Genomic DNA, 56,599 nt, shown 5'->3' on the forward strand with positions numbered 1-56,599 from the left:
GATTTGTGTATAAGAGACAGGCATCTAAGCAGGCTTTTTCTGCTTGCTAGACAGCTTGAGCCGTGAGTTGTTTCAGCAAGCGATCCATCGCGCGATAGCCTAGCGCTTCTGATAGATGTTTCTTTTCGATCTGCTCGTTACCGTCAAGGTCGGCAATGGTTCGTGCCACCTTAATAATTCGATGATAAGCACGAATCGATAAACCCAAGCGATGTAGTGCTGTCTCAAGAAACTCTGCATCTTCGCGTCGCAGTGGGCAATACTTCTCAATTTCTCGGCTACCTAACAGTGCATTCGATTTATGGTTGCGAGATAGCATTAACTCTCGCGCCTGCCTAACCCTTTGCTTAACTACTTGAGTGGTTTCACCGCGATCACCGCCTTCGGCCAACATTCCTTTTGGCAACAGAGGTATCTCCAATGACATATCGAACCTATCCAGCAAGGGTCCAGATAAGCGATTGAGGTAACGCAGGATGATCTGTGGGTTGGCGCGCGCCTGGTTACCTTCGTAATAACCCGTTGGACTTGGGTTAAGTGCACCGACCAATTGAAAACGCGCAGGAAAACGAGTCTTGCCCGCAGCACGGGAGATAATGATCTCGCCCGACTCTAGTGGCTCTCGTAATGAATCAAGCACCTTGCGCTCAAACTCCGGCATCTCATCTAAGAACAATAAGCCGTTATGCGCTAAAGAGATCTCTCCGGGGCGAGGCACCGAACCACCACCCACTAATGCCGCCATTGAACTGGAATGGTGAGGAGAGCGAAAAGGTCGTTGCTTCCAGTTGTATTGATTGATTTCTTGTTGCGTTAACGAGGCCACCGACGCGGTTTCCATCGCTTCGTCATCACTCATTTCAGGTAATAGGTCACGCAGTCGAGAAGCGAGCATAGTTTTTCCGGTTCCGGGTGGGCCAAGAAACAATAAGTTATGATTCCCAGCAGCGGCTATCTCTAGAGCTCGCTTGCCTTGTTGTTGGCCGATAATATCTTGTAGGTCGCGAAGCACTGAAACATCAGCCTGATGATGTTCCGTTCTATATAGCCCAAGCTGAGCCTGTCCACACATGTCAGCACAAACCTCCAACAAGGTTTGTGCAGATTTATGCGCTCCCTTGCCCACCAGCGCAGCCTGATCACCGTTATGATGTGGGACAACTAAGCATCGCTCTACACTGTCGGCGGCTAACGTCGCAGGCAAAACGCCCTTTACCGAGCGAAGTTCTCCTGACAATGCCAACTCACCGATAAATTCATGTTGAGCTATTTTTGATGTCGGAAGCTGATCTGACGCCACCAAAATCCCAAGCGCGATGGGCAGGTCAAAACGGCCACCTTCTTTGGGCAAATCGGCTGGGGCGAGATTAACCGTGATTCTTTTCGATGGAAACTCAAAGCGAGAATTGATGATCGCGCTTCTCACTCGATCTTTAGATTCCTTGACCGTTGTTTCAGGTAGACCCACCAGCGTGAAGCCAGGCATTCCGTTGCTTATATGCACCTCAACGGTCACTTCTGGCGCCTCTACACCCACACTAGCTCGGCTATGAATTATCGCGAGTCCCATAACTTTCCTTTGTCTTTGATTTAAAAGTATTCGCTCTGGATATTCGTTGCTCACCAAAGCGATAAGGTTGTTATATAGCTTGGTGGAATGGTATTTTAATGTGAAAAAAGAATGACATTTCCCTTGTCATGCGGCAGATTTGTGTGATAACACTAGAGATGTAGACATTTACTGAAGACAATAAACGAGAAAACTCGAATATTATGATTTTTAACGCTCGCATTTACGCACTGATTAACCTGATTATCGTAGTCATTATTAAGACTGCGCGGGGGCGAGTGGGAAGAAAGTAACCACGAATTAGAAAAAACCCCCGCACTGACAAGTCCGGGGGTTTTTTCTAATTTAAACATTCGATTTTTATATTTTTGAGCATTTTCGGCTTTGCCGATTTACAGGAAGAATGGGAGCACAAGATGTGCAGAGACAAAGGAAACAGTTACCAAAATAAAGGTAATACGGGAGAATTCCGATGAAAGGCGCAGAACTAGTCGTATCCGCACTCAAGCAACAAGGAATTGAGACCGTATTTGGTTACCCCGGTGGTGCCATCATGCCAATCTACGATGCACTCTATGACGGCGGGGTTGAACATATCCTATGTCGCCATGAGCAAGGCGCCGCTATGGCCGCGATCGGCATGGCTAGAGCAACACAAGATGTCGCTGTTTGTATGGCAACCTCGGGACCAGGTGCAACCAACCTAGTCACTGGCCTTGCTGATGCCTTTATGGATTCAATCCCATTGGTTGCTATCACAGGTCAGGTTGCAAGTTCCCACATTGGTACCGATGCATTCCAAGAAATGGATGTGATTGGTATGTCTCTGTCATGTACTAAACACAGCTACCTAGTAACTGATATTGAAGAGCTAGCTCCAACCCTCGCTGAAGCGTTTGTGGTAGCAAAGTCTGGCCGCCCTGGCCCGGTTATCGTCGATATCGCTAAAGACGTTCAACTAGCAGAAGCACCTGTTAACGCTCTTCCTGAATTTACTCCACCCGCAATTCCTGTTGCGACAACTGATGCCATTGAACAGGCACAGTACTTTTTGTCTCAAGCGACCCGTCCTGTTTTATACGTAGGTGGTGGTGTTCAACTTGCTAAAGCAACCGATGCGGTTCGTGAGTTTTTACGCCTAAACCCAATGCCAGCAGTAAGCACACTGAAAGGCTTGGGCACTATCGAACGTGACGACCCACACTACCTTGGCATGCTGGGTATGCACGGCACTAAAGCCGCTAACCTTGTGGTTCAAGAGAGTGACCTGTTGATTGTTGTCGGTGCTCGTTTTGATGACCGAGTAACTGGCAAACTCGATACCTTTGCGCCGCATGCTAAGGTTATCCATATCGATATCGATGCCGCTGAGTTCAGCAAACTGCGTCTTGCCAATGCGCCAATTCGCGGTGACATCAACAAGATCATGCCTCAACTAGAGCTAAGCCAAGACATCTCCTCTTGGGTTCATCACTCTGAAGGTCTTCGTAGCTCATTCAAATGGCGTTACGACCACCCTGGTGATCTGATTTTTGCTCCACTGCTGTTGAAGCAACTGTCAGACATGATGCCAGCAAGCTCTATCGTATCGACTGATGTGGGCCAACACCAAATGTGGGCAGCTCAGCACATTCAGCCTCGCGATCCACAGAACTTCATTACCTCTGCCGGTTTAGGCACCATGGGCTTTGGCTTGCCTGCTGCAATGGGTGCTTCGGTTGGGCGTCCTGATGACCAATCTATTCTTATCTCTGGTGATGGCTCGTTCATGATGAACGTGCAAGAGCTTGGCACGCTGAAACGCCGCCAAATCCCAGTGAAGATGGTACTTCTTAACAACTCTCGCTTGGGTATGGTTCGCCAATGGCAATCGTTGTTCTTCGATGGCCGCCATAGTGAAACTATCCTAGATGACAACCCAGACTTCGTAATGCTAGCGAAAGCGTTCGATATCCCGGGTAAAACCATCACGCGTAAAGAAGAAGTAGAGCCAGCACTAAAAGAGATGCTAGAGAGCAAAACCGCCTACCTACTTCATGTTCTTATCGATGAAGAAGAGAACGTATGGCCACTAGTACCGCCAGGTGCTTCAAACAGTGAGATGTTGGAGAACACATAACATGAAAAGATACCTATTAGACATCAAAGCCGATGATAAGCCTGTACTACTAGAGCGTGTTCTTCGTGTTATCCGCCACCGTGGCTTTATTGTTAAGCAAGTAGCGGGCACTCAAAACCACGAAAGCAAAGTGGCGAGTGTTGAGATCATTGTAGACAGTGACCGTCCGATCTCTTTCTTAGTCAATCAAATCGAAAAGCTGTGGGATGTGCGTACCGTTGACGTTATCTCTATCAGTCGTAATGAATTGCCAAACAACAACTTACAACAAAAGATAAACGCATAAGGAACCACAAACATGACAGCTAAAACGGCAGACTATATTTGGTTTAACGGTGAGATGGTTCCTTGGGCAGAGGCGAACGTTCACGTCCTGACTCACGCAATGCACTACGGTACTTCTGTGTTTGAAGGTGTTCGTTGTTACAACACACCAAAAGGGCCGGTTATCTTCCGTCACCCTGAACATGCTAAGCGCCTAAAAGACTCAGCAAAAATCTATCGCTTCCCTATTCCTTACACTGAGGAAGAAATTATGGAAGCGACTCGCGAAACGCTACGCCAAAATAAGCTAGAGTCAGCGTACATCCGCCCTCTAGGTTTCGTAGGTAACGTTGGTTTGGGTGTCTGCCCGCCAGAAAATACTGAGATGGAACTGATCATCGCTGCTTTCCCTTGGGGGTCTTACCTAGGCGAAGAAGCACTAGAAAACGGCGTTGATGCAATGATTTCTAGCTGGAACCGTGCCGCTCCAAACACGATCCCAACCGCAGCAAAAGCCGGTGGTAACTACCTATCTTCACTATTAGTTGGTGGCGAAGCTCGCCGTCATGGTTACGATGAAGGCATCGCACTGAGTGTTGATGGTTACCTTTCTGAAGGGGCTGGTGAGAACATCTTTGTGGTACGTAACGGCGTGCTATCCACACCACCAGCGACCAGTGCGATTCTGCCGGGTATCACGCGTGATTCGATCATGACACTAGCAAAAGACATGGGTTATGAGATCCGTGAAGAGAACATTGCTCGTGAAGCGCTATACCTTGCTGATGAAGTATTCATGACAGGCACAGCGGCGGAAATCGTTCCGGTTCGTAGCGTAGACAAAATTACAGTAGGTGAAGGCAAACGCGGTCCTATCACTGAAAAAGTTCAAGCGGCTTACTTTGGTCTATTCAATGGCACCACTGAAGATAAGTGGGGCTGGTTAGACTACGTTTATCCAGCAGACCAAACTTCAGAAAACCAAACGCAAACAACTAAGTAAGCAACAGCCAAATATTTTATAAGGATTTAAGCAATGCCAATCTATCGTTCAGCAACGACTACCCACGGACGCAACATGGCTGGTGCGCGCGCTTTATGGCGTGCAACTGGCGTTAAAGATGATGACTTCGGTAAGCCAATCATCGCAGTTGTAAACTCGTTCACTCAATTCGTACCAGGCCACGTTCACCTTAAAGATATGGGTCAACTGGTTGCGGGTGAAATCGAGAAAGCGGGCGGTATCGCTAAAGAATTCAACACCATCGCAGTCGATGATGGTATCGCAATGGGCCACGGCGGCATGCTGTACTCACTGCCATCACGTGAGCTTATCGCGGATTCAGTAGAATACATGGTCAATGCACACTGTGCGGATGCGATGGTGTGTATCTCTAACTGTGACAAAATCACTCCGGGAATGATGATGGCAGCAATGCGCCTTAACATCCCAGTGATCTTTGTATCAGGCGGCCCAATGGAAGCGGGTAAAACTAAGCTTTCAGATCAAATCATCAAGCTAGACCTTGTTGACGCAATGATCCAAGGTGCCGATCCAACCATTTCTGATGAGCAAAGTGAGCAAGTAGAGCGTTCTGCATGTCCGACATGTGGTTCATGTTCAGGTATGTTCACAGCGAACTCAATGAACTGTCTAACAGAAGCGCTTGGTCTATCTCAGCCAGGTAACGGTTCTATGCTAGCAACCCACGCAGACCGTGAAGAGCTGTTCATCAATGCAGGTAAACGTATCGTTGACCTAACTAAGCGTTACTACGAGCAAGACGACGAATCAGCACTGCCACGCAACATCGCTAACCGCGCAGCCTTTGATAATGCTATGGCGCTAGATATCGCAATGGGTGGCTCGAGTAACACCGTTCTTCACCTATTGGCAGCAGCTCAAGAAGGTGAAGTCGACTTTGATATGGGTGATATCGACGAGATGTCTCGCCGCGTTCCACACCTATGTAAGGTTGCGCCTTCAACACCTAAATACCACATGGAAGACGTTCACCGCGCTGGTGGTGTTATGGCTATCCTAGGTGAACTAGACCGCGCAGGCCTACTGAACAATCAAACTCGCACTGTACTTGGCCTAAGCATGCAAGAGCAGCTAGCTCAATACGACATCATGCAGACAGAAGACGAAGCAGTGCTTAAGTTCTTCCGCGCAGGCCCTGCTGGTATCCGTACTACCAAAGCTTTCTCACAAGATTGTCGTTGGGATCGCCTGGATGATGACCGCGTCGATGGTTGTATCCGTACCAAAGAGAACGCATTCAGCCAAGAAGGTGGCCTAGCGGTACTTTCAGGTAACATCGCGGTTGATGGTTGTATCGTTAAGACCGCGGGTGTTGATGAAGAAAACCTTAAATTCCAAGGCCCAGCTATCGTATTTGAAAGCCAAGATAGTGCTGTTGATGGCATCTTAGGTGGCAAAGTGAAAGCGGGCGAAGTGGTTGTTATTCGTTACGAAGGTCCTAAAGGTGGTCCGGGCATGCAAGAAATGCTTTACCCAACCACTTACCTAAAATCAATGGGTCTAGGCAAGTCTTGTGCTCTATTAACAGATGGTCGTTTCTCGGGTGGTACATCGGGTCTGTCTATCGGTCACGCTTCTCCAGAAGCAGCAAGTGGCGGTGTGATTGGTCTAGTAAACACTGGCGATATCATAACTATCGACATCCCTAGCCGTTCGATCACACTTGATGTGCCTGAAGCTGAACTAGAAGCGCGTCGTGTTAAGCAAGACGCACTAGGCTGGAAACCAGAAAACCGTCAGCGTGAAGTGTCTTTCGCACTGAAAGCTTACGCAAGCATGGCGACCAGTGCCGACAAAGGCGCAGTACGTGATAAGTCTAAACTTGAGGGCTAACTATGAGTGACGGCACCTCCAGTCCCAAAAAACAAAGTGGCGCAGATTACCTGCGTCAGATCCTGAGAGCGCCGGTTTACGAAGCGGCAATCGTAACACCTCTACAGGATATGCCGCGTCTAAGCGCGCGCATTGGTAATCAGGTTCAGCTTAAACGAGAAGACCGTCAGCCGGTGCACTCGTTCAAGCTACGTGGTGCCTACAACATGGTATCAAGCCTTTCAGAGCAACAGAAAGCCGCAGGTGTGATTGCTGCATCGGCGGGTAACCATGCTCAAGGTATGGCGCTGTCCGGTTCTAAGCTTGGTATTCAAACCACGATTGTGATGCCAAAAACCACACCAGACATCAAGGTTGATGCGGTACGTGGCTTTGGCGGTAACGTAGTTCTACACGGCAGCAACTTTGATGAAGCTAAAGCTGAAGCAGAACGCCTTTCCGCTGAACATGGCTACACCTTTGTGCCTCCATTCGATCACCCATTGGTGATCGCCGGACAGGGCACCATGGGTATGGAAATGCTTCAGCAAAATGGTCACATGGATTACATCTTTGTGCCTGTCGGTGGTGGTGGTTTGGCTGCGGGTGTTGCCGTGCTAGTTAAGCAATTGATGCCGGAAATAAAAGTCATCGCGGTTGAACCTGAAGATTCATCTTGCTTGAAAGCAGCACTGGATGCCGGTGAGCCAGTAGTACTGGATCAGGTCAGCATGTTTGCTGATGGTGTTGCGGTTAAACGCATTGGTGAAGAGACATTCCGTCTTTGCCAACAGTACATTGACGGTCACATTGCAGTCTCTAGCGATGAGATATGCTCTGCGGTGAAAGACATCTTTGAAGACACTCGTGCGATTGCTGAACCTTCAGGAGCGCTTGCTCTGGCTGGTTTGAAAAAGTTTGCTGAACAGAACCAACTGCAAGACAAGCAATTAGCAACGGTATTGTCTGGTGCTAACACCAACTTCCACGGTCTGCGTTATGTCTCTGAACGTTGTGAACTAGGTGAGAAGCGAGAAGGTCTACTTGCGGTTACGATTCCAGAGCGACAAGGAGCATTCCTAGAGTTCTGTAATATTATTGGTGGCCGAGCGGTGACGGAGTTTAACTACCGCCACAACGACGAAAGCCTAGCGAATATCTTCGTTGGTGTACGTCTGCAAGGTGGTCAGGAAGAACTTGAGCACATCATCAATGACCTGCGTGAAGGTGGCTATCCAGTCGTCGATCTGTCTGATGATGAGATGGCAAAACTGCACATTCGTTACATGATTGGTGGCAAACCATCAAAACCATTGAAAGAGCGCCTATACAGCTTCGAGTTTCCTGAATACCCAGGAGCATTGATTAAGTTCCTTGATACCTTAGGTACCCATTGGAATATCAGCCTGTTCAACTACCGTAACCACGGCGCTGATTACGGCCGTGTATTGTGTGGATTCGAACTGGATGATGATGATTTAGCTCAGTTCTCAACACATCTACGAGAGCTTGGCTATCAGTGTAAAGATGAAACCGATAACCCTTCCTACAAGTTCTTCTTGTCATAAGAGTTAACGACCGAATCAAAAAGAGCGAGTATTTACTCGCTCTTTTTATTGGTGCTGATTCAACTCAAACTTGAAAAGGATCTTCTCGCTAAGATCATTAGACCGCCTTGCGATGATCCAACCAATCTTGGTGAAGTTGTTCACTCGATCCTAGGTATTTCACCATCCAATCGATCAACTTATGGTTATCGTCTTTTCGCCACACCAAACAACAATGACTCTGCGGACTCGGTTCAGGCAGTATTTTCTCCACCAGCAGGCCTTGTTCGATAATTGGCGCGGCAATGTGCCTCGGCATATACCCCACCCCTACTCCATTTTTAAGGCATTCAATTGCGCTATACCAATTGGGTAACAACAGGCGTCTTTGACTTGAGTAGTGGCCTGTGTGTCGCTTAGGGAGCACACTGGAGGTATCATCCAAGCAGATGGCTGGATATTGGCTCACGAACTCTTCATTGAGGTTCTGTTCGCGCACACACGGGTGACTTGGCGACATTACAAATGCCCAATCTAATTGCCCCATGTCTTTGACTTCAAAATCGCCACCAACTGGCACAGCTGAGGTGGCGCCAATCACGATATCCGCCCTGCCCTGTGCAATCGCTTCCCATGAGCCGTTGAATACCTCCATGTTGATCTGAAGTTCGGCAAACTCAAAGGTTTGATAGAACTCTTCAATCATCGGCTTCATCTTGTCGAGCTTCACCACATTATCGAGCGTCAGACGCAAGGTTTTCTTCCAACCTCGAGCTGCTCGACGAGTCTGGGCACTGACCTCTTCCATTTGCCTCAGTAGTGCACGCGCCTCTTCAATGAACAGTTCACCTGCCGGAGTGAGCTCAACCTTTCTCGGTAAACGCCTGAAAAGCAGCACATCCAGTTCTTGTTCGACCTGTCTGACACCATAACTGATCGCCGAGGGCACTTTGTGCAACTGCTCAGCCGCCGCGGTAAAACTGCCCAAGCGCGCTACCGTATCGAGCATTTCTAAAGAGGATTTAGAGAACATAAGCCTTCAAATTTTTTGATTGATAACCACATATTTTAGCGTTTTATTTTATCAGGTCTGAAAAATAGAATGTCAGCATAAATAAACAGGGGCCTTCACTTCTGTATATCAAACAATTTTTTTGATGATAAAAACATCATTACCTTTAGCTTAATGGCATCTTATGAATATTTCTAAATTTCAATTGGTCTACCTTGCAGTTCTTTCAATGCTTGGCTTTATTGCGACCGATATGTACCTTCCTGCATTTAAGGCAATGGAAGTTGATTTCGCAACCGGCCCAGAGCAGATTGCCCTGTCTTTAACGGTATTCCTTGGCGGTATGGCAATGGGTCAGCTTCTTTGGGGTCTGGCGAGTGACAAGTATGGTCACCGTAATACGCTGGCGGTTGGTCTTGTTATCTTTACTGCAGCTTCATTCGGCTTAGCATTCAGCACCGAGGTATGGCATCTACTGACACTGCGCTTCATTCAAGCGATCGGCGTATGTGCTCCTGCGGTAATCTGGCAAGCAATGGTTATCAAGCGTTACTCACAAAGCAGTAGCCAACAAATTTTTGCAACCATCATGCCTTTGGTTGCGCTATCTCCTGCATTAGCACCTCAGCTAGGTGTGTTACTGGCGGATAGCTTTGGCTGGCACAGCATCTTCATCACATTAACCTTGATGGGTGCACTGCTAGTGGCGACAACAATGGCTCAACCAAAAGAAGCGCCTGAAGTAAAACAGACATCGATTAAGACAGACATCAAGATGTTGCTTAAATCAAAGCCTTACATGGGTAATGTCTTAATGTTTGCTTCAGCATCTGCAGCGTTCTTCGCTTACCTAACGGGTATGCCAGAGATCATGGCTCAACTAGGTTATGAAGCAAAAGACATCGGTTTGAGCTTTATCCCACAAACAATCGCGTTCATGGCGGGTGGTTACTTCGGTAAGCAAGCAGTGAAGAAATATGGCGATGGCGTTGTACTAAGAAACCTTATCGGTTTGTTCAGTGTAGCGGCGATGCTTATCTTTATCGCATCACAGTGGGAACTGACGTCAATCTGGCCTCTACTTGCGCCTTTCTGTTTGATTGCTGTCGCAAACGGCGCACTTTACCCAATCGTAGTAAACCGTGCTCTATCAAGCGCTAAACAAAGCCCAGCAACAGCTGCTGGTCTACAAAACAGCCTGCAAATCAGTATCAGTGGCCTATCAAGTGCATTGGTCGCGGCAATGGCTAGCCAAGCACTAAGCGCGACGGGTATTGCCGTTGTGATCTGTTTGGGTGCGTTGTGGGTTGGCTATATTGTTTCGAACAAAGAGCTTTCTGAACACTTCGCGACACCTGACAACTCTCGAGTAGTCGCTGACGAGAAACAAGACTAGTTTCTAAGTTAACGAAAACAAAAAAGAGCGAGATTACTCGCTCTTTTTTTATATCTAGATAAATAAGAAAAAGCCAGTAGCGGTACTACTGACTTTCATTTAAATCATCTTATTTATTAAGAGACTACTTTTTCTTAGTCGGACGCTGCCAGTCAGCAATCTTACGTTCTTTCGCACGGCTGATAACCAGCTCATTTTCAGAAACATCGCGTGTTACGGTAGAGCCAGCTCCAACGGTAGCACCATTACCAATCGTAACAGGCGCGATTAATTGGCTGTCTGAACCAACGAATACGTCATCACCAATAATGGTCTTAAACTTATTCGCCCCATCGTAGTTACAAGTAATTGCACCCGCACCCACGTTTACGCGCTGACCAATTTCAGCATCCCCAAGATAAGTCAGGTGGTTGGCTTTAGAGCCTTCGCCAAGGCGAGTGTTCTTCACTTCAACAAAGTTACCGACGTGCGAATCGTTACGCATGTCTGCACCAGGGCGTAGGCGAGTAAATGGACCAACCGTACAGTCTTCACCAACAGTCGCTCCTTCGATTACGCTGTATGGACGAATAACTGTGTTGTCATCGATCTCACAGTCTTTCAGCACGCAGCCAGTGCCGATAACCACGTTATCGCCAATGCTTACGCTGCCTTCGATGATAACGTTAGTATCAATCTCAACGTCCATACCGCACTGCAGTTCACCACGCAGATCAAAGCGGCTTGGGTCGCGTAGCATCACGCCTTGCTTCAATAGCTTATCGGCTTGCGTAGCTTGGTAAGCGCGCTCTAGGCGAGCCAGTTGCGAACGATCGTTAACGCCTTCCACTTCAATTGGGCTTACTGGGTGTACCGCTTCAACTGCACGACCTTCGTCGTGAGCCGCAGCGATAACGTCAGTCAGGTAATATTCACCCTGTGCGTTGTCGTTGCTTAGACCTGACAACCAGCGCTTCAGATCGCCACCAGTCGCCACCATAACGCCGGTATTGATCTCTTTGATAAGCTTCTGCTCATCCGTTGCATCTTTCTGTTCAACGATAGCCACAACAGGGCCATTACGACGAATAATACGTCCGTAGCCCATCGGGTTGTCTAACACGACAGTAAGTAGCGCGATGCCACCGTTTGGTTGAGCGTCTAATAGGTTTTCAATGGTTTCAGGTGAGATCAGTGGAACATCACCGTATAGCACCAATACTTTTTCATCATCAGCGAAATGTGCAGATGCTTGATCCACAGCGTGACCCGTACCCAGCTGCTCAGCTTGCAGTGCCCAGTTTACAGATTCTTCAGCTAGAGTAGCCTTCATCTGATCACCACCGTGGCCGTAAACCAGGTTGATGTTTTGAGCGCCTAAACCATTACATGTATCGATAACATGCTTCACCATTGGCTTACCCGCAAGTGTGTGCAGAACCTTTGGTGTGTTTGAATACATGCGAGTGCCTTTGCCCGCCGCGAGAATTACCGCGCTAAACTTCATTGTAAACCTATCCAACGTTATTTTTATTAAGCCGATATTGTAACCGTTTTTGGGCAAAAAATTAAATCGCAATAACCATTTAACCAGTAGTGATACGTAAAAGAAGCATTTTTGAGAATCTAAAAATGCAAAAAGGCGACCCTTAGGTCGCCTTTATCTCAGAGTCTGTAATCTTAAAAAGATTAACGACGCTGTTTTGTCAGTTCGATAACTCGTAACTGAGCAATGGCTTTAGCCAGTTCACCGGCCGCTTGTGCGAAGTCTATGTCGCCATGCTGATTTTGGATATTCTCCACAGCCTTGCGCTTAGCTTCTTCCGCCTTTGCTGCGTCTAGCTCTTCACCACGGATAGCTGTATCAGCCAGTACAGTTGCTGTACCAGGCTGAACTTCTACCATACCACCAGAAACATAAATGATTTCTTCGTGGCCGTGCTGCTTAACAATACGCACCATGCCAGGCTTGATAGCGGTCAGCAGTGGACAGTGACCATGGAAAATACCAAGTTCACCCTCACTACCGGTCACCTGAAACGTCTCAACAAGGCCTGAGAAAATTTGTTTCTCTGCACTTACAACGTCTAGGTGAAAGGTTATTGCTGCCATATCGCCTCCTAGTTAGCCTTATAGCTTCTTAGCATTCTCGATAGCTTCGTCAATTGCACCACAGTACATGAACGCTTGCTCTGGAATGTCATCGTATTCACCAGATAGAAGACCTTGGAAGCCACGTAGAGTCTCTTTAAGAGGTACGTAAATGCCTGGGTCACCTGTAAATACTTCCGCTACGTGGTAAGGCTGAGTTAGGAACTTCTCAATCTTACGAGCACGAGATACAACTTGCTTATCTTCTTCAGATAGCTCGTCCATACCTAGGATAGCAATGATATCTTTCAGCTCTTTATAGCGCTGAAGAGTAGACTGAACGCCACGAGCGATGTCGTAGTGCTCTTGTCCAACTACCAATGGATCCAGTTGACGTGAAGTAGAATCTAGCGGGTCGATCGCAGGGTATAGACCCATAGATGCGATGTTACGGTTAAGTACAACCGTTGCATCCAAGTGAGCGAACGTTGTTGCTGGAGACGGGTCAGTCAAGTCATCCGCAGGTACGTATACCGCCTGTACAGACGTGATAGAACCCGCTTTAGTTGACGTGATACGCTCTTGTAGAACACCCATTTCTTCAGCCAGTGTAGGTTGGTAACCTACCGCAGAAGGCATACGACCTAGAAGTGCTGATACTTCAGTACCTGCTAGTGTGTAACGGTAGATGTTATCAACGAACAGTAGAACGTCACGACCTTCGTCACGGAAGCGCTCTGCCATTGTTAGGCCAGTCAGGGCAACACGTAGACGGTTACCTGGTGGCTCGTTCATCTGACCGTAAACCATCGCTACTTTTGATTCTTCAGGTTTTTCGATGTTTACAACACCTGCTTCCTGCATCTCAAAGTAGAAATCGTTACCTTCACGAGTACGCTCACCTACACCTGCAAATACAGATAGGCCTGAGTGTTGAAGTGCGATGTTGTTGATAAGTTCCATCATGTTAACGGTCTTACCTACACCAGCACCACCGAATAGACCGATTTTACCACCCTTAGCGAATGGACAAATCAAGTCGATTACTTTAACACCAGTTTCTAGAAGAGCTGTCTCGTTAGACTGCTCTTCGTAGCTTGGAGCTTCACGGTGAATGGCGTAATGCTCTTCAGCACCAATCTCGCCACACTCATCAATCGCGTCACCTAGGACATTCATGATACGACCCAATGTCTTAGTACCTACTGGTACTGAGATTGGAGCGCCAGTATTTTCAACTGTCAAACCACGACGTAAACCATCAGAGCTACCCATTACGATTGCGCGAACTACGCCACCGCCAAGTTGTTGCTGAACTTCAAGAACTAGACGTTCTTGTACTTCATTAACATTCAGAGCGTCGTATACACGAGGTACTTCACCCTGTGGGAACTCTACGTCGACTACCGCACCGATGATCTGTACGATCTTACCTGTAGCCATCGTTAATCCTCTAACTATTTAGTTTTACCTAAGCTTAAACCGCAGCTGCGCCTGAAACGATCTCAGAAAGTTCTTGTGTAATTGCCGCTTGACGCGCTTTGTTGTACACAAGTTCTAAGTCATCAATAATGTCACCAGCGTTATCTGTTGCTGATTTCATAGCAATCATTCGAGCCGCTTGCTCACAAGCAAGGTTCTCGACCACACCTTGATATACTTGAGATTCGACGTAGCGAACCAGTAGTGCATCTAGTAGTGGTTTTGGCTCAGGCTCATAAATGTAGTCCCAAGCATGATCGCGTTTCATGTCTTCGCTGTCTGATTTAGGCAAAGGAAGTAATTGATCGATCGTTGGTTCTTGTACCATAGTGTTTTCAAACTTGTTGAACACTACGAACAGGCGATCCAATTCGCCTTCATCATATTTCTTCAGCATAACGCTTACAGAGCCAATCAAGTCTTCAAGGCTTGGGCGATCGCCCAGACCAGAAACTTGAGCTGCTACTTTCGCGCCGCTGTTGTTGAAAAATGCTGTCGCTTTTGAACCTACAATTGCAAGTTCAACGTCAGCACCTTTCTCAGACCAATCTTTCATGTCGTTCATGGCTTTTTTGAACAAGTTAATGTTCAAACCACCACAAAGACCACGGTCTGTAGAAACGATGATGTAACCAACACGTTTGGCTTCACGTTCCTCAAGATAAGGATGCTTATACTCGAGGCTACCATTAGCCAAATGACCGATCACTTTACGCATTGTTTCTGCATATGGACGAGTAGCTTCCATTGCGTCTTGAGAACGACGCATTTTTGAAGCTGCTACCATTTCCATTGCTTTCGTAATCTTCTGTGTGCTTTTAACACTACCGATTTTATTACGTATCTCTTTTGCGCCGGCCATCGTTACTCTCCGTTAATGGTATGAGGTGGCCCTAAGACCACCTACCAATTACCAGGTCTGGGTTGCCTTGAAATCGTCAACAAGCTTCTTCAGCTCAGCTTCGATTTCTTTATTGAAAGCACCCGTTGTGTCGATCTGTGTTGCTAGATCGGCATATTGACCACGAGCAAACGACAGTAAAGCAGCTTCAAAGTCTAGAACTTTAGAAAGTTCAACGTCTTGAAGGTATCCACGCTCTGCAGCGAAGATTACTAGAGCTTGGTCAAATACAGACATAGGAGCGTATTGCTTCTGCTTCATCAGTTCTGTAACTTTTTGACCATGGTCTAGCTGCTTCTTAGTCGCTTCATCAAGATCCGAAGAGAACTGAGCAAATGCTGCAAGTTCACGGTATTGAGCTAGAGCAGTACGGATACCGCCAGATAGCTTCTTGATGATTTTAGTCTGCGCCGAACCACCTACACGAGAAACTGAGATACCAGGGTCAACAGCTGGACGTACGCCCGCGTTGAATAGCTCAGTTTGTAGGAAGATCTGACCATCGGTAATCGAGATTACGTTCGTCGGTACGAATGCAGATACGTCACCAGCTTGCGTTTCGATGATAGGAAGAGCAGTTAAAGAACCCGTCTTGCCTTTCACTTCGCCTTTAGTGAATTCTTCTACGTAGTGTTCGCTTACACGAGCAGCACGCTCTAGTAGACGAGAGTGAAGGTAGAAAACATCACCAGGGAACGCTTCACGACCTGGTGGACGCTTAAGCAGTAGTGAGATCTGACGGTAAGCGACAGCTTGCTTAGATAGATCATCATAAACAATCAGTGCATCTTCACCGCGATCACGGAAGTATTCACCCATCGCACAACCAGCATACGGTGCAAGGTATTGCAGCGCTGCAGATTCAGAAGCCGATGCAACAACAACAACAGTGTTTGCTAGTGCGCCGTGCTCTTCTAGTTTGCGAACTACGTTAGCGATAGTCGACGCTTTTTGGCCGATTGCAACGTAGATAGAGAAAATACCAGAATTTTTTTGGTTAATAATCGCATCGATCGCCATCGCTGTTTTACCAGTCTGACGGTCACCGATAATAAGTTCACGCTGACCACGACCGATAGGGATCATTGAGTCAACTGACTTGTAACCAGTTTGAACAGGTTGATCTACCGATTTACGGTCGATTACACCTGGTGCGATAATTTCTACAGGCGAAGTCAATTTCGCATCAATAGGACCTTTACCATCAATTGGCTCACCTAGCGTGTTTACCACACGACCAAGCATTTCAGGACCTACTGGTACTTCGAGAATACGACCCGTACCTGTAACTTTCATGCCTTCCTGTAGGTCAGCATATGGGCCCATTACAACAGCACCAACCGAATCACGGTTCAAGTTAAGTGCTAGCGCGTAACGGCCACCCGGTAGTTCAATCATTTCACCTTGCATCACGTCCGCTAGGCCGTGAATGCTAAGGATGCCATCGCTTACCGAAACGATAGTACCTTCATTGCGAGCTTCACTAACAACGTCGAAAGATTCAATACGTTGTTTAATTAGATCGCTAATTTCAGTGGAATTAAGTTGCATGCTCCAATCCCCATTAAGACTGCAATGCATCGCTCAGGCGGTCTAAACGACTGCGCGCTGAGTTATCGATGACTAGGTCTCCGGCTCGAATAATAACTCCACTAAGTAGAGTCTCATCTATACTGCAATTCAGCTGAACTTTGCGCGCTAAGCGCTGTTCCAATTTGCTGCTGATCTCTGCGCGTTGTTCTTTAGAAAGTTCAACCGCTGAAGTGACTTCAACGTCGATCTCTTTCTCGTGCTCTTGTTTGAGCAATAAGAACTCTTTGCAAACATCAGGAAAAGCCATTAAGCGGCCATTCTCTGCCATTACTTTTATCAAGTTCTGGCCGAATTCATCAAATTGTTCGCCACAAATTACAATGAATACTTCAGCTAATTTTTCAGCAGTTTGAGAGCTGCTTAAGAAATTGTGAACATCATCATTTTGTGCCACTTCGGCAGCAAAAGTAAGCATCTGACCCCATTGGTCTAGCTCACCTTTCTCTACCGCAAAGTCAAACGCTGCTTTAGCATAGGGGCGTGCGATTGTAGTCAAATCAGACATATACAGCCCCTTGCTTTAAAGTTTTGCAGTAATGTTGTTAAGAAGATCATCGTGTACATCTTTATCGATTGTACGCTCAAGGATTTTCTCAGCACCAGCAATTGCCAGAGTTGCGACTTGTTTGCGCAGGTCATCACGGGCACGTGTGCGCTCAGCTTCAATTTCGGCTTCCGCTTGCGCTAAGATTTTCTGGCGTTCTGCCTGAGCCTCTTCGCGAGCTTCATCAATAATTTGAGCCTTGCGTTTATTTGCCTGTTCAATAACCTCAGTTGCGGTGCGCTTCGCTTCTTTCAATTGGTCAGAAGCGTTGGCTTGTGCTAGATCCAAGTTTTTAGCAGCGCGTTCAGCGGCTACTAGACCGTCAGCAATTTTTTTCTGACGCTCTTCAATTGCTTGCATGATTGGTGGCCATACATATTTCATGCAGAACCAAACAAACATAGAAAAAGCAATTGCTTGACCTAACAGAGTTGCGTTCATATTCACAACAGCTACCCCTCGTTAAGAATCAACTACAAAAATTTAATTAACTAATTAACAGTTAATTAGCCTGCTAGTTGACCAACAAATGGGTTAGCAAACGTGAATAGTAGTGCGATTACGATACCGATCATTGGAACAGCATCCAGTAGACCAGCGATGATGAACATCTTAACTTGTAGCATTGGAGCCATTTCAGGTTGACGCGCAGCGCCTTCTAGGAATTTACCACCAAGAATAGCAAAACCAATTGCAGTACCTACGGCACAAAGACCAACAATAATAGCAACAGCGATTGCTGAAAAACTTAGTACAGTTTCCATTTACGTTCTCCGATTAACATTAATAGTTAGAATAAAACTTAAAAATTTTTAGTGATCGCCATCTTCATGGGCCATTGATAAATAAACAATTGTTAACATCATGAAAACAAATGCTTGAATCAAAATAACCAAGATATGGAAGATAGCCCAAGGTAGAGAGCCTACCCATTGTAAATACCACGGTAGCATTGCCGCACAAAGAATGAATACAACCTCACCTGCGAACATGTTACCGAATAGACGCATACCAAGTGATAGAGGCTTCGCGAGTAGCGATACCACTTCAATCAGTAGGTTAAACGGGATCATGATTGGGTGATTAAATGGATGTAAAGCAAGTTCTTTGGCGAATCCACCTAAGCCTTTTACTTTGATGCTGTAGTAGATCATCAGAGCAAAAACACCTAAGGCCATTGACATGGTTATATTAACATCAGCTGAAGGAACCACTTTCAAATAAGGGATACCTAGCCAATGCTCCGCAGGATATGGTAAGAAATCGATAGGCACTAAGTCCATCAAGTTCATTAAAATAATCCAGCAGAATATAGTCAGTGCTAATGGAGCAATCAGAGGGTTGCGGCCATGGAAAGTGTCTTTAACGTTGCCATCAACGAATTCAACTACCATTTCAACAAAACACTGAAGCTTACCAGGTACACCTACTGTTGCTTTCTTAGCGACTGAGCGAAAAACCCAAAGGAATAACATCCCTGTCAACACCGAAAAAAACAGACTGTCTATATGTACGTTCCAGAAACTTGTCTCCTCTACAAGACCAAACTTAGCTAAAGAAAGGTTTTGTAAGTGGTGCTCAATGTATCCGGATGCTGTTGGCGCAGCCATAACTCATCCTATTTTTTATTGTTAATGAAAAGCACTGGCGCAAAGATATTAATACCTAGAACCAGTAAATAGGTCAGTTTGAGGGGAACTAATTCCACCTGCATATACATGTAGACAATAGAGAATAGTAGAACTGTGATAAGGATTTTTAGCGCTTCGCCTGCATAGAACGACGCCGCAACTAACTTAGTTGCGCGAGCTCCACTAAATAGGAAAGCACACACACAAAAAACTGCATTTGCGATGACAAAAATACCGCCACCGATTAATGCAGCAAAACCCCAATCAGGATTAACAGCTAAACCTAACCCTATCGCCACTAATATAACCGCGCTAAGCTCGATCAATAACATTTGCTTTGCAAGCACTCGTCCTGGTCTTGCTAACGCCGCTACCATGTATTCGTTCCTCTTTTAAGCCTTCTTTACTACTCGCTTAAAAGCGTGCTGAGAAATTGGCGAAAATTATACGTTCAGCCAAATTGATTGCAATAACAATGCAGCAATCATTTACATTTTTGCATACAAACCTACAACTTTTGTACGAAATTACTTGTTTATTACATAATTGACCTAAATCAATTATCTCATTTAGTACTCTAGTTTAGCAATAAGTTGCTCTAATTTGTGAGGCTCATCAAGAGTAATTGTCACTTTTGACTTACCGCTAACAGAACGAGTAACTGAAACGTTTGCTTGCAATTTTTCCGTGAGTCTTCGTGAAAGTTCGATAGCTTCTGTGTCTTCAGGCTTCGATTCACCTTCAACGTCTGGTTTTAAGCACTTTTTGACAAGTTGCTCAGTTTGACGCACGGTCATTTTTTTGGTTGCCGCAGTGTTTGCTGCTTCAACCTGGGTATCACCTTCAAGCGCAAGCAGTGCTCGAGCATGCCCCATTTCCAGTTGTTTATTGGAAACTAAACCTTTTACTTCATTTTCGAGCTGATTTAGACGTAATAAGTTACTCACCGTAGCTCTCGATTTACCGATTACATCAGCGACTTGTTGGTGTGTCAGCTCAAATTCGTTCTGTAGTCGCTCTAGCGCTTGTGCTTCTTCGATAACATTCAGATCTTCACGCTGAATATTCTCAATCAACGCCATCGCGATAGCGGCTTTGTCTTCGACTCTCTTGACCAAACATGGCACTTGTTTAAGGCCAGCTTGACGAGCCGCTCTCCAACGACGTTCACCAGCAATAATCTCGAACTGGTCGTGCGCCAATGGGCGAACTACGATCGGTTGGATAATGCCTTGAGATTGAATTGATGCTGCCAGCTCTTCTAGCGCTTCAGGCGCAATATCCTTACGCGGTTGATATACACCAGGCTTCAAGCAACCAACAGCCAGTTCAATAAGCTCACCATCAGCCGACAACGCCTGACTATGAGAAGCAACTTGCTGTTTTTCACGAGCCAATGAGCTAGTTGCAAGCAATGCATCTAGCCCTTTTCCTAAACCACGCTTAGACATTGAGCGAATTCCTTTGGTTGGACCTATACTGGGACTTCTTCACGACGCAACATTTCGCCAGCAAGAGCAAGGTAAGCCTTAGCTCCTGCGGAATATTTGTCGTAGTACATTGCTGGCTTGCCGTGACTCGGGGCTTCTGCCAGACGCACATTTCTAGGGATCACAGTTCGGTAGACTTTGCTACCAAAGTGTTTTTTGAGTTGATCAGATACTTCGTTCGATAAGCGGTTGCGAGGATCGTACATAGTACGCAGAAGACCTTCGATCTTCAGGTTCTCGTTTACAACAGCCGCTAGCTTACTGATGGTATCCATCAATGCAGTCAAACCTTCCAAAGCAAAGTATTCACATTGCATAGGAACCAATACGGAGTCGGCCGCAGCCATCGCGTTGATTGTAAGAAGGTTTAATGAGGGCGGACAATCAATAAAGATGAAATCATAGTTATTGCGAATGGGTTCGAGTGCATTTTTTAAACGAACTTCACGAGCAAACACTTCCATCAGCTTGATTTCTGCCGCAGTAACATCACCGTTCGCGGCGATGAGGTCATAATTGCCAGATGTACTCCGGCAAACCACCTCATCAAATGGGGTGTCTTCAACCAACAAATCGTAAGCTGTTGCTTCAACTTGATACTTGTCGACACCGCTCGCCATAGTGGCATTACCTTGAGGATCGAGGTCAACAACCAATATCTTGCGTTTTGTTGCCGCCATTGATGCTGCTAAATTAATGCAAGTTGTTGTTTTTCCTACGCCACCCTTCTGGTTGGCAATTGCTACGATTCTACCCACTATGGCCTCGCTGATTATCCCTGACGCGATAAAGTAACTAGATGACGCTCTCCATCAAGCTCTGGCACTTGCAAAGCTTTAATGTCTGTCACTGAACACCATTCAGGTAACAGGTCGATTTCGTCTCTAGGATGTTGTCCCTTAAGAGCCAAAAATACACCGGATTGCTCTTTAGGTAAATGGTGACACCACTCTACCATGTCTGTCATTGACGCAAATGCACGACTGAGCACTGCATCAAACTTTTCTTCTGGTTGAAATTCTTCAACGCGACTTTGAACCGGTACCACGTTGTCGATACCCAGCTCATGAATCACCTGTTTGATAAAACGAATACGCTTACCTAGGCTGTCTAGCAAGTAAAACTCGCAGTCTGGATTCATGATTGAGAGCGGAATCCCAGGAAGACCAGGTCCCGTACCCACATCGATAAAGCGCTTACCTTGTAAGTGAGTGCTAACAATGATGCTATCTAAGATATGTTTCACCATCATTTCTTGTGGGTCACGAACTGATGTTAGGTTATAAGCTTTGTTCCACTTGTTCAGTAACTCAACGTAGCCAACCAACTGGCCACGTTGTTTTTCAGATACTTCAAGTTCAGTCTGGCCAATAAGGTGATCCAGTTTTTCGCGTAATGCGCTCATTATGCTTCCTCACCTTTTTTCAACAGGCCGTGTTTTTTCAAGTAAACCAACAGAATTGAGATTGCTGCAGGTGTGATACCTGAAATTCGCGAAGCAATACCAATTGAGTCAGGCTTAGCTGTCGTTAGTTTAAGAACCACTTCGTTAGAAAGTCCTTTTACCTTGCTGTAATCGATATCAGCAGGCAGTTTGGTGTTTTCATGACGCAGTGATTTTTCAATTTCGTCTTGTTGACGCTGAATGTAACCATCGTACTTCACTTGGATCTCAACTTGCTCAGACGCTTGTTGATCTTCCAGTGCAGGACCAAAACGATCCAATGCGGTTAACTGTGAATAAGTCATTTCAGGGCGACGAAGAAGATCTTCACCGCTCGCTTCACGAGACATTGGTGTTTTCAGAATTTGGTTCAGTTGATCAATATCTTCAGATTTTGGATTAATCCAAGTCTCTTTCAGACGTTGACGCTCCTTCTCCATGTTTTCCATCTTCTCGTTGAAACGAGCCCAACGAGCGTCATCAACAAGGCCAAGTTCACGCGACTTTTCAGTCAAGCGGATATCGGCGTTGTCTTCACGAAGCAGCAGACGGTATTCCGCGCGAGACGTAAACATGCGGTAAGGTTCTTTGGTACCCATGGTAGATAGGTCGTCGATAAGCACGCCCATGTAAGCTTGGTCACGACGTGGACTCCAGCCTTCTTTGCCTTGAGTAAACAAACTTGCATTCAGACCGGCCATCAAGCCTTGTGCAGCCGCTTCTTCATAGCCAGTGGTACCGTTGATTTGACCCGCAAAGAATAGACCTTTGATAAACTTAGTTTCGTAAGTCAGCTTAAGGTCGCGAGGATCAAAGAAATCGTACTCAATCGCATAGCCAGGGCGAACGATATGAGCATTTTCAAAGCCCTTCATCGAACGAACAATTTGAACCTGTACATCAAACGGCAGACTGGTAGAGATACCATTCGGGTATAGCTCGTGAGTCGTTAGACCTTCTGGCTCAATAAAAATTTGGTGACTGTTCTTGTCAGCAAAACGCATTACTTTGTCTTCAATCGAAGGGCAGTAACGAGGGCCAATGCCTTCAATCACACCCGCGTACATAGGGCTGCGATCAAGGTTGGCACGAATTACGTCATGCGTATTTTCATTGGTATGCGTGATGTAACATGGAATTTGACGAGGTTGTTGAGCTCGGCTGCCCATGAACGAGAAAACAGGCGTCGGGTTATCACCGTGCTGAACCTCAAGCTCAGAAAAATCAACGCTACGCGCATCGATACGAGGAGGAGTACCTGTTTTCAGGCGATCAACTCGGAATGGAAGATCACGAAGACGGTCAGCCAGTGCGATCGATGGTGGATCACCAGCACGGCCACCTGAAGAACTTTCCATACCAATATGGATCTTGCCGCCTAGGAATGTGCCCACAGTCAGAACCACAGCGCTTGCGCGGAACTTAAGGCCCATCTGCGTTACCACACCTACCACTTGATCCTGTTCAACGATCAAGTCATCAACCGACTGTTGGAACAAAGTCAGGTTTGGCGTGTTTTCAAGAACGTTACGAACAAAGGCTTTGTACAGTGCGCGGTCAGCTTGTGCACGAGTAGCACGAACCGCAGGGCCTTTTGATGCGTTCAATGTTCTGAACTGAATACCTGCATGATCAATAGCTTGCGCCATTAATCCACCCATTGCATCGACCTCTTTTACCAAGTGGCCCTTACCGATCCCGCCAATGGCTGGGTTACAAGACATTTGTCCTAGTGTATCGATATTATGAGTAAGTAATAACGTACTTTGACCAGTACGTGCAGATGCGAGTGCGGCTTCCGTTCCTGCATGGCCACCACCAACAACGATGACGTCAAATTTTTCGTGATAAAGCATGAACCGACCTCAGGTATTCAAACGTTTTCTAGATTGATAAAAAGGAGCGATATTCTACCTGTTTTCATAGCCTGAGAAAACGTTTTTGGGATTTTTCGAAAAAGCTGTTTTTAATTAATATAGATAAGATCTTTAAGGAGATCTTTTATTAGATCTATTATTAGGATCGAGGGTATCTGTGGATAAGTCGGAAATGATCAACGAGATCATGGATCTTTTTTGGATCAAATGATGTGATCTAACTTTGATCAGGATGAGGATTAGCTGGGATCAAAATGGCTACTTATTCACAGGAGGAAATTAGCCTAAAACTTGTTATTTGGATAACTATAGGTTAATCACCGTATATGTATGATCTTATCCACAGCAGAAATTGAAAATAGATCGCTAATTTTCGATGTTTTTGAAAAAAAGTTATTCACAATCACGATGTTCAGAGACAAAAAAAGCGGCATAAGCCGCTTTTTGAGAGAGGAGAGAGGTTAAAACTGGTCGCTATGATCGTTGAACCAAGCTTCTGCTGCGTCTTCTGGTACCGGAGTTTCCAATACATCGATGGTAAAACAGTCAGAAATAGGCTGAGCACCGAGCTCTTTCATCTGGCTGTGGACTGATTTTCCCGCCAAACAGAAGGTATCGTAACTCGAATCACCAAGCGCCACGACAGCAAAGCGAACCGGGCTTAAATCTGGAGATTGCTGGGTCAATGCGTCGATAAACGGCTTAATATTATCTGGAAATTCACCCGCACCATGAGTTGAAGTCACCAGCAACCAAAAGCCTTGTTGGGGAATATCATCGAATTCAGGCTGATTATGAAGGGTGATCTCGTGGCCTTGCTCTTCAAGAAGATCATTAAGGTGATCGCCAACGTACTCTGCACCACCTAAGGTGCTGCCTGTAATAATGTGGATCATTAAGCTGTCCTTACTAAAGAAAAAGGCCAGCATGAGCCGGCCTTTAAAGGTTATTTACCAATACAGAAAGAGGTGAAGATACGGCCGAGTAGGTCATCGGAACTGAATTCACCAGTAATCTCGTTAAGGTGTTGCTGCGTTATACGCAGTTCTTCTGCCAAGATTTCCCCTGCCATATAGCCTTCGAGCTGTTGCTGGCCAATATCTAGATGCTCAGATGCGCGTTCTAGGGCATCTAAGTGGCGACGACGTGCCATGAAGCCACCTTCATTGCCACCAGCAAAGCCCATGCAATCTTTTAAGTGATTACGTAGTGCATCAACGCCTTGTCCCGTCTTTGCTGATAGTCGAATCAGAGTTGGATCATTAACATGGCAAATCCCGAGATCTTCACCGGTTTGATCGGCTTTGTTACGAATCACGGTCATTCCGATGTTATTCGGCAGACGATCAACGAAATCTGGCCAGATATCTTTCGGGTCGGTTGCATCGGTAGTGGTGCCATCGACCATAAATAAAACGCGATCGGCTTGAGCAATTTCTTCCCAAGCGCGTTCAATACCGATTTTTTCGACTTCATCCGAGGCTTCACGCAGGCCTGCGGTATCAATAATGTGCAGTGGCATACCATCAATATGGATATGTTCACGAAGTACATCACGGGTTGTACCTGCAATATCAGTCACAATCGCGGAGTCTTTACCCGATAATGCATTCAGTAAGCTCGACTTACCGGCATTAGGACGACCTGCAATCACCACCTTCATACCTTCACGCATGATGGCACCTTGATTGGCTTCTTGGCGAACCGCTTCGAGGTTGTCGATGATAGCTTGTAAGTCAGCACTTACTTTACCGTCAGCAAGGAAATCAATCTCTTCTTCTGGGAAGTCGATAGCGGCTTCAACATAGATGCGTAAGTGAATCAGAGAGTCCACCAGCGTATTAATGCGTTTCGAGAACTCACCTTGCAACGATTGCAGAGCTGATTTCGCCGCTTCTTCTGAACTGGCATCAATGAGGTCAGCAATCGCTTCTGCTTGGGTTAAATCCATCTTGTCGTTCAAGAAGGCACGCTCCGAGAACTCACCTGGGCGTGCTGCGCGTAGCCCAGGAATAGCGAGGATGCGCTTGATGAGCATATCCATTACCACAGGACCACCGTGGCCTTGCAGCTCTAAAACGTCTTCACCGGTAAACGAGTGCGGGTTAGGAAAGTAAAGCGCGATGCCTTGGTCTAGCTCTAAACCATCGTGAGATTTAAAAGGGGTGTACTCAGCGTAACGTGGTTTCAGTACTTTGCCGGTAACTTCAAGCGCAACTTGGGCTGCTTGTGGGCCTGAAACGCGAATAATACCGACGCCGCCACGGCCGGGTGCAGTCGCTTGAGCAACAATCGTATCTGTAGTCATAGTTGTGCCTGCTAGCATGTGAAAGCCAAAAAGGGGCGCTCACGATTAATCAATTAGCTGAATTGTAATCAGCTAAAAACAAAAAGGCGACCTTTTGGTCGCCTTTCTTTGTCTCTTTCTATTATCGAACTTACTTAGAATGTAAGCCTTTCTTTTCCAGCGCGCGGTAGATAAGCGTTTGCTGAATCAGAGTTACGATGTTCGATACTAGCCAGTATAGAACCAGACCTGAAGGGAAGAACAGGAAGAAGAATGTGAACATAACCGGCATAAAGGTCATGATCTTCTGCTGCATTGGATCCGTTACAGTTGTCGGGCTCATCTTCTGGATTAGGAACATTGAAGCACCCATCAGAAGTGGCAAGATGTAGTATGGGTCTTGTGCTGAAAGGTCAGTAATCCAACCGAAGAACGGTGAGTGACGCAGTTCAACAGACTCCATTAGTGCCCAGTATAGCGAAATGAAGATAGGCATTTGCAGAAGGATAGGTAAACAGCCACCTAGTGGGTTTACTTTCTCTTTCTTGTAAAGTTCCATCATTTCTTGGCTCATGCGTTGACGGTCGTCGCCGATACGCTCACGCATTGCAGTCAGCTTAGGCTGAAGCATACGCATTTTCGCCATAGACGTGTACTGAGCTTTCGTTAGTGGGTACATAGCACCACGAACGATGAAAGTTAGACAGATGATTGCCAGACCCCAGTTCACAACGATGCCTTGAATGAACGAAAGCAGAGTATGAAGTGGTTTAGCAATGAACCATAACCAACCGTAGTCAACTACTAGGTCTAGGTTAGGTGCAACAGCAGCCATTTGGTCTTGAAGTTTAGGACCAACCCAAAGCGTTGCTTTGAAGTTTGCTTCGTCGCCAGTAGCGATGGTTTTGTTCGGCATGCGAACACCGATGTCGCCAAGGTTACCAATTACACGAGTGTAAAGGTTGCTGCCTGCTTCGTCGCGTGGGATCCATGCACTTGCAAAGTAGTGCTGAATCATCGCTGCCCAACCTTGACCGTTTGCTAGGTTAAGAGACAGGTTGCGATCTTGCATGTCGTCGAAGCTGTATTTTTTGTAACGCGTATCTTCCGTAGAGTAAGCACCACCACGGTAAGTTGGCATTGTTAGGCTACCGCCGTCATCCATTACGTTCTGACGCAGGTGAGCGTACATGCCGAATGTCGCGTTGTTACCAGAGTTGTTGACTACATCGTATTCAACATCCATTGCGTAGCTGCCACGCTTAAGGATGAATGTTTTCGTGTAATCAAGGCCGTTCGCTTGGTAAGTCATCGGGATGCGTAGTTCATCCTGACCATCAGCAAGCGTGAAGCTGTCTGCTGAAACTGTGTAGCTTGGGCGGTTTGTGCTGCTTAAATCGATACCTTGAGGACCCACTAGACCGCTTTGTGCGATAAATTGGTGACCTGGTTCGTTTTTAAGAAGAACAAACGTATCTTCAGAATCGAACTCAGCAGAGTAATCGTTTAGGTTTGCTTTAACGACATCACCACCAACCGTATCAATTGACAGAGTCAGTACATCAGTTGTTACTGTGATAGTTTTAGCAGAAGAAGCAACTTGACCAGGAGCCGGGTCTAGATCATCTGCATAAGATGGCGCTGGTAGGGTGCTGCCAGATTGTGCCTGCTCAACCGCTTGTGGTGCTGGATTCTGAGCTACGTTCCATTGTTGGAACAGTAGGAAAGAAACCAAAGCCAATGCGATTAACAGGATATTACGTTGAGAATCCATCGTTATTTATCTCTGTCTTGTTTTTGGACTGGTGGAACGGGGTCAAAGCCCCCTTCGTTCAAAGGATGGCATTTTAATAGACGTTTGCCTGATAACCAACACCCTTTTACAAAACCGTGAGCTTTCAACGCTTCTATCGCATATAAAGAGCAGGTTGGAGTAAATCGGCAGCGTGGGCCGATGAGTGGACTAATAAACCATCTATAAAAATAGATGGGTATTAGCGCTATCCACGCGAAGGGCGAGACAGGCGAAGCCATAATTTGTCGAGTAGCTTGAACATTTCTTCATTGCTTAAATCTTGCGCGCTCTTCTTAGCGATTACAACAAAATCTTTGTTAGGAAGTTTGTGTTGAGTGTTACGAAAGCTTTCACGAGTAAGACGCTTGAATCGGTTACGACCCACGGCGGTTTTAATCTGCTTTTTCGGAACGGCTAATCCAAGACGAGGATTTGAAAGAGAGTTATTTCGGGCAATGATGGTGAAATGAGGGGAGCCAGCTCGATGAGCTTGCTTGAAGACATTTTGATAATGTTCGGGAGTTAACAAGCGTAACTCCCGACCGAAGGCTAGCTTATTCAAAATAATCAAAGATTACTTAGAAAGACGCTTACGGCCTTTTGCACGACGTGCATTGATTGTTGCGCGACCGTTCTTAGTAGCCATGCGAGCACGGAAACCGTGAGTACGCTTACGCTTTAGAACTGTAGGTTGAAAAGTGCGTTTCATTGTAATTACCTTACTGATCAGTAGTTTTAGGTTTTTGTTAAACCCGGCGTGGGCATTTTTTCTCTTCTTTATATAAGAAAGGAAAACCGACGCCTCTCAACAAAGAGGCGGAATTGTAATCACTGTCACAAAAAGTGTCAATGATTGGGTTAACTAAAATTCCGGTCGGGGGATTATACGTAGAATAACTAAAATCACAAGGATCCTTAGTCGATCCCAACCTTATTTAAGAATTTTTTTAATTTAGGATCCTGTGGATTACCAAAAATATCCTGTGGAGATCCCTGCTCGATAATATGACCGTCAGCCATGAAGATCACTCGGTCTGCGACCTCTCTCGCGAACTGCATTTCATGGGTAACCACCAGCATGGTTTGATGCTGATTTGCCAGTTTTTTCATTAGGTTAAGCACTTCGCCAACCCACTCAGGATCGAGCGCTGAAGTCGGCTCATCAAACAGTAAAAGCTCGGGTTGTAGTGCCATTGCACGGCCAATACCCACCCGTTGTTGCTGGCCACCAGAGAGCGCGGCTGGGTAGCTATCACCTTTGTCACCTAAGCCAATATCATCAAGTATTTGTTGTGCTTTTTCATGGGCTTGCTGTTTTTTCCAACCACGAACGGTAATTAAACCTTCAGCAATATTCTGTCTCGCGGTTTGGTGAGCGAACAGTGCATAGTTTTGGAACACAAAACCGGTCTTACGACGCAGTGCAAGCACCTCTGCCTTAGTGTGTTTCTGAGTATCAACCTTGATATCATCAATCGAAATCGTGCCTTGATCGGCTTGCTCTAGAAAATTCACACAACGCAGTAGGGTAGATTTACCCGTACCACTTGAACCTATGATGACAATTATCTCACCTTGTATGATTTCTAGGTCGATCCCTTTCAAAACTTCGGTGTCACCAAACTGCTTGTGGATATTTTGTAATTTGATCATCGTACATACGCCTTATTCAGTTTCACTTCGGCCCAAATTTGAATACGAGTGAGGATAACCACCACGCCCCAGTAAATCAGTGCGACTGCTAAGAAAGCCTCGAAGAAGCGGAAACTTGAAGAAGCCTCCATCTGAGCTTTAGCCATGATTTCGGCGACACCTAGGGTGAAGGCAAGTGAAGTCGACTTGATCATATCGATGAAGTAGTTCATCAACGACGGCAGTGCCACGCGAGTTGCTTGCGGTAAGATCACTCGGCGCATCGCTTGGCTGGTTGTCATACCGACCGAAAGGCTGGCTTCCATCTGGCTGCGATCAATACCGATAATCGCGGCACGAATACTTTCTGCCATATACGCGGCAAAGTGCAGGGTTAAGCCAATCACAGCGGCGCTGAAGGCATCCAACCCAACCATCCACGGGAAGACTTGTGGTAAGCCGTAATAAAGGAGGAACAGCTGCACCAACAGTGGTGTGCCTCGGAAGAAGCTAATGTACAGCTGGCTCAGTTGGTCGAGCACTGGGATTTTGAATACACGAATATTCGCCAGTATCAGAGACAGGATCAGAGCAAAGAACAAGCCCCAGGTCGCCATCTCCATCGTGGTGCCTAAATACTTCAGTAGTATTGGCAACAGCTCTAGCATGTAATTAAAGTCAAATCCCATAATCTATCTCGTATTTTTATTGGCAGTGTTGTTCTATATGTAAGTACTGTTGTATCAGGTTTTTTAATCAGTGCACAAAAGCAAAAAGCCCACCGCTGTATAAAGCAGTGGGCCTTGAATGGAGAAAGTGAGTAATTACTTCTGAGTAATGTCCGCACCAAACCATTTCTGAGAGATACTTTCTAGCGTACCATCTGCGCGCATTGCTGCTAATGCTTCATTTACTTCTGCTTGCAGTTTTTTGCCGTTATCGTTGTCGACGAAAGGCCAAGCGTTTTCAATTGTTTCGAATGGCTGACCTGCTAGTTGTAATGGTAGACCAGTCTTCTTGATAAGCTCTAGTGCTGATAGGCGATCCATTACGAATGCATCGGCACGACCCAGTGCCACGTCATGTTCAATACCTGTATCGTAGGTTTTTACATTGATCTTGCCATCTTTGTCGTAGCTGCGAAGCAGTTGTTCAAAGTTTGAGCCTAGGTTTACCGCAACCGTCTTGCCATCAAGGTCTTCGATGCCTTTAATGCTGTCATTACCTTTACGAACGGTAATTTGTGCGCCGTCTACTACGTATGGGTCTGCGAATAGGTATTTCGCTTTACGTGCATCCGTCATTGTAATTTGGTTTGAAATGGTATCGATGCGACCCGTTTCAAGAAGACCAAACAGACCAGAGAAGTTTGCCGTTACGTATTCAACCTTGTAATCGTTACGCTTACCGATCTCATCCCATAAATCCACTTCAAAACCCTGTAGCTGGTCTTGTTTAACGAACGTAAACGGGAAATAGCGACCAGACATGCCGACTTTAACTTCAGTCGCAGCTTGAACAGTAGCAGCAGAGAGTGCGATAGCCGCAATTGCAGCCTTAATCCAGTTATTCATTTGGTAACTCCTTATATTTATGGGTTTGGATGTTACTGGGAAAATGCTCACTAGAATAAATAACCAGATGTTATTAACCATAACCAGATTGAATTCCCGATTTGGGGATAACTAGCAAGGATCCGGGCATAAGTGGATCATTGTGTGAGTAAATTAGGGGCAAGATGTGTGGATCCACCGATAAATTACAAATTTATTGTGAATAACTTGGATCTTATTCACTGGATCTGTGATCAATTGCTGGTGATCTGACTTATCAACAGGTAAAATTAGCGGTCATTTCATATTACTTTAAATAGAGTGAGGGCACCGTGTCATCTTCGCTTTGGTTGCAGTGTTTGCAACAGCTTCAAGAAGAGTTACCAGCTACAGAATTCAGTATGTGGGTTCGTCCGTTACAAGCGGAACTCAATGACAATACTCTAACTCTATTTGCACCGAACCGTTTCGTACTCGATTGGGTTCGTGATAAGTATCTAAATAGCATTAACCGTCTGCTGCAAGAATATTGCGGTAACGATATCCCACATCTTCATTTTGAAGTGGGAAGCAAGCGTGTGATTGCACCAAAGCCTGCGACACCGACACCAACTCAGACTCGCACTGCAGCTGATGTGGCCGCTGAGTCATCAGCACCTGCGCAATTACAAGCTCGCAAACCTGTCCATAATATCTGGCGTGATGAAGAGCCTGTCGCGGTTGACTTGAATCACCGCTCAAACGTGAACCCAAAACATAAGTTCAATAACTTTGTTGAAGGTAAGTCGAACCAACTCGGTTTGGCTGCGGCACGTCAGGTTTCTGATAACCCAGGTACAGCCTACAACCCGTTGTTCCTATACGGCGGCACTGGTTTAGGTAAAACGCACTTGTTGCATGCGGTGGGTAACGCCATTGTTGATAATAAGCCGAATGCGAAAGTGGTTTACATGCACTCAGAGCGTTTTGTTCAGGATATGGTAAAGGCTCTGCAAAACAACGCGATCGAAGAATTTAAGCGCTACTACCGTAGTGTTGATGCATTGCTTATCGATGACATCCAATTCTTTGCTAATAAAGAGCGTTCTCAAGAAGAGTTCTTCCATACCTTTAACGCGCTGCTTGAAGGCAATCAACAGATCATCCTAACGTCTGACCGTTATCCAAAAGAGATCAACGGGGTAGAAGATCGTCTTAAATCTCGTTTCGGCTGGGGTTTGACGGTAGCGATTGAGCCACCAGAGCTTGAGACACGTGTTGCGATCTTGATGAAGAAAGCCGAAGACCACCAAATTCACCTTGCGGATGAAGTGGCGTTCTTTATTGCCAAGCGTCTACGCTCTAACGTTCGTGAACTGGAAGGCGCATTGAACCGTGTTATTGCGAATGCAAACTTCACTGGCCGCCCGATCACGATCGACTTCGTGCGTGAAGCACTGCGTGACCTACTTGCACTGCAAGAAAAACTGGTCACTATTGATAACATTCAAAAGACAGTTGCCGAGTACTACAAAATCAAAGTCGCTGATCTATTGTCTAAGCGTCGTTCTCGTTCTGTTGCTCGTCCACGTCAATTGGCGATGGCACTGGCGAAAGAGCTAACAAACCACAGCTTGCCTGAGATTGGCGATGCATTCGGTGGTCGTGACCACACGACGGTACTGCATGCTTGTCGTAAGATTGCTCAGCTGCGTGAAGAGAGCCACGACATTAAAGAAGATTATTCGAACTTGATTCGTACCCTTTCTTCTTAATACACAGTATTCTTAACCTTAATAAGCAGAATCTTGGCCACGTACTATTACGCAGTGCCATTTAGACCGTAAGAGCAAGATATGAAATTTACCATTGAACGTAGTCACCTGATTAAGCCATTACAACAAGTATCTGGCGCACTCGGTGGCAGGCCAACGCTTCCAATTCTAGGAAACCTACTGATTAAAGTAGAAGATAACGTGTTGTCGATGACAGCGACGGATCTAGAAGTTGAACTGATCAGCCGTGTAACGCTTGAAGGTGATTTCGAAGCGGGTAGCATTACCGTACCTTCACGTAAATTCCTAGATATCTGCCGTGGATTGCCAGATAACTCAGTGATCACGGTGGTATTGGATGGTGACCGTATTCAGGTTCGCTCTGGTCGTAGCCGCTTCTCTTTAGCAACATTACCTGCGGCAGATTTTCCAAATATTGAAGACTGGAGCAGTGAAGTTGAAGTGTCAGTGACACAAGCTGAACTTCGCGGTCTTATCGAGAAAACACAATTCTCAATGGCGAACCAAGATGTTCGTTACTACCTCAACGGTATGTTGTTTGAGATTGAAGGCTCTATCCTGCGCAGCGTAGCGACCGATGGTCACCGTATGGCAGTATCTCAAGCACAACTGGGTGCGGATTTTGCTCAGAAGCAGATCATTGTTCCTCGTAAAGGTGTTCAAGAGTTAGTGAAGCTATTGGATGCACCTGAACAGCCAGTAACACTGCAAATTGGTAACTCTAACGTGCGAGCTGAAGTGAACAACTATGTCTTCACTTCTAAGCTGGTTGATGGTCGTTTCCCTGATTATCGCCGCGTAATGCCGCAAAATACCACCAAGACACTTGAAGCTGGCTGTGATGAATTACGTTCAGCATTTTCTCGTGCTGCGATTCTATCGAATGAAAAATTCCGTGGTGTTCGCGTTAACCTTGCGGATAGCGAGATGCGCATTACCGCGAACAACCCAGAGCAAGAAGAAGCAGAAGAAGTACTCGATGTTAACTTCGACGGTGACGCGCTAGAGATTGGCTTCAACGTAAGCTACGTATTGGATGTTCTGAACACACTGCGTTGTGAACAGGTTCGCATCTCAATGTCAGACGCCAATGCGAGTGCTCTTATCGAGAACGCACAAGATGACAGCGCGATGTACGTTGTTATGCCAATTCGCTTATAAGCAGCCCTATGTTGACCTACCGAGTCGTGATTGAAGATTAATATGAAGACGTTATGCCTTTATCGCGCTTAATCGTTAAGCAGTTTAGAAATATTGAAGCCTGTGACATTCAACCGTCATCAGGCTTTAACTTTCTTATAGGGGCTAACGGAAGCGGCAAAACCAGTGTCCTTGAAGCTGTGTATCTGCTCGGACATGGTCGCTCATTCAAGAGTTCACTTACCGGTCGTATCATACAAAACGAGTGTAGTGAGCTGTTTGTACATGGCCGTTTTATGACCTCGGATCAATTTGAGCTGCCAATTGGCATTAATAAGCAGCGCGATGGCACGACAGAGGTTAAAATAAGCGGTCAAACTGGGCAAAAGTTGGCTCAGTTAGCTCAAGTCTTACCTTTGCAGTTGATTCACCCTGAAGGGTTTGATTTACTAACCGATGGACCTAAGCATCGCCGAGCATTCATTGATTGGGGAGTCTTCCACAGTGAGTCGGGCTTTTATGATGCGTGGGGCAGGGTAAAGCGCCTCAATAAGCAGCGAAACGCCTTATTGAAAACGGCAACGCACTATCGAGAGCTGAGCTATTGGGACCAAGAATTGGCCCGTTTAGCAGAAAGCATCAGTCAGTGGCGTGCCACCTACGTTGATCAGCTCAAAGAAGTCGCCGAAGAAATCTGTGCGACCTTCCTTCCTGAGTTTGAGATAAAGATTAACTACTATCGTGGCTGGGACAAAGACACCCCGTACGCCGATATATTAGAAAAGAATTTTGAAAGGGATCAGCAGCTTGGTTACACCTTTAGTGGGCCAAACAAAGCGGATCTGAAGATAAAAGTGAACGGCACTCCAGTGGAAGATGTCTTGTCACGAGGTCAATTGAAGTTGATGGTGTGCGCGCTACGAGTAGCACAAGGGCAACACCTCACTCAAATGACAGGTAAGCAGTGCATCTATTTGATAGATGACTTCGCTTCCGAATTAGATAGCCAACGCCGAGCACGTCTTGCTGAGTGTTTAAAGGCGACCCAGGCTCAAGTTTTTGTAAGCTCTATTACCGCTGATCAGATTGCAGATATGCATGACGAAAATAGCAGGATGTTTCATGTGGAACATGGCAAAATAGAGCAAGGATAATTAGTCAGAGAGTAACTATGTCAGATAATTACGATTCATCGAGTATTAAAGTACTGAAGGGTCTGGATGCGGTACGTAAGCGTCCTGGAATGTACATTGGCGACACGGATGATGGTACCGGTCTGCACCACATGGTTTTTGAGGTGGTAGATAACTCTATTGATGAAGCGCTAGCTGGTCACTGTAATGACATCATTGTAACTATCCATGAAGATAGTTCTGTGTCTGTGAGCGATGACGGCCGTGGTATTCCAACAGAATTGCACCCAGAAGAAAACGTATCTGCAGCCGAAGTAATCATGACGGTTCTTCACGCTGGTGGTAAGTTCGATGATAACTCGTACAAGGTATCTGGTGGTCTGCACGGTGTTGGTGTTTCAGTAGTTAACGCACTTTCTAAGCAAGTTACTCTTACTATCCACCGCGGTGGCAAAATCCACACTCAAACCTACAGCCACGGTGAGCCTCAAGCGCCACTAGCGGTTATCGGTGACACGGATAAAACAGGTACAGAGATTCGTTTCTGGCCGAGTGAAGAAACCTTCACTAACATCGAGTTCCATTACGACATTTTAGCTAAGCGTCTACGTGAGCTATCATTCTTGAACTCAGGTGTATCAATTAAGCTAATTGACGAGCGCGAAGAAGACAAAATGGATCACTTCGAATACGAAGGCGGTATCCAAGCGTTTGTTGAACACCTTAATACTAACAAAACGCCAATCATCCAAAAAATCTTCCACTTTAACTCTGAGCGCGAAGACGGTATTACCGTTGAAGTTGCGATGCAGTGGAATGACGGCTACCAAGAAAACATCTACTGTTTCACCAACAACATCCCTCAACGCGATGGTGGTGCTCACTTAGCAGGTTTCCGTGCGGCGCTAACGCGTACTCTGAACAGCTTCATGGACAAGGAAGGCTTCTCTAAGAAAGCGAAGACTGCGACCTCTGGTGATGATGCTCGTGAAGGTCTGACGGCGATTGTTTCTGTTAAAGTGCCTGATCCTAAGTTCTCAAGCCAAACTAAAGATAAGCTGGTTTCTTCAGAAGTGAAGTCTGCCGTTGAATCTACAATGGGTGAGAAGTTGTCTGAGTTCCTTATTGAGAACCCAGGTGAAGCGAAAACAGTTTGTTCTAAAATTATTGATGCAGCACGTGCTCGTGATGCAGCGCGTAAAGCTCGTGAAATGACTCGTCGTAAAGGCGCATTAGATTTAGCGGGTCTTCCTGGTAAGCTTGCTGACTGTCAGGAAAAAGATCCTGCACTGTCTGAACTATATATTGTGGAAGGAGACTCTGCTGGCGGTTCAGCTAAGCAGGGGCGTAACCGTAAGAACCAAGCAATCCTACCGCTGAAAGGTAAAATCCTTAACGTAGAGAAAGCACGTTTCGATAAAATGCTGTCTTCTCAAGAAGTAGCAACGCTAATCACCGCTCTTGGTTGTGGTATTGGTCGTGACGAATACAACCCAGATAAACTGCGTTACCACAACATCATCATCATGACCGATGCCGATGTCGATGGTTCTCACATCCGTACCCTGCTACTGACGTTCTTCTACCGTCAAATGCCAGAGCTGATTGAACGTGGCTACATCTACATTGCTCAACCGCCACTTTACAAAGTGAAGAAAGGTAAGCAAGAGCAGTACATTAAAGATGAAGATGCGATGAACCAGTATCAAGTATCTTTGGCTTTAGACAACGCAGAACTGCACGTAAACCCTGAAGCGCCAGCATTTGCAGGTGAAGGTTTAGAGAAGCTTGTTCAGCAATACAATGCAGGCATCAAGCTTGTTGATCGTATGAGCCGCCGTTACCCACGCGCATTGGTTCACGAACTGATTTACGTTCCTCGTCTAACGGCCGAGCAGTGTCATGATGACGCGGCAGTTGAAGCTTGGGGTAAGCAGCTTGTTGAACAGCTAAACGCGAAAGAAGTAGGTGCAAGCCAATACAGCCTTGAAGTTGAAAAACACGAAGAGCTAGGCTTAAGCGTTCCTAAGATTGTGGTTCGTACTCATGGTGTGACTCATGAACACCTACTAAGCATCGATCTTATTAACTCTAAAGAGTTTGGTAAGCTAGCGGATCTTTCTGAAGCTCTTGATGGCTTGATTGAAGAAGGCGCTTACATTAAGCGTGGTGAGCGTACTCAAGAAGTTTCTAGCTTCGTTGATGCTCTGAACTGGTTAGTGAAAGAGTCTCGTCGTGGTCTAAGCCTACAGCGATACAAAGGTCTAGGTGAGATGAACCCTGATCAACTTTGGGAAACCACGATGGATCCTGAAACTCGCCGTATGATGCAAGTAACAATTGAAGACGCTGTTGGTGCTGATTTGTTGTTTACGACGCTAATGGGTGACCAAGTTGAACCTCGTCGTAACTTCATCGAAGAGAATGCACTGAAAGTAGCAAACCTAGACGTTTAGTCTCTTTGATACTTCGCTCTTTGGCTTAATTTCTGTGTCAGAGGTGCTCACATACATTCGTATGCTCCGCGCCTCTTCCTTGAACTAAAGCCAAATAGCTTCGTCTCAAAAAACTAAAATCATAAAAAAGCACTATCCTTTGGATGGTGCTTTTTTATGTTTGTAAGATATTGAAAAATATTGAGTTGCAAAAATAATTGAAAATAACCCCTTGAAACTATTTTGCTCAATCCATATATCTATTTGTGAAGAGGATGACTGTCTTGCTCTACAAGAGAAGAAACAGAGCCTTCATTACCGCTAACGAAGTATCGCTCAATAGAGGATAACTTTGGCAGCACACAACTTAAAAATTGATTCATTGCCATGTCCCAGCGTTGTCGCCAATAGAGGTGAAACCCGAGGAATGCGAATTGAATCTCTTAGCTGTTTACTGGGTCACACACAGGTTAGATCCAAGTAAAATTCGCAGCTAAGACTATTGCTTACTAAAAGGATAGCATTATGAGAACTGTAGATTTCACTCCACTTTACCGCAACGCAATCGGCTTCGATCGTCTATTCAACATGATGGAAGCGAATACATCGAAGAACTCTTCTGGCGGTTACCCTCCATACAACATCGAGCAAAAAGACGAGAACAACTACCGTATTACTATGGCAGTCGCTGGTTTTGCTGATGATCAATTAGATCTGACTCAGAAAGAGAACATGCTAATTGTGAAAGGTGAGCGTAAAGCAGAAGCAGAGAAAACCTTCGTATACCAAGGTATCGCAGAGCGCGATTTCGAGCGTAAATTCCAACTGGCTGACTACGTAAAAGTGGTAGGTGCAAGCATGGAAAATGGTCTTCTTCACATCGACCTCGAACGCGAAATCCCAGAAGCGATGCAACCACGTAAGATTGCTATCAATGGTAATAGTCTACTAGAAGGCTAATTACTGTTAGCTCCTTAGAGCTAAAAAATATCGGGAAGTAAAAGTGAAAGAGCACCTAATGAGGTGCTCTTTTTGTATTTGACCTGCGGTAAGCTAAAAGCTCTTATTACTGCTCTGAGTAAGCCTTTTTCACTTCTTCAGCAATGATAGCAATGCCTTTCTGCATCGCCTCATCATCTTGCACGTAGTTCATACGTAGACATTGATGGGCATGATCCCACTCGTCTTCTTGGCCGATAAAGAAGTATTCACCCGGAACAATCAATACGCCGCGAGCTTTAAGGCGGTCGTACAGTTCCATTGTGGTGATCGGCAGCTCATCAAACCATAGCCATAAGAAGATAGCGCCTTCAGGCTTGTGAATACGGAAGCGAGGGTCGTCGATAGCGTCTTGTAACAGTTCAACTGCACGTAGTGACTTATCTTTATAGAAAGGTTTGATTACCTCGCTACTTAAGCGCAGTAAATCGCCTTTTTCAATCATGTGATTGGCAATTGCAGGGCCAACACTGTTTGGCGCTAAGCTAATGATGCCATTCATGTTGGTCAATGCTTGTGTTACTTCTTCACTCGCAATTACGATACCGCAACGCACACCCGGCAAACCAAGCTTAGAAAGGCTCATGCACAGAATCGTATTTTCATTCCAGAGCGGTTCGACATCTTCAAAGATGATGTTAGGAAACGGCAGGCCGTAAGCATTGTCGATCAGCAGTGGGATGTTGTTTTCACGCGCCAGTTTATCCAGTTTACGCACTTCTTCGTCGGTCAGTACGTTACCCGTTGGGTTGGTTGGACGAGATGCACAGATAGCCGCGACTGAGTCATCAACCTTTAGTTGTTCAAAATCAACGTGGTATTTAAACTGACGGTTTTCTAGCAGTTCGATCTCTGGGTGGTAAGAGATAAAAATATCGTCATCAATACCCGCGTCGCCGTAGCCGATGTATTCCGGTGCGATCGGCAGTAGGATTTTCTTATGTGAGCCGTCAGGCTGTTGGCCTGCTAGCAGGTTGAATAGGTAGAAGAAGCCACTTTGACTGCCATTAGTCAGGCTGATGTTCTTCTCGCTGATGTCCCAACCGTAGGTCTCTTTCAGCATTGCCGCTAACGATTTGATGAAGCTGTCTTTACCCTGCGGACCATCGTAGTTGGCGAGGGCGGCGATGAGTTCTCCACTGGCGAGCATGTCGGCACTGGCTTGGTTAAAGTAATCGAGCATGGCAGGGATAGCGGCTGGGTTGCCACCACCGAGCATGATAGCGCCAGGAGTGCGCAGGCCATCATTCAAATCATCCATTAAACGAGTGATTCCAGAGTATCGATTAAACTTTTCGCCAAACTTAGAGAACTGCATTACTAATTTTACCTAATTCATTGTGATTGCTTGTTACGTGTCATTAAGGCAGACCTTATGTCTGCCATCAGTGTATTCCTTGAACATACCGCAATGTTTTTGCGACGCATAGCGCCAAATGCTCTAACACGTAAAAAACTTCTATAAAGTTTGGTTAATGAGTGACAGCTTGCTTATTGAACGTACCTTTAGCGATAAAAAAAGGAGAAGCCTAAGCTTCCCCTTTAGTTTCTGGTGTTTATGTTAATGAAGGTTTAGTTCGAACCGGTATAAACGACTAATACCTTGTCATCTTGGTATTGGCGTTCGAACGCATAGTAGCCCTTGCTGTTACGGATGATGTGCTTACCCTGAGCAACGGCTGGGTGGCGTTGGCGGAATTGGCCAAGCGCTTGCCAGTGTTCTAGCAGCTCTGCACGTTCGCCAGTGATTTGATCCCAAGGCATGTCTGAGCGTGTGCCTTGCATTGGATCAGAACCCGTTGGGCCAAAGTCTCGGGCGATTTCATCGCCGTAATAGATCTGTACCGCACCGGGAGCCAGCATCAACGCGTTTGCAGCTTTGGTTTGTTTTGCAAAGTCACTGCCATGTTGTGTCCAGAATAGCGAGGTGTCGTGAGACGAAAGGTAACTCAGTACGTTGAACTCGCTGTCGTTGTTGATCTTCTCTGCGTATCGAAGGTAATCAGCATCAAGATCGGATAGGCACTTGAGCGCCTTTGGTGCGATATCACTCTGGAATTCAAAGTTGATGATCGAATCAAATCCGTTAGCGAAGTAATCTGATTTGACCACGCTGTGTGCCCATACTTCGCCAGTCATCCAGAAGGGTAAGTCATCCAAGGCCTTGTCTGGGTTGTTCTGTTTCCACTCGGCAAGTGCCTGGTTGGTGCTCTCTTTCAGTTCTGCCCATGCTTCGAGTTCAACGTGTTTAGCGGTATCGACCCTGAAACCATCGACACCATATTCGCGCACCCAATCCGATAACCAAGTGATTAAATGGTTACGAGGTGTTTTGAGTTCATCGGTCGCGCTGGTGGACTTATTGCGATAGAAATTAGGCAGCCCGATTGTCTCTGTCGACTCTGTTTTGAAATCGGGCAGATGCGCCAAAGACATGGTGAGGTTATTGTAGCCCGGAGAGTCATAGGCGCCGATATCGCTGCGTAGCCAAGCTTTGCCCCACCACTTTTCCCACGCTTCTTTGTCGCTGTAAGAGATGTAGTTGTTGAAGTAGTGCCAGTTCTGACCTTTGGCAGGTTGCCAATCTGTCCAGTTTTCGCCAAGTGTTTGTTTGGCTTCTTCGTCAGTTAGGTTGAGCTTACCAAAATCAAACTCTTGCATGTCGGCAAGCGTCGCATAGCCGGTGTGGTTCATTACCACATCCCAAACAACACGAATGCCTTTGCTATGCGCGGTATCGATGAAGGTTTTTAGCTCGTCTTCGGTGCCCATGTTGTCATCGAGCTTGGTCCAATCTTGATGGTAGTAGCCGTGGTAACCGTAGTGTTTGAAGTCACCTCGATCACCGCCGCCAACCCAGCCGTGGATTTGCTCTAACGGAGACGTTATCCAGATAGCATTAGCACCGAGTGATTCTATGTAATCGAGTTTTTCGGTTAAGCCTGCCAAGTCACCACCGTGGAAGGTGCCGATTTCGTCTTGTCCATCTTGGCTGCGACCGTAACTGTTGTCGTTATCAGGATTACCATTGTGGAAACGGTCAGTCATTACGAAGTAAACCGTGGCGTTATCCCAACTAAAGTCAGCTTTGGTTTCTGGTTCTACTTTCTCAAGCAGCAGAACACCTTGGCTATTTTCTGCTGGCTGCATGGTGACGCTGCCGTTACTGACGGTAGCTTCGATGCCAGAAAGGGCATCTCTAACTAAAGTGCCATCATCAAAGGTTTGAGCAACGTCGATGATGGTTGGTTCGTCACTAGGAACCGGACAAGCAAAGCTTTGTACTTGTTGTTGCTTCGGCTTTATCTGAACGGTCAGTTCATTGGTTTGTGGGTTGAGCATAAACTGATAGGTGTTAGCGCGAAAGATCTTGATATCTAATTCAGACTTCTCGGCGCAGTCGTTTAGGCGAAGGGGTTTATTGAATTTGATGCGATTCTCTTCGGCCAGCGCATAGTTGGTGCCACAGGTATTTTGAGTATCGCTGATAGAGAAGGTATAGCTACCTTTCGCGAGTTCCTGTTCTGCAATCACGGTGCCTTTACCGGATGATTCGAATACGACAGTGTCGTTATCAATCGTCAGTAATAGGTTGTTGTCACTGGTTTGGCTGCATGCGCTGAGTGCGAGCATTGAAAGCGCGAGTACTGTTTTTTTCATTGTTCCCTTCCCCTGAATAAACAGGTCAGTTATAGCAAACAATGCCCTCTACAGTCTGAGTGCTATTTCATTCACTTAATCAATAACACCTCTACAAACAAATGCTTGGTTCACAAAAACAAAAAGGGAAGCTTTCGCTTCCCTTTGGGGGTTTACCGTTAATTACTCAGAGTAACTGTCTCACTTGTGCTTATTTTTGCAGAAGAGAGATGTCAGCAATCTGTAGGAACAGGTTACGTAGGTTATTCAGTAGCGTTAGACGGTTCTTCTTAAGTGCTTCGTCATCAGCCATAACCATTACGTTATCGAAGAATGCATCAACAGGTTCACGTAGATCAGCAAGCTTGCTTAGAGCTTCTTGGTAGTTGCCTGTCGCGAATGCTGGTTCTAGTGCTTCTGTCATTACTTCAACGTTTTCAGCCAGCGCTTTCTCTGCGTCTTCTTGAAGAAGAGCAAGATCGATTTCAGCAGGTAGCTCGCCATCGAATTTCGCAAGGATGTTACCTACACGCTTGTTCGCTGCTGCTAGTGCTTCTGCTGCTTCCAGTTCACGGAAGTGAGAAACCGCTTTAACACGTTGGTCAAAGTCAGCTGGCTTAGTTGGACGACGTGCTAGTACCGCTTGGATGATATCAACGCTGAAACCAGCATCTTGGTACCATGCGCGGAAACGACCTAGCATGAAGTCGATAACGTCAGCTTCTACGTTGTCGTTGGTTAGCTTGTCGCCTAGTAGCTCTTTCGCTTTACCGATAAGGTCTGTTAGGTCTAGGTTGTAGCCGTTTTCAACGATGATACGTAGCACGCCTAGTGATGCACGACGTAGCGCGAATGGGTCAGAACCTTTTGGTGCTTGGCCAATACCGAAGATACCTACGATAGTGTCTAGCTTGTCTGCCATTGCTACTGCTGAAGAGATACCAGTGCTTGGTAGATCGTCACCCGCGAAACGAGGCATGTATTGCTCGTAAAGTGCCAGTGCAACCTGCTCGTCTTCACCGTCGTGCGTCGCGTAGTGCATACCCATTACACCTTGAGTATCCGTAAATTCGAATACCATTGATGTCATTAGGTCACACTTAGCCAGTAGGCCAGCACGCTTAGACTTTTCAACGTCAGCATCGATTTGCTCAGCAATGTAGCCAGCAAGTTCTGTGATGCGGTCTGTTTTGTCTTTGATAGTACCCAATTGCTTCTGGAAGATAGCTTGGTCTAGTTCAGCAAGACGGTCGATAAGCGGGCGCTTACGGTCTGTGTTGAAGAAGAATTCAGCATCAGCAAGACGTGGGCGTACTACTTTCTCGTTACCTTCGATAACATGGCGAGGCTCTTTAGACTCGATGTTTGATACGAAGATGAAGTTCGGTAGTAGCTTCTTGTTGTCATCGTAAACAGGGAAGTACTTTTGGTCACCTTTCATGGTGTAAACCAACGCTTCAGAAGGGACTTTTAGGAACTCTTCTTCGAACTTCGCTGTAAGTACTACTGGCCATTCAACCAGAGACGTTACTTCTTCAACAAGGTCATCTTCTAGGTCAGCTGTACCGCCAACCGCAGCCGCCGCTTTTTGCGAATCAGCAAGGATGATCGCTTTACGCGCTTCGTAATCTGCCATTACTTTACCGCGCTCTTCTAAGATCGCAGGGTATTGGTCAGCAGAGTCGATTGTGAACTCTTGTTCGCCCATGAAACGGTGGCCACGGATAGTACGAGCAGATGCTACGCCTAGGATTTCGCCTTCAACAAGCTCATCACCTAGTAGTACTGTCAGTGTTTTCACTGGACGGATAAATTGAATGTCTGAGTTACCCCAGCGCATTGCTTTAGGAATTGGTAGGCCAGCCAGTGCTTTCGCAGCGATGTCCATCACCAATTCTTGAACTGGTTTGCCAGCTACTTCTTGTTTGAAAAGAAGCCACTCGCCTTTGTCTGTTTTCAGACGGTCAGCTTGCTCAACAGTAATACCGTTACCACGAGCCCAACCTTGTGCCGCTTTGGTCGCGTTGCCTTCAGCATCGAATGCCACAGAAACAGCAGGGCCACGCTTCTCAACCACTTTGTCTGCTTGGCCTTCAGCCAGTGCAGTTACTTTAAGTGCTAGACGACGAGGTGCTGCGTACCACTTGATGCCTTCGTGAGAAAGCTCAGCCGTTTTAAGGCCTGCTTCAAAGTTAGAAGCAAATGCTTCTGCTAGAGAACGAAGTGCTGTTGGTGGAAGCTCTTCCGTACCTAGTTCAATTAGAAAATTCTTCGCCATGATTATTTATCCTTCTTACACATTGGGAAGCCAAGCGCTTCACGTGACGCGTAGTACGCCTCAGCAACTGATTTAGTCAGGTTGCGGATACGAAGGATGTAACGTTGACGCTCTGTTACAGAGATAGCTTTGCGCGCATCAAGGATGTTGAATGCGTGACCTGCTTTTAGAATGCGCTCGTAAGCTGGAAGCGGCAGTGGCTTCTCAAGCTCAAGTAGCTCTTTACACTCTTTCTCGCACTGGTCGAAGAAAGTGAATAGGAAATCTACGTCTGCGTGCTCGAAGTTGTACGTTGATTGCTCAACTTCGTTTTGGTGGAAGATGTCACCGTAAGTCACGTTAGAACCGTCTGGTGCTACGTTCCATACTAGGTCGTAAACAGAATCTACTTCCTGGATGTACATTGCTAGACGTTCGATACCGTAAGTGATCTCGCCAGTTACTGGCTTACACTCAAGGCCGCCAACCTGTTGGAAGTAAGTAAACTGAGTTACTTCCATGCCGTTTAGCCATACTTCCCAACCAAGGCCCCATGCGCCTAGTGTTGGGTTTTCCCAGTTATCTTCAACGAAGCGAATGTCGTGAACAAGTGGGTCAACACCAAGAACCTCTAGGGAGCCTAGGTACAACTCTTGGATATTGTCTGGCGATGGTTTTAGCGCTACTTGGAATTGGTAGTAGTGCTGCAGACGGTTAGGGTTTTCACCGTAACGGCCATCGGTCGGACGACGAGAAGGTTGAACGTAAGCTGTAGACATTGGCTCTGGGCCAAGTGCTCGTAGACATGTCATTGGGTGAGAGGTGCCTGCACCTACTTCCATATCTAGAGGTTGAACAATGGTACAACCGTTTTGAGCCCAGTAATCCTGCAGCGCGAGGATCATTCCCTGGAAGGTTTTGATATCGTATTTTTGCATAGTCAGGTTCGCGCGATTCTTTTAAATGAATGAGAAAAATAACCTCTGAGTATACCGAGATATTCGTAAAGCGAGTAGGGGTAATCTTGTTTAATTAGTGGTCTAAAATGTCGTTTAGTGGATTTTTTTGCCTTTAATGTTTGTTTTTCGGCACAAGTGGATATTTTGATAAGTTTGACACTTGTGTTTGAAAGCGTGGGTGATTAAAATATCGCGGTCTTTGGGGAGTAGCTTACTTATTCATATCCTATTGAATGAGTTCGTTCGTCAACATAATTGATGCAAAATCATCATGGCGTTCGAGGCAACCACCACCTTGGTGGCGCTTAGCAAGACCTTAGACAAGCATCGTGAACCGGGATGGGGCGCGAGGTTTGTCTTTGGTTAAATATAATAATCTCCATCCCAAATGAGCATGTCGTGAGCGTTTTAGCAATTTCAATTACAACTGTCGCCTTAGCCGAGATCGGTGATAAGACCCAGTTGCTATCCCTTTTATTAGCCAGTCGATATCGAAAACCGATACCTATCATTGCGGCTATCTTTTTTGCCACCATTGCCAATCATGCCCTTGCTGCATGGCTCGGGGTTGTGGTCGCCGACTATCTTTCACCTGAAGTATTAAAGTGGGTGCTGGTGGTCAGTTTCATCGCTATGGCGGGCTGGATTCTGATTCCGGATAAGTTGGATGACGATGAGCAGATATCAAACCGAGGTCCGTTTGTCGCCAGTTTCATCGCCTTCTTCATTGCTGAGATCGGCGATAAAACCCAAATTGCGACCTCTATCCTAGGGGCTCAATATGCGGATGCATTAGCGTGGGTGATTCTGGGTACTACCATCGGTATGTTGCTGGCAAATGTGCCTGTGGTGATCATCGGTAAGCTGTCTGCTGATAAGATGCCTCTTGATCTGATTCGTAAGATCACAGCCTTGCTATTCGTGGGTTTAGCTATCGCTGCTGCTTTCTATTAACAGGTGGTATTGAGTCTTATTATACTCAATCAGTAGAGTAATGTGTTGTAGGTCATACTCTTACAGTATTGTGGGGTTTATCGAGCGAATGGACATATAACTGTCATACTTGTCATGATATTTTAATCTTGTGAGTTAAGAACACGAGGGCATGATTATGTTGACGCGTTATATGGGTATTACTCCACAAAGCCAAAGTTATCTATTTACTTTTGGTCTTGCACTTACACTGTTAGGCATGGTGTTGACGGACATGTGGCTGCCAATGGTCGCGGGTGCCATCATCATGACTGCACTTGCGGTAGAGGCTTGGATTCGGGTCGCGCATATTATTCCGATGCGTAAAGACATCCGAGAAATTCAGCATCAACTGGAGCATCTGCAAAACAAATCTAGAAGCGAATAAACAAAAAGCCGCTGGTACTCTGAGTTCTGTTTAAGAACATAAGGTACGAGCGGCTTTTTTGATACTTGATAGTCGGTGGGGCGTTACGCCTCCAATCCCTTTCTGATCAAATACTGGTAAGGCAACGTTTCTGTTGCTTGGCCTACCAACTGGTGATCCATGAATCGACAAAAGCTCGGAATATCTCGAGTTGTCGAAGGATCGTCAGCTTTTACCAGTAACACATCGCCATCCTGCATGTTTCTAATTGTCTTCCTGACCATCATTACTGGTTCCGGGCAACGCAGGCCTTCAGCTTCTAAAGTATGGGTTGCCAGTTCAGGTTTGAATGTCATGGTTTGTATCTCTATATCTATCTAACGAGTGAATAATACGTCTGCAGAAAAAATATGCAATAAGTGCTTGGCAAACAGAATCATTTCCTATAACTTAGTTAACAAGTTGATAACAACTTGAAGCAAAGGCAACTAGCTAAGGAGTGGCGATGTTGACAGGATTAGATAGATTAACAATTTATTCGGTTCTCTGTTTTATTTCTTTTTGTGCGTTAGTACTACGCTCATCGACAGAGACCTCACTGATGCCTATTTTTGGCATAGTAGCAACGATTATTGGTATTTGGGTAGAGATGCGCCGTTGGCAAGGCATAGCCGAAGAGCAAGAGCACTAACCCGAATACAGCAAGCGAATTCCGATACGACAACATTCCGACACTATCCCCAAATTTTCTTGGGCTTCCCCGCGTAATTGCGGGATTTTTTTTATCTAAAGCATGCTATAAACAACTTAGTGACTAATGGCAATCGTATACAGCTAGGTAAGTGGCGTGGAATTAGAAGACATCTATCGTAGAGACCTTAATTTATTGGTCGCTTTAAAGGTATTGATTGAAGAGGGCAGCGTAAGCCAGGCCGCGCTTCGTCTTAACTTAAGCCAATCCGCAACCAGTCGAGTATTAGGGCGTTTAAGAGAATTACTAAACGATCCGTTGTTTACACGTCAAGGTCAGCACCTTATTCCTACCAAGAAAGCACTCGAGATCAGTCAGCGTATTGATCAGCCTTTGGAGTCTTTTCGCCAATTGCTGAGTCCGAGTGACTTTGACCCTTACTATTGCAGCGAACGTTTTCTGATCGCTACCACCGATTATGCGATGCAAACCATCTTGCCTTATGCGTTGCCTAAGATTTATGAACAAGCACCCAATATCTCTTTGGAGTTTGCTCCGTTGCAGCATGAGCATTTGTTTAAACAGCTCAGCACCGAACGCGTTGATATGGCGATCTGTCGTCCGAGTGGCAGCATTGCACCACTTCATCAAGAAGTCTTGGGGCCGGTTGGTGTGTCGTGTCTGTTATCTAAAAACCATCCATTAGCCGATCAACCTTTAAGCCTTGCAGACTATGTTTCACTCCCACATGCGATGATTGCGATCAGTGATGGTGTTAAGGCTTTATTGGACAACGCTTTAGCTAATCAACAACCCAGAAAAATGGTACTGCGTGCTTATCACCTTGAAGCGGCATTGGCGATTGTCGATAGAATGCCGTTGGTGATTACTGTGCCTGCTGATTTGGCTTATTTGGTAGCAGAGCGTTATGACTTGGTTGTTAAGCCATTACCATTTGAATTTATGCCGTTTGATTACTCACTGATCTGGCACTCGCGTTGCGATTCTTCTGCTTCACAACAATGGTTAAGAAGAGTGGTAAAAGAAGAGTGTGGTGAGTTGATTCAAAAACGGATTGCGGATGTCGGTTTGGGTTAACCGGATCTGAGTCTGAGTTCACTTGACCCGAATGACAAAAACGCAAAAGGGCTGATAAAAATCAGCCCTTTGTTGTTTTGGGTTATCCAAGCCTAAAGCTGTTGCTTAAGGTTTGATAACTTTATGTTTGAGAGCCTATAGTTTAATGACTACGCGACCAGTGATTTGACCGTTAGTGATGTCTTCTGCTGCTTGAATTGCACCGTCTAAAGACACTTCTTTGGTTGCTTGAGCGTAGAAAGATTCTGGTAGTAGCTCAGCCAGTTGTTCCCACGCTTTAATACGTTTTTCACGAGGGCACATTACAGAATCAACACCTTGTAGGCGAACGTTACGCAGAATGAATGGCATTACCGTGGTTGGTAAGTCAAAACCGCCTGCTAGACCACACATCGCAACCGCACCGTTGTAATCAATTTGCGCCAATACTTTCGCAAGCACTTTGCTGCCTACCGTATCGATAGCGCCAGCCCACAGTTGTTTTTCTAGTGGCTTAGCTGGTTCTTCTAGTTCAGCACGCTCTACAATACGTGTCGCGCCTAGTGATTTAAGTAGTTCACCGTTTACAGAAGCACGGCCAGTCACTGCTGCCACTTTGTAGCCCAGTTGGTTTAGTAGAGTGATAGATACGCTACCTACACCGCCACTTGCGCCGGTAACTAGGATTTCACCGTCTTCAGGCTTGATGCCAGCATCTACGATAGCTTGCACACAAAGCATTGCTGTGAAGCCTGCTGTACCAATCGCCATTACTTTCTTAGCGTCTAGACCTTTAGGCATCGGCACTAACCAGTCACCGTTTAGGCTTGCTTTCTCAGCCATGCCGCCCCAGTGACCTTCACCAACACCCCAACCAGTTAGAACCACTTCGTCGCCTGCTTTGTAGCGAGGGTCATCAGATTGTGAAACCACACCAGAAAGGTCGATACCAGGAACCATAGGGAAGTTGCGAACAATGCGCCCTTTACCTGTAATCGCCAAACCATCTTTGTAGTTCAAAGAAGAGTAGCTAACATCAATCTTCACGTTACCTTCTGGTAATTGAGATTCTTCAATTTGAGAAACTGACGCGATAGTTTTTTTGTCTTCTTGGTTTAGTACAAGTGCTTTAAACATGATCTGCTCCGTGGAGGAATATTAGGAAACTGAAGTAACTTTAGTTGAATCATCCGAGAAAAAATAATGAAACATCAACATTGAATATATGCGTTTTGTGCATAGATGTCAGGGTTGGTTTTTCTCTCGTTGAGTTCGCTGAACACAATCGATGCATTGTTGGATGCCAAGCAATAAAAAGTGCAGCTATATAAATATAGCTGCACAAAAGATTACCCTTCAAATATTACAGTCAGTAAACGCTATGGGCGTTCAAATACCGTTGCAATACCTTGGCCTAAACCAATACACATAGTCGCCAAGCCGTATTTCACGTCTTGTGCTTCCATCAGGTTGATTAGCGTCGTCGAGATACGAGAACCAGAACAGCCTAGTGGGTGACCCAGAGCAATCGCACCGCCGTTAAGGTTTACTTTCTCGTCAACAACATCCAGTAGACCTAAGTCTTTAGCACAAGGTAGAGATTGAGCAGCAAACGCTTCGTTTAACTCAATCACACCCATGTCTTCAATGGTTAGTCCTGCACGTTTAAGTGCTTTTTGGGTTGCTGGTACTGGGCCGTAACCCATGATTGAAGGATCGCAGCCAGCGATAGCCATAGACTTCACGCGAGCGCGAATCTTAAGGCCAAGTGCGTTAGCTTTCTCTTCGCTCATGATAAGCATTGCAGAAGCACCATCAGACAGAGCTGATGAAGTACCTGCTGTTACTGTGCCGTTTGCTGGGTCAAATACCGGACGCAGCTGGGATAAGCCTTCAACTGTTGTCTCTGGGCGAATGACTTCGTCGTAATCCAGAGTGAACAGAGAACCGTCTGCAGCGTGAGCTTCGGTTGGCAGAATTTCATTTTTGAAACGACCTTCAACCGTAGCTGCTTGAGCGCGAGCATGTGAGCGTGCTGCGAATGCATCTTGGTCTTCACGGCTAATACCGTGCATTTTGCCTAACATCTCAGCGGTTAGCCCCATCATACCGGCCGCTTTTGCTACGTGTTTTGACATGCCTGGGTGAAAATCAACACCATGGTTCATTGGTACGTGGCCCATGTGCTCCACACCACCAATCAGGCAGATTTCAGCATCACCAACCATGATAGAGCGAGTTGCATCATGCAAAGCTTGCATAGATGAACCACATAAACGGTTGACTGTTACAGCACCAATCTCAATCGGTAGACCAGCAAGCAAGGCAGCGTTACGTGCAACGTTGAAGCCTTGCTCTAGTGTTTGTTGTACACAACCCCAGTAAATATCTTCAATTTCGACAGGGTTTACTTCTGGGTTGCGCTCTAAAATGCCTTTCATCAAATGTGCAGACAGATCTTCAGCACGAGTGTGACGGAAAGCTCCACCTTTGGAACGTCCCATTGGGGTGCGAAGGCAATCAACAACAACTACATTTTTCATTTTGCTATTCCTTTTCCAAATGTGGGTTACAGAGAACTGGCTTGTTGGCTGTCGTAAAAGCTTTCGCCCTTCGCTGCCATATCAAGCAATAGCTGAGGAACTTGGTACATTGCACCTAAGTCTTGGTAGCCTTTCGCCATTTCAACGAAGTTACCAATGCCCACACTGTCTAAGTAGCGGAATACGCCGCCTCTAAATGGAGGGAAGCCTAAACCGTAAACCAGTGCCATATCCGCTTCTTGCGGTGTCGCGATAATGCCTTCTTCTAGACAAAGCACCACTTCGTTGATCATTGGAATCATCACGCGCTGGATAATTGTTTGGTCATCAAAGTCTTGCGGTTGTTGGCATACGTCAGCCAAGATAGGAAGAATGTCTTCAGAGAAGGTCTTCTTAGGACGACCGCGTTTGTCTACGCTGTATGTGTAGAAACCGCTGCCGTTCTTCTGACCGTATTTTTCAGCAACGTAAAGTGCGTCGATCGCATCACGACCTTCTTTACCCATACGCTCAGGGAAACCTTGTGCCATTACAGCTTGTGCGTGGTGTGCTGTGTCTAGGCCTACAACGTCTAGTAAGTAAGCCGGGCCCATTGGCCAACCGAACTTGCGCTCCATCACTTTATCGATCTTAGTGAAATCAGCACCGTCGCGTAGCAACATGCTGAAACCGCCAAAGTAAGGGAAAAGTACACGGTTAACGAAGAAGCCTGGGCAGTCGTTAACAACGATTGGGGATTTACCCATCTTCGCTGCGTAAGCAACCACGCGATTGATGGTCTCTTCTGAAGTTTGTTCACCACGGATGATCTCAACCAAAGGCATGCGATGCACAGGGTTAAAGAAGTGCATGCCACAGAAGTTTTCTGGGCGCTTCAGTGATTTCGCTAGCAGGTTGATCGGAATTGTAGAGGTGTTTGATGTTAGAACCGTGTCTTCACCAACCAAACCTTCCACTTCGCTCAGTACTGCTGCTTTTACTTTCGGGTTTTCTACTACTGCTTCAACAATCACATCCGACTGTTCTACACCCGCGTAATGCAGGCTTGGAGTAATAGAAGACAGAATACCTGCCATCTTGAATCCATCTAAGCGACCGCGTGATAAGCGTTTATTCAACAGCTTAGATGCTTCGTTCATACCTAGATCAAGCGATGCTTGTGCGATGTCTTTCATCATCACTGGCACGCCTTTTAGAGCTGATTGGTAAGCAATACCGCCGCCCATGATACCTGCACCAAGTACGGCTGCACGCTCAGTTGCTTTGTTTGCTGACTTACCCGCTTGTTTCGCTAAGCCTTTGATGTACTGGTCATTCAGGAATAAGCCAACTAATGCTTTTGCTTCTTCCGATTTCGCTAGCTTAACGAAGTGCTTACGTTCGATGTCGAGTGCTGCATCGCGATTGCTGCGTGCTGCTTCTTCAATCGCAATCACAGAAGTAATCGGAGCTGGGTAGTGAGGCCCTGCTTTTTGAGCAACCAAGCCCTTCGCCATGGTAAAGCTCATCATCGCTTCGAGTTTGCTTAGTGAAAGCGCTGATGTCTTTTGTTTACGGCGTAGCTGCCAGTCTAATTTTTCATTAGCAGCCAGAGAAACGGTATTGATTGCCGATTCTAGTAACTGGTCTGTTTCTACAATCGCGTCTAACAAGCCAACTTTAAGCGCTTCATCTGCACGGCATGCTTTGCCTTGCGTGATAATTTCCATTGCGCTGTCAGCACCGATAACACGAGGTAGGCGCACACAACCACCAAAACCAGGCATGATGCCAAGTTTGGTTTCAGGTAGGCCAATGCTGGTGGTCTTGTCACCGATACGGAAATCGGTAGCGAGTACACATTCACAGCCGCCGCCAAGGGCATGGCCACGCATCATTGAAAGAGTTGGGACAGGAAGGTCTTCGAGCTTGCTGAAGATTGAATTAGCGAATCTTAACCATTCATCAAGTTCTGCTTCTGGCTTAGCAAATAGGCCAAGAAATTCAGTGATGTCTGCGCCTACAATGAACGCGTCTTTGTTTGAAGTTAAGATTAAACCACGTAATCCTGCGTGAGCATTAAGAGCATCTAACGCTTTATCTAGTGATTCTAAAGTAGCAAGGTCGAGTTTGTTTACAGAGGCTGGTGCACAGAAGCTTAATTCCGCAATACCATCTTGTAATTCCTTTACCTGTAGGGTGTTAGCTTGGTAAATCATTGTCTATCTCCATGACATACAATCCACGATTGTTTGAGAGAATCTTGTTATCTTTCTATTATTGTAGAACACCTGGTAAGACCAGTTATCTTAGTCTGTACCTCTGCTTGATTAATTTCAATACATTTTTTAAACAATTGTTTAACATTGTGCGATAGCACAGATCCTCTAACCCTTATTATTCACGCGTGATACACTTCGTCGCTCTTATTAACTAAGTTAACGATATGAATGAACAGCCTTATTTAATACCTTCTGCGTCGGCTCTGTTTGAAGAAGAGATAAAAAAGAGCGTCTTTATTACGCATCTTGCTCATACTCCAAGTGTTGAAGCTGCAAAACAGTTCGTAGAACAGGTGAAAAAAGAGCATTCTTCAGCACGACATAACTGTTGGGGTTTTGTTGCTGGTCGACCTGAAGACTCAATGCTTTGGGGTTTCAGTGATGATGGTGAACCCTCGGGTACAGCGGGTAAGCCTATCTTGGCGCAACTATCGGGCTCTGGTGTCGGTGAATTAACGGCTGTTGTGACGCGCTACTCTGGCGGAATTAAGCTTGGAACCGGCGGTTTGGTTAAGGCTTACGGCGGTGGCGTACAACAAGCTCTCAAGCTGCTTCAAACTATCGAGAAAAAAATAACCACAAAATTACGGCTAGAGTTAGACTATGGCTTTGTGCCGATCGCACAATCCATCATGGCTCAGCATCAGGCTGTTGAGGTCCAAGCGGATTATGGTGTTCAAGTTGAGCTTATTATTGAAATAGAGCTCCTTCAGGTAGATTCGTTTACCCAAACCATGATCAATAAAAGCGGTGCTAAGGCACTGGTAACGAAAGTCAAAGACAACTAGGAAGTGTGAAGCATTTCGCTTCGTTCAATAGCTCATGCAATTTCGCTCAATTATTCGAATCGTCGGATTATTATTAGCACTTTTTAGTGTATCAATGCTTGCTCCTGCGCTCGTCGCACTGATCTATCGAGATGGTGCGGGTGTGCCATTTGTGACGACCTTCTTCGTTCTCTTATTCTGTGGAGCAACTTGCTGGTTTCCAAACCGACGTTATAAGCATGAATTGAAAGCGCGTGATGGCTTTTTGATTGTTGTTCTGTTTTGGACGGTAATCGGTAGTGCGGGTGCGCTGCCGTTTTTGATCGCCGATAACCCCAATGTGTCGGTAACCGATGCTTTCTTCGAATCCTTCTCTGCATTAACTACGACAGGTGCGACCGTAATTGTCGGCCTCGATGATCTGCCTAAGGCGATTCTTTTTTATCGTCAGTTCCTACAATGGTTTGGTGGTATGGGTATCATCGTATTAGCGGTAGCTATCCTCCCTGTTCTGGGTATCGGTGGTATGCAGTTATATCGTGCTGAAATCCCGGGTCCAGTAAAAGATAGCAAGATGACTCCGCGTATTGCTGAAACGGCAAAAGCGCTTTGGTACATCTACCTGAGCTTAACCATTGCTTGTGCAGTGGCGTTTTGGCTTGCTGGGATGAGCTTCTTTGATGCCATCAGTCATAGCTTCTCTACTATTGCGATTGGTGGCTTCTCGACTCACGATGCGAGCATGGGGTATTTCAATAGCCCTGCGATCAACATGATTACAGTTGTGTTTCTTCTTATATCCGCATGTAACTATTCGCTTCACTTTGCTGCATTTGCTTCAGGTGGTGTGCATCCTAAGTATTATTGGAAAGATCCTGAGTTCCGCGCCTTTATCTTTATTCAGGCAGTACTGTTCTTGGTTTGTTTCTTATTACTGCTCAATCATCACTCTTATGATTCGTACTACGATGCTTTCGACCAAGCCTTGTTCCAAACCGTGTCTATCTCTACGACCGCGGGTTTTACAACGACGGGTTTCTCAGAGTGGCCATTGTTCTTACCCGTACTGCTTTTGTTCTCTTCTTTTATAGGGGGATGTGCAGGTTCTACGGGTGGTGGTATGAAAGTGATTCGAATCTTACTACTTACTCTGCAAGGTGCTCGTGAAATGAAGCGTCTTGTTCACCCACGGGCTGTCTATACCATCAAGGTTGGCGGTTCTGCACTACCACAACGTGTTGTAGATGCGGTCTGGGGCTTCTTCTCTGCATACGCATTAGTGTTTGTGGTTTGTATGCTGGCTCTTATTGCAACTGGTATGGACGAGTTGAGTGCTTTCTCTGCGGTAGCGGCGACATTAAATAACCTTGGCCCGGGCCTTGGTGAAGTCGCGGTGCACTTTGGCGATGTGAACGACAAAGCAAAATGGGTACTTATCGTATCTATGCTGTTTGGCCGATTAGAAATCTTCACCTTATTAATCTTATTGACCCCTACGTTTTGGCGTAGCTAAGGACAACATTGTGGCAAAAGTTCTATTTTTGTATTCAAGCCGTGAAGGGCAGACCAAGAAAATCTTGAACTATATAAAAGAAGAAATGAGTGAGTTCGAATGTGAGCTTCAAGATCTGCACACTATTGGCAAGGTGGACTTTGCTCAGTACGACAGAGTGTTGATTGGCGCATCGATTCGTTATGGCCACCTTAATAAGAAGCTATATCAATTTATTGATGCCAACCTTACTCAGTTGCAATCAAGCAAGGTTGCGTTCTTCTGTGTTAACTTAACGGCGCGTAAAGAAGACCAAGGCAAAGATACACCAGAAGGCAGTGCGTATATTAAGAAGTTCCTTACCAAGTCTCCATGGCAGCCGACTTTAATCGGTGTATTTGCAGGTGCCCTCTATTACCCACGTTATAACTGGTTCGATAGAACCATGATCCGCTTTATTATGAATATGACAGGTGGTGAAACGGATACAACGAAGGAAGTTGAGTACACAAACTGGGAAAAAGTCTCTTTGTTCACTGAAAAACTGAAGAATATGTAAGATAAAAGCCTACTTTTGAGGCGTTTTGAGTTCTTTTTAATCGAACGAATAAAAAAACGAAAAAAACTTAAAAAAGGGCTTGCCAGTGTGATCGAAATCTCTATAATGCCACCTCGCTGACACGGGATGGCTTCTTAGGAAACCAGAACGAATCAGCAAGCCAAATTAGCCAAGCCAAGCGCTTGAAAAAAGTTTTGAAAATAGTGGTTGACACTAAAACTTAAATCGCTAAAATGGCCGTCCGATTTGAGCGAAGCTCAAAAAGGAAAAGCTCTTTAACAATTTAAACCTATCAATCTGTGTGGGCACTCGTTGATGAATATCAAAACGTGATTCTTAGGAATCACATTGATTTCAATGAGCTGAGTGACCAATCGATAATTTATTATCGGCACAGTCAATTCATTATCTTTCTGTTGGAAAGATAATAGCTTTAGAATTACTTTTTGTAGTTTTGAAGTCAGTATTC

At 45.9% G+C, this 56,599-nt stretch carries 52 protein-coding genes; 18 read left to right on the top strand and 34 right to left on the bottom strand.

From position 1 onward, the window contains the following. Positions 1–46: 46 nt before the first annotated feature. Positions 47–1,570 carry a YifB family Mg chelatase-like AAA ATPase gene (locus AB4384_RS20970; protein WP_017058783.1) on the bottom strand — a complete coding sequence of 508 codons (1,524 nt, stop codon included), beginning with the start codon at positions 1,568–1,570 and terminating at the stop codon, positions 47–49. Between the two features lie 472 nt (positions 1,571–2,042). On the opposite strand from AB4384_RS20970, the gene ilvG reads away from it, so the two are divergent. Genes ilvG through ilvA form a run of 5 tightly spaced genes read left to right on the top strand, consistent with a single transcriptional unit; the run spans position 2,043 to position 8,378 of the window. Continuing rightward, positions 2,043–3,689: an acetolactate synthase 2 catalytic subunit gene (gene ilvG, locus AB4384_RS20975; protein WP_017058784.1), complete on the top strand. Its 1,647-nt coding sequence runs from the start codon at positions 2,043–2,045 to the stop codon at positions 3,687–3,689. 1 nt (position 3,690) lies between these two features. Then, a complete protein-coding gene (gene ilvM / locus AB4384_RS20980) occupies positions 3,691–3,975 on the top strand; it encodes an acetolactate synthase 2 small subunit (protein ID WP_017055442.1) in 285 nt (94 codons plus the stop codon). A gap of 12 nt (positions 3,976–3,987) precedes the next feature. Next, on the top strand, positions 3,988–4,956 hold the full coding sequence (locus AB4384_RS20985) for a branched-chain amino acid transaminase (protein WP_017063017.1): 969 nt from the start codon (positions 3,988–3,990) through the stop codon (positions 4,954–4,956). Between the two features lie 33 nt (positions 4,957–4,989). Further along, positions 4,990–6,831, top strand: coding sequence for a dihydroxy-acid dehydratase (gene ilvD / locus AB4384_RS20990; protein WP_372130069.1), 1,842 nt, complete (start codon positions 4,990–4,992; stop codon positions 6,829–6,831). Positions 6,832–6,833: 2 nt separating this feature from the next. Next, entirely contained in the window at positions 6,834–8,378 is a 1,545-nt protein-coding gene (gene ilvA, locus AB4384_RS20995; RefSeq protein WP_102321081.1) for a threonine ammonia-lyase, biosynthetic, read from the top strand. Between the two features lie 97 nt (positions 8,379–8,475). On the opposite strand, the gene punR is transcribed toward ilvA, so the two are convergent. Continuing rightward, complete coding sequence (gene punR, locus AB4384_RS21000) at positions 8,476–9,390, bottom strand: DNA-binding transcriptional activator PunR (RefSeq protein WP_102321082.1); 915 nt, start codon at positions 9,388–9,390, stop codon at positions 8,476–8,478. Between the two features lie 163 nt (positions 9,391–9,553). On the opposite strand from punR, the gene punC reads away from it, so the two are divergent. Next, positions 9,554–10,765, top strand: coding sequence for a purine nucleoside transporter PunC (gene punC, locus AB4384_RS21005; RefSeq protein WP_017063021.1), 1,212 nt, complete (start codon positions 9,554–9,556; stop codon positions 10,763–10,765). A 124-nt stretch (positions 10,766–10,889) separates the two neighbouring features. On the opposite strand, the gene glmU is transcribed toward punC, so the two are convergent. From glmU to AB4384_RS21120, 23 genes are all read right to left on the bottom strand, one after another. Continuing rightward, entirely contained in the window at positions 10,890–12,251 is a 1,362-nt protein-coding gene (gene glmU, locus AB4384_RS21010) for a bifunctional UDP-N-acetylglucosamine diphosphorylase/glucosamine-1-phosphate N-acetyltransferase GlmU (protein ID WP_017063022.1), read from the bottom strand. Positions 12,252–12,433: 182 nt separating this feature from the next. Continuing rightward, the gene (locus AB4384_RS21015; RefSeq protein WP_017058791.1) at positions 12,434–12,856 is read right to left on the bottom strand and encodes a F0F1 ATP synthase subunit epsilon; all 423 of its coding nucleotides are present in this window, start codon (positions 12,854–12,856) and stop codon (positions 12,434–12,436) included. Between the two features lie 18 nt (positions 12,857–12,874). After that, a complete protein-coding gene (gene atpD / locus AB4384_RS21020; protein WP_017058792.1) occupies positions 12,875–14,278 on the bottom strand; it encodes a F0F1 ATP synthase subunit beta in 1,404 nt (467 codons plus the stop codon). A 34-nt stretch (positions 14,279–14,312) separates the two neighbouring features. Continuing rightward, positions 14,313–15,179: a F0F1 ATP synthase subunit gamma gene (gene atpG / locus AB4384_RS21025; RefSeq protein WP_017058793.1), complete on the bottom strand. Its 867-nt coding sequence runs from the start codon at positions 15,177–15,179 to the stop codon at positions 14,313–14,315. 48 nt (positions 15,180–15,227) lie between these two features. Next, positions 15,228–16,769: a F0F1 ATP synthase subunit alpha gene (gene atpA / locus AB4384_RS21030; protein WP_102321083.1), complete on the bottom strand. Its 1,542-nt coding sequence runs from the start codon at positions 16,767–16,769 to the stop codon at positions 15,228–15,230. A gap of 13 nt (positions 16,770–16,782) precedes the next feature. Beyond that, positions 16,783–17,316: a F0F1 ATP synthase subunit delta gene (atpH, locus tag AB4384_RS21035; RefSeq protein WP_017058795.1), complete on the bottom strand. Its 534-nt coding sequence runs from the start codon at positions 17,314–17,316 to the stop codon at positions 16,783–16,785. A 15-nt stretch (positions 17,317–17,331) separates the two neighbouring features. Next, entirely contained in the window at positions 17,332–17,802 is a 471-nt protein-coding gene (atpF, locus tag AB4384_RS21040; RefSeq protein ID WP_032545592.1) for a F0F1 ATP synthase subunit B, read from the bottom strand. Between the two features lie 59 nt (positions 17,803–17,861). Next, positions 17,862–18,119 carry a F0F1 ATP synthase subunit C gene (gene atpE / locus AB4384_RS21045; protein WP_004411110.1) on the bottom strand — a complete coding sequence of 86 codons (258 nt, stop codon included), beginning with the start codon at positions 18,117–18,119 and terminating at the stop codon, positions 17,862–17,864. A 48-nt stretch (positions 18,120–18,167) separates the two neighbouring features. Further along, positions 18,168–18,965 carry a F0F1 ATP synthase subunit A gene (gene atpB / locus AB4384_RS21050; RefSeq protein WP_017058797.1) on the bottom strand — a complete coding sequence of 266 codons (798 nt, stop codon included), beginning with the start codon at positions 18,963–18,965 and terminating at the stop codon, positions 18,168–18,170. 8 nt (positions 18,966–18,973) lie between these two features. Next, positions 18,974–19,363, bottom strand: a complete 390-nt coding sequence (locus tag AB4384_RS21055) for a F0F1 ATP synthase subunit I (RefSeq protein ID WP_017058798.1) — start codon at positions 19,361–19,363, stop codon at positions 18,974–18,976. Positions 19,364–19,555: 192 nt separating this feature from the next. Next, positions 19,556–20,437 (bottom strand): ParB/RepB/Spo0J family partition protein, encoded by an 882-nt coding sequence (locus AB4384_RS21060; RefSeq protein ID WP_017058799.1) that lies wholly within the window; start codon positions 20,435–20,437, stop codon positions 19,556–19,558. A 23-nt stretch (positions 20,438–20,460) separates the two neighbouring features. Continuing rightward, on the bottom strand, positions 20,461–21,234 hold the full coding sequence (locus AB4384_RS21065) for a ParA family protein (RefSeq protein WP_029235097.1): 774 nt from the start codon (positions 21,232–21,234) through the stop codon (positions 20,461–20,463). A gap of 14 nt (positions 21,235–21,248) precedes the next feature. Then, positions 21,249–21,881, bottom strand: coding sequence for a 16S rRNA (guanine(527)-N(7))-methyltransferase RsmG (gene rsmG / locus AB4384_RS21070; protein WP_017058801.1), 633 nt, complete (start codon positions 21,879–21,881; stop codon positions 21,249–21,251). Further along, complete coding sequence (gene mnmG, locus AB4384_RS21075; protein ID WP_017058802.1) at positions 21,881–23,776, bottom strand: tRNA uridine-5-carboxymethylaminomethyl(34) synthesis enzyme MnmG; 1,896 nt, start codon at positions 23,774–23,776, stop codon at positions 21,881–21,883. Before mnmG ends, rsmG begins: the two co-directional genes overlap by 1 nt. Positions 23,777–24,258: 482 nt before the next feature. Continuing rightward, a complete protein-coding gene (gene mioC, locus AB4384_RS21080) occupies positions 24,259–24,693 on the bottom strand; it encodes an FMN-binding protein MioC (protein ID WP_017058804.1) in 435 nt (144 codons plus the stop codon). A gap of 50 nt (positions 24,694–24,743) precedes the next feature. After that, entirely contained in the window at positions 24,744–26,105 is a 1,362-nt protein-coding gene (gene mnmE, locus AB4384_RS21085; protein WP_029235098.1) for a tRNA uridine-5-carboxymethylaminomethyl(34) synthesis GTPase MnmE, read from the bottom strand. A gap of 130 nt (positions 26,106–26,235) precedes the next feature. Further along, positions 26,236–27,858, bottom strand: coding sequence for a membrane protein insertase YidC (gene yidC, locus AB4384_RS21090; protein WP_017058806.1), 1,623 nt, complete (start codon positions 27,856–27,858; stop codon positions 26,236–26,238). Positions 27,859–27,860: 2 nt separating this feature from the next. Further along, positions 27,861–28,118 carry a membrane protein insertion efficiency factor YidD gene (yidD, locus tag AB4384_RS21095; RefSeq protein WP_004735802.1) on the bottom strand — a complete coding sequence of 86 codons (258 nt, stop codon included), beginning with the start codon at positions 28,116–28,118 and terminating at the stop codon, positions 27,861–27,863. Further along, positions 28,085–28,408, bottom strand: coding sequence for a ribonuclease P protein component (rnpA, locus tag AB4384_RS21100; RefSeq protein WP_017055478.1), 324 nt, complete (start codon positions 28,406–28,408; stop codon positions 28,085–28,087). Before rnpA ends, yidD begins: the two co-directional genes overlap by 34 nt. Before the next feature lie 45 nt (positions 28,409–28,453). Next, a complete protein-coding gene (gene rpmH / locus AB4384_RS21105; RefSeq protein ID WP_004735800.1) occupies positions 28,454–28,588 on the bottom strand; it encodes a 50S ribosomal protein L34 in 135 nt (44 codons plus the stop codon). Positions 28,589–28,794: 206 nt separating this feature from the next. Further along, entirely contained in the window at positions 28,795–29,532 is a 738-nt protein-coding gene (locus tag AB4384_RS21110; RefSeq protein WP_102321085.1) for an amino acid ABC transporter ATP-binding protein, read from the bottom strand. Continuing rightward, the gene (locus AB4384_RS21115; protein ID WP_009848134.1) at positions 29,529–30,200 is read right to left on the bottom strand and encodes an amino acid ABC transporter permease; all 672 of its coding nucleotides are present in this window, start codon (positions 30,198–30,200) and stop codon (positions 29,529–29,531) included. The genes AB4384_RS21110 and AB4384_RS21115 overlap by 4 nt, the downstream gene beginning before the upstream one ends. Positions 30,201–30,335: 135 nt before the next feature. Then, positions 30,336–31,085 carry an amino acid ABC transporter substrate-binding protein gene (locus AB4384_RS21120; RefSeq protein WP_009848135.1) on the bottom strand — a complete coding sequence of 250 codons (750 nt, stop codon included), beginning with the start codon at positions 31,083–31,085 and terminating at the stop codon, positions 30,336–30,338. A gap of 311 nt (positions 31,086–31,396) precedes the next feature. Between AB4384_RS21120 and dnaA the strand changes: the two genes are divergently transcribed. The 4 genes from dnaA to gyrB all read left to right on the top strand — a co-directional run bounded on the left by dnaA (position 31,397) and on the right by gyrB (position 37,568). Then, positions 31,397–32,818: a chromosomal replication initiator protein DnaA gene (dnaA, locus tag AB4384_RS21125; protein WP_017058808.1), complete on the top strand. Its 1,422-nt coding sequence runs from the start codon at positions 31,397–31,399 to the stop codon at positions 32,816–32,818. Between the two features lie 81 nt (positions 32,819–32,899). After that, positions 32,900–34,000, top strand: coding sequence for a DNA polymerase III subunit beta (gene dnaN, locus AB4384_RS21130; RefSeq protein WP_017058809.1), 1,101 nt, complete (start codon positions 32,900–32,902; stop codon positions 33,998–34,000). Between the two features lie 53 nt (positions 34,001–34,053). Beyond that, positions 34,054–35,133: a DNA replication/repair protein RecF gene (gene recF / locus AB4384_RS21135; protein WP_017058810.1), complete on the top strand. Its 1,080-nt coding sequence runs from the start codon at positions 34,054–34,056 to the stop codon at positions 35,131–35,133. 17 nt (positions 35,134–35,150) lie between these two features. Beyond that, entirely contained in the window at positions 35,151–37,568 is a 2,418-nt protein-coding gene (gyrB, locus tag AB4384_RS21140; protein ID WP_017058811.1) for a DNA topoisomerase (ATP-hydrolyzing) subunit B, read from the top strand. A 239-nt stretch (positions 37,569–37,807) separates the two neighbouring features. On the opposite strand, the gene AB4384_RS21145 is transcribed toward gyrB, so the two are convergent. Beyond that, entirely contained in the window at positions 37,808–37,930 is a 123-nt protein-coding gene (locus AB4384_RS21145; protein ID WP_267869012.1) for a hypothetical protein, read from the bottom strand. 142 nt (positions 37,931–38,072) lie between these two features. Here AB4384_RS21145 and AB4384_RS21150 point away from each other — a divergent pair, with 142 nt between their 5' ends. Next, positions 38,073–38,507 (top strand): Hsp20 family protein, encoded by a 435-nt coding sequence (locus AB4384_RS21150; RefSeq protein WP_009848140.1) that lies wholly within the window; start codon positions 38,073–38,075, stop codon positions 38,505–38,507. A 106-nt stretch (positions 38,508–38,613) separates the two neighbouring features. On the opposite strand, the gene AB4384_RS21155 is transcribed toward AB4384_RS21150, so the two are convergent. The 4 genes from AB4384_RS21155 to glyQ form a co-directional block, all read right to left on the bottom strand. Beyond that, positions 38,614–39,864, bottom strand: a complete 1,251-nt coding sequence (locus AB4384_RS21155) for a valine--pyruvate transaminase (protein ID WP_017058812.1) — start codon at positions 39,862–39,864, stop codon at positions 38,614–38,616. 254 nt (positions 39,865–40,118) lie between these two features. Further along, on the bottom strand, positions 40,119–42,206 hold the full coding sequence (locus AB4384_RS21160; RefSeq protein WP_372130070.1) for an alpha-amylase: 2,088 nt from the start codon (positions 42,204–42,206) through the stop codon (positions 40,119–40,121). A gap of 190 nt (positions 42,207–42,396) precedes the next feature. Next, positions 42,397–44,463, bottom strand: coding sequence for a glycine--tRNA ligase subunit beta (glyS, locus tag AB4384_RS21165; RefSeq protein WP_048610822.1), 2,067 nt, complete (start codon positions 44,461–44,463; stop codon positions 42,397–42,399). Positions 44,464–44,465: 2 nt separating this feature from the next. Beyond that, positions 44,466–45,380: a glycine--tRNA ligase subunit alpha gene (glyQ, locus tag AB4384_RS21170; RefSeq protein ID WP_017632669.1), complete on the bottom strand. Its 915-nt coding sequence runs from the start codon at positions 45,378–45,380 to the stop codon at positions 44,466–44,468. A 420-nt stretch (positions 45,381–45,800) separates the two neighbouring features. Between glyQ and AB4384_RS21175 the strand changes: the two genes are divergently transcribed. Both AB4384_RS21175 and AB4384_RS21180 read left to right on the top strand, forming a co-directional pair. Then, positions 45,801–46,355 (top strand): TMEM165/GDT1 family protein, encoded by a 555-nt coding sequence (locus AB4384_RS21175; protein WP_017058817.1) that lies wholly within the window; start codon positions 45,801–45,803, stop codon positions 46,353–46,355. A gap of 151 nt (positions 46,356–46,506) precedes the next feature. Next, positions 46,507–46,761 carry a hypothetical protein gene (locus tag AB4384_RS21180; RefSeq protein WP_017058818.1) on the top strand — a complete coding sequence of 85 codons (255 nt, stop codon included), beginning with the start codon at positions 46,507–46,509 and terminating at the stop codon, positions 46,759–46,761. 83 nt (positions 46,762–46,844) lie between these two features. Here AB4384_RS21180 and tusA read toward each other — a convergent pair whose 3' ends face one another. Continuing rightward, a complete protein-coding gene (gene tusA, locus AB4384_RS21185) occupies positions 46,845–47,096 on the bottom strand; it encodes a sulfurtransferase TusA (protein ID WP_004736675.1) in 252 nt (83 codons plus the stop codon). A 149-nt stretch (positions 47,097–47,245) separates the two neighbouring features. Here tusA and AB4384_RS21190 point away from each other — a divergent pair, with 149 nt between their 5' ends. Together AB4384_RS21190 and AB4384_RS21195 are read left to right on the top strand one after the other, a co-directional pair. After that, positions 47,246–47,431, top strand: a complete 186-nt coding sequence (locus AB4384_RS21190) for a hypothetical protein (RefSeq protein WP_004736674.1) — start codon at positions 47,246–47,248, stop codon at positions 47,429–47,431. A gap of 156 nt (positions 47,432–47,587) precedes the next feature. Further along, the gene (locus AB4384_RS21195) at positions 47,588–48,529 is read left to right on the top strand and encodes a LysR family transcriptional regulator (RefSeq protein WP_017058819.1); all 942 of its coding nucleotides are present in this window, start codon (positions 47,588–47,590) and stop codon (positions 48,527–48,529) included. A gap of 135 nt (positions 48,530–48,664) precedes the next feature. Here AB4384_RS21195 and AB4384_RS21200 read toward each other — a convergent pair whose 3' ends face one another. From AB4384_RS21200 to fadB, 3 genes are all read right to left on the bottom strand, one after another. Continuing rightward, the gene (locus AB4384_RS21200) at positions 48,665–49,645 is read right to left on the bottom strand and encodes an MDR family oxidoreductase (RefSeq protein WP_017058820.1); all 981 of its coding nucleotides are present in this window, start codon (positions 49,643–49,645) and stop codon (positions 48,665–48,667) included. Between the two features lie 242 nt (positions 49,646–49,887). Beyond that, complete coding sequence (gene fadA / locus AB4384_RS21205; protein WP_017058821.1) at positions 49,888–51,051, bottom strand: acetyl-CoA C-acyltransferase FadA; 1,164 nt, start codon at positions 51,049–51,051, stop codon at positions 49,888–49,890. A gap of 26 nt (positions 51,052–51,077) precedes the next feature. After that, the gene (fadB, locus tag AB4384_RS21210) at positions 51,078–53,249 is read right to left on the bottom strand and encodes a fatty acid oxidation complex subunit alpha FadB (protein ID WP_372128323.1); all 2,172 of its coding nucleotides are present in this window, start codon (positions 53,247–53,249) and stop codon (positions 51,078–51,080) included. A 227-nt stretch (positions 53,250–53,476) separates the two neighbouring features. Between fadB and AB4384_RS21215 the strand changes: the two genes are divergently transcribed. Genes AB4384_RS21215 through hemG form a run of 3 tightly spaced genes read left to right on the top strand, consistent with a single transcriptional unit; the run spans position 53,477 to position 56,130 of the window. Beyond that, positions 53,477–54,100, top strand: a complete 624-nt coding sequence (locus tag AB4384_RS21215; RefSeq protein WP_017058823.1) for a YigZ family protein — start codon at positions 53,477–53,479, stop codon at positions 54,098–54,100. A gap of 34 nt (positions 54,101–54,134) precedes the next feature. After that, entirely contained in the window at positions 54,135–55,592 is a 1,458-nt protein-coding gene (locus AB4384_RS21220) for a TrkH family potassium uptake protein (protein ID WP_008223210.1), read from the top strand. A 10-nt stretch (positions 55,593–55,602) separates the two neighbouring features. Beyond that, positions 55,603–56,130: a menaquinone-dependent protoporphyrinogen IX dehydrogenase gene (gene hemG, locus AB4384_RS21225; protein ID WP_017058824.1), complete on the top strand. Its 528-nt coding sequence runs from the start codon at positions 55,603–55,605 to the stop codon at positions 56,128–56,130. Positions 56,131–56,599: the final 469 nt, after the last annotated feature.

The sequence above is a fragment of the Vibrio sp. 10N.261.51.A4 genome (genome assembly GCF_041471945.1).
Taxonomy (GTDB): domain Bacteria; phylum Pseudomonadota; class Gammaproteobacteria; order Enterobacterales; family Vibrionaceae; genus Vibrio; species Vibrio crassostreae_C.

Coding starts and splice junctions, on each gene's coding strand:
- AB4384_RS20970 (WP_017058783.1), bottom strand. CDS start 1,570: ATGGGACTCGCGATAATTCATAGCCGAGCTAGTGTGGGTGTAGAGGCG.
- ilvG (WP_017058784.1), top strand. CDS start 2,043: ATGAAAGGCGCAGAACTAGTCGTATCCGCACTCAAGCAACAAGGAATT.
- ilvM (WP_017055442.1), top strand. CDS start 3,691: ATGAAAAGATACCTATTAGACATCAAAGCCGATGATAAGCCTGTACTA.
- AB4384_RS20985 (WP_017063017.1), top strand. CDS start 3,988: ATGACAGCTAAAACGGCAGACTATATTTGGTTTAACGGTGAGATGGTT.
- ilvD (WP_372130069.1), top strand. CDS start 4,990: ATGCCAATCTATCGTTCAGCAACGACTACCCACGGACGCAACATGGCT.
- ilvA (WP_102321081.1), top strand. CDS start 6,834: ATGAGTGACGGCACCTCCAGTCCCAAAAAACAAAGTGGCGCAGATTAC.
- punR (WP_102321082.1), bottom strand. CDS start 9,390: ATGTTCTCTAAATCCTCTTTAGAAATGCTCGATACGGTAGCGCGCTTG.
- punC (WP_017063021.1), top strand. CDS start 9,554: ATGAATATTTCTAAATTTCAATTGGTCTACCTTGCAGTTCTTTCAATG.
- glmU (WP_017063022.1), bottom strand. CDS start 12,251: ATGAAGTTTAGCGCGGTAATTCTCGCGGCGGGCAAAGGCACTCGCATG.
- AB4384_RS21015 (WP_017058791.1), bottom strand. CDS start 12,856: ATGGCAGCAATAACCTTTCACCTAGACGTTGTAAGTGCAGAGAAACAA.
- atpD (WP_017058792.1), bottom strand. CDS start 14,278: ATGGCTACAGGTAAGATCGTACAGATCATCGGTGCGGTAGTCGACGTA.
- atpG (WP_017058793.1), bottom strand. CDS start 15,179: ATGGCCGGCGCAAAAGAGATACGTAATAAAATCGGTAGTGTTAAAAGC.
- atpA (WP_102321083.1), bottom strand. CDS start 16,769: ATGCAACTTAATTCCACTGAAATTAGCGATCTAATTAAACAACGTATT.
- atpH (WP_017058795.1), bottom strand. CDS start 17,316: ATGTCTGATTTGACTACAATCGCACGCCCCTATGCTAAAGCAGCGTTT.
- atpE (WP_004411110.1), bottom strand. CDS start 18,119: ATGGAAACTGTACTAAGTTTTTCAGCAATCGCTGTTGCTATTATTGTT.
- atpB (WP_017058797.1), bottom strand. CDS start 18,965: ATGGCTGCGCCAACAGCATCCGGATACATTGAGCACCACTTACAAAAC.
- AB4384_RS21055 (WP_017058798.1), bottom strand. CDS start 19,363: ATGGTAGCGGCGTTAGCAAGACCAGGACGAGTGCTTGCAAAGCAAATG.
- AB4384_RS21060 (WP_017058799.1), bottom strand. CDS start 20,437: ATGTCTAAGCGTGGTTTAGGAAAAGGGCTAGATGCATTGCTTGCAACT.
- rsmG (WP_017058801.1), bottom strand. CDS start 21,881: ATGAGCGCATTACGCGAAAAACTGGATCACCTTATTGGCCAGACTGAA.
- mnmG (WP_017058802.1), bottom strand. CDS start 23,776: ATGCTTTATCACGAAAAATTTGACGTCATCGTTGTTGGTGGTGGCCAT.
- mioC (WP_017058804.1), bottom strand. CDS start 24,693: ATGATCCACATTATTACAGGCAGCACCTTAGGTGGTGCAGAGTACGTT.
- mnmE (WP_029235098.1), bottom strand. CDS start 26,105: ATGACTACAGATACGATTGTTGCTCAAGCGACTGCACCCGGCCGTGGC.
- yidC (WP_017058806.1), bottom strand. CDS start 27,858: ATGGATTCTCAACGTAATATCCTGTTAATCGCATTGGCTTTGGTTTCT.
- yidD (WP_004735802.1), bottom strand. CDS start 28,118: ATGGCTTCGCCTGTCTCGCCCTTCGCGTGGATAGCGCTAATACCCATC.
- rpmH (WP_004735800.1), bottom strand. CDS start 28,588: ATGAAACGCACTTTTCAACCTACAGTTCTAAAGCGTAAGCGTACTCAC.
- AB4384_RS21110 (WP_102321085.1), bottom strand. CDS start 29,532: ATGATCAAATTACAAAATATCCACAAGCAGTTTGGTGACACCGAAGTT.
- AB4384_RS21115 (WP_009848134.1), bottom strand. CDS start 30,200: ATGGGATTTGACTTTAATTACATGCTAGAGCTGTTGCCAATACTACTG.
- AB4384_RS21120 (WP_009848135.1), bottom strand. CDS start 31,085: ATGAATAACTGGATTAAGGCTGCAATTGCGGCTATCGCACTCTCTGCT.
- dnaN (WP_017058809.1), top strand. CDS start 32,900: ATGAAATTTACCATTGAACGTAGTCACCTGATTAAGCCATTACAACAA.
- recF (WP_017058810.1), top strand. CDS start 34,054: ATGCCTTTATCGCGCTTAATCGTTAAGCAGTTTAGAAATATTGAAGCC.
- gyrB (WP_017058811.1), top strand. CDS start 35,151: ATGTCAGATAATTACGATTCATCGAGTATTAAAGTACTGAAGGGTCTG.
- AB4384_RS21145 (WP_267869012.1), bottom strand. CDS start 37,930: ATGAATCAATTTTTAAGTTGTGTGCTGCCAAAGTTATCCTCTATTGAG.
- AB4384_RS21150 (WP_009848140.1), top strand. CDS start 38,073: ATGAGAACTGTAGATTTCACTCCACTTTACCGCAACGCAATCGGCTTC.
- AB4384_RS21155 (WP_017058812.1), bottom strand. CDS start 39,864: ATGCAGTTCTCTAAGTTTGGCGAAAAGTTTAATCGATACTCTGGAATC.
- AB4384_RS21160 (WP_372130070.1), bottom strand. CDS start 42,206: ATGAAAAAAACAGTACTCGCGCTTTCAATGCTCGCACTCAGCGCATGC.
- glyS (WP_048610822.1), bottom strand. CDS start 44,463: ATGGCGAAGAATTTTCTAATTGAACTAGGTACGGAAGAGCTTCCACCA.
- glyQ (WP_017632669.1), bottom strand. CDS start 45,380: ATGCAAAAATACGATATCAAAACCTTCCAGGGAATGATCCTCGCGCTG.
- AB4384_RS21180 (WP_017058818.1), top strand. CDS start 46,507: ATGATTATGTTGACGCGTTATATGGGTATTACTCCACAAAGCCAAAGT.
- tusA (WP_004736675.1), bottom strand. CDS start 47,096: ATGACATTCAAACCTGAACTGGCAACCCATACTTTAGAAGCTGAAGGC.
- AB4384_RS21190 (WP_004736674.1), top strand. CDS start 47,246: ATGTTGACAGGATTAGATAGATTAACAATTTATTCGGTTCTCTGTTTT.
- AB4384_RS21200 (WP_017058820.1), bottom strand. CDS start 49,645: ATGTTTAAAGCACTTGTACTAAACCAAGAAGACAAAAAAACTATCGCG.
- fadA (WP_017058821.1), bottom strand. CDS start 51,051: ATGAAAAATGTAGTTGTTGTTGATTGCCTTCGCACCCCAATGGGACGT.
- fadB (WP_372128323.1), bottom strand. CDS start 53,249: ATGATTTACCAAGCTAACACCCTACAGGTAAAGGAATTACAAGATGGT.
- AB4384_RS21215 (WP_017058823.1), top strand. CDS start 53,477: ATGAATGAACAGCCTTATTTAATACCTTCTGCGTCGGCTCTGTTTGAA.
- AB4384_RS21220 (WP_008223210.1), top strand. CDS start 54,135: ATGCAATTTCGCTCAATTATTCGAATCGTCGGATTATTATTAGCACTT.